Consider the following 49,675-nt stretch of genomic DNA (forward strand, 5'->3'; position numbering starts at 1 on the left):
TTTTCGTATAAGTTACCTTTAAGCCTTTTCTGCTTTTCGTCTTACAAATAAGTTGTAGTTCTCATGCTTATCTACATAAATCTCCTCCCCTTCTTCAATAAATCCATCCAAAGCCACAGCATCATACCAGACTCCCTCTATTTCAATCTTACCAGATGGGCGCAATACAGTCTTTGCTACTCCTTCCTTATTCAATAAATTGGACTTTAAAATAGAGGAGGTATATCCTTCTTCCGATTTTTGCTCTTCCTTTAAAACAAGTCGTCTAAAAACTGGAGCCTTTAACAGATTTTTCCCAAAGATGACCATCAATATGATCGACAGTATCATGGCTCCTACAACTAATAAAAATGAATTAAATAACATACCTGGATAAGCGAGTTTAAAATCTAAAAAATCATTGGCAACAAGACTAAAAGTCAGACCGCAAATAACAAAAATTATTCCTAATATACCGGCAATTCCAAAACCGGGAATAACAAAAACTTCTAAAAGAATTAATACAAGTCCTACTATAAAGACAGCTATTTCCCAATTTGCAGCTAAACCTTGAATATAGAGTGGTGCAAAGAACAGTAATGCCGCTACAATCGCAACAGCAATAGCAAATCCTAAACCAGGGGCTTGCATTTCGGCATAAATACCACCTATTATTAACAAAATCAGTATACCACTTACAGCTGGATTTATTAAAAAACTGATAATATGATCAATTGTACCCTTACGATAGACAGTTTCTTGTACATTGACTATATTTAAGTCTTTATAGATCATATTACGATTGCTAACTTCCCCCTTTGCCAGTCCAAACTTAACAGCCTCACTGCTCGTTAGAGTCAACAATTGTCCATCTTGCTTTATCAACGGCAATGATACATTAGGATCAACAAAAGCTTCTGCCAATTTCGGATCACGATGTTTTACCTCTGCCGTTGCGCGCATCAGTCCTCGCATATAAGATTGGTACTTCTCAGGAAGCACTTCTCCATTAGCATTGACAACACTTGCTGCGCCTATACTTCCCCCCGGATGGATATAAATATAGTCACTCGCCAAGGATATCAGCGCTCCTGCAGAAGCTGCATTATTATTAATATAAACAATCGTCTTAATCTTTGAGTCAAGCAATTTTGTCCGGATAGAGTCTGCAAAATTTAGGGCTCCTCCATATGTATTCAATTCCATTAACACATAATCCACCTTTTTACTCTGTGCGCTGTCGTAAACTTGTTTTACTGTACGCCAGGCACTTGGCCCTATATCATCCTTTAATTCAAACACATACACCTTTTGGGCAAAACTTGATGTGAATAATACCAAGCTTAAAAAGACTGTTATTAAAAATGATTTACTAATTTTGCCTTCCATAAATAAGATTATTAAAAAAATAAACAAGCGATTAATACATTTGCTATGTCTAAATATACTATTTCTAACGCATTTTCTCAAACCTTCAGATTTCCGGTCTGGAAAATAGAAATAGATGAAATAAGCAGATTGATTGCTATTGAGTGCCGCGATCCTGAAAATACTGTTCCTTACATCACAGTTCTGGATTTTAAAGGTACAGTGTATTTAGATCATTTTAGACTACCAGAAAAGGAATGGACTTTAGCGGCTATCCAAGATCAAGTTGTCGTGTTAAGGAAAGTTTCTGAAAATAGTCCTGTATCTCCAGGTGTTTGGATGCTATTTCATCAAAAACCAGATACGACTTATTTATACCATCAATACCAATATCTTGGGATACTCAATGGTTATGTACATGTTCGTCCACAACATATCACTGCAGGTTTCGAACAGTATTTCTCATTTCTTTCAAAAGAAATTTTAACGACAATACCTTCAGAAATTAAACCTTTTGAAAATGATATAGTCTTTCCTTTGGAATTTAATGCGCAAAAACCTTCATTTTTGCAGCATATTAAAAATAATGAAGATCTATGGATCAGTAAATGCAATGATCATTTTCTATGGTCTTATCATGAAAAACGGGAAAAAAATATACCATCAGATTGTTGCTTTCTGATAAAAAACAAGTTCTAGATGAAACGTTAATTATTAGCGATCTGGATTTAAAACTGGTGCAAATCTATTTTCAAATTGGGTGTCAGATTTTTCTTTTAACACACAATAAACAAGAATTTGTATCGTATTTAGTATAATTGTAAAACATGATGAACATTCTATCAAAATCTACCACATATAAAACACTAGCATTCTTATCATTAGCAATGTTAGCGATAAATCATAACAATGTGTCAGCGAGCACATTTACGATTGCAGCAGCACCCGACTCCATCGGAGTTGAAAAAATTGATGGACAAGAATATGTTCTTTTCAAAATTGAAAAAGGCGATAACTATTACCAGTTAAGCAAAAAATATAAAACTACCGTAGGTAAAATAACGGAATTAAATGGAAACAAAACTTTAGCTCTTGGCCAGATTGTCAAAATCCCGACCGGTCGCATGTTTTATGTAACTCCAAACAATTCAAAGAATTCTACAGTTAAAGGCTCCCAAAAAGAACTGATCGATTATAAAGTTGGTGACCAAGAGACTCTGTATGCTATTTCACGTAAATTTGACGTAACTGTTGAAGAAATAAAGAGAGCAAATAATCTGCGGTCAAACAGTATCAGCGGAGGCCAAATATTAAAAATCCCTAATAACAGCAACTTAAATATACCTCAAAAACCAGACACGCTATTTATCGGTCCAGATACCACTGCTGTAGAAGAACCCGTTATTGCAGCTAACAAATATGGTATTCGCGAGAAAACGGAACGTGGAATTGGCGTTTGGATAGATGGACTGAATGAAAATGGGACCAGTAATTTAGCATTACATAAAACTGCAGCAGTAGGTACCGTGCTTAAAATTACCAATCCGATGACAAGAAGCGTGACCTACGCCAAAGTGGTTGGTAAATTTAATGAAAATGCAGATACACATAACGCCATTGTTGTTTTATCAAAATCTGCGGCCGCTTACATAGGCGCTTTAGATAAGCGCTTTCAAGTCGAAATTACTTACGGAGTTCCTTTAGAGGATTAGTGCTGATCGATTCTTTTCGAATATTATATATTAAATGAATAAAAAACCATATGTCATTGGAATCGCAGGTAGTAGCGGTTCTGGTAAAACATTTTTTCTAAACTGTTTTTTGAAACACTTTAGTCCCGACGAAGTGACGCTTATTTCACAGGACGACTATTACATACCAGCAAATACAAAGACGCAGGAAGAAAATAAATTGTATAATTTTGATCTTCCAACTTCGATTGACCGAAATGCTTTTTATAAAGATATTAGTGATCTATTTGACGGAAAAACAATTTATAAAGAAGAATATACCTTCAATAACCCTGCTATAAAACCAAAGATGCTGGAAATTAAACCAGCACCTATTTTGATTATTGAAGGACTGTTTATCTATCATTATACAGAAGTAAACAAGTTAATCGATCATCGGATATTTTTAGATGCAAACCAAGATATCGCATTGGAACGCAGATTACGACGAGATTTAATAGAGCGTGGTTATTTTGAAGATGATGTTCGTTATAAATGGGTTAATCATGTTTTACCGTCTTACAATGAATATTTATTGCCCTACAAAAATAGTTGTGATCAGGTTATAATCAATAATACGGACGATCCTGAACCGATCTGGAAGATCACAGATGATATCTGCGCGGATTTAAAAGATAAAATTTATAAATAACAATAAAAAGACTGTGTAGAACAGTCTTTTTTACTTTCAATCGTTCCTAAAGGGTTTGTGCATACTTATTATTTACCTATCTTTGCGCCAGCAAACAAATTATACTAATGAGCCATTCTGTAAAGATTAAAAATGCTTTAGTGTCTGTATATTATAAAGACAACTTAGCACCATTAATTCAATTATTAAACAAATACGGTGTTACCTTCTATTCTACAGGTGGCACAGAAGCTTTCATCAAAGATTTAGGTATTGATGTAGTTCCTGTAGAAGACCTAACGAGCTATCCTTCCATTTTAGGTGGTCGTGTAAAAACATTACACCCAAAAGTATTTGGTGGTATATTAGCGAGAAGACCTTTAGAAAGCGATCAACAGCAACTAGCACAGTACGAAATTCCGGAAATAGATTTAGTCATTGTTGATTTATATCCTTTTGAGGAAACAGTAGCTTCTGGAGCTTCTGAAGAAGACATTATTGAAAAAATTGATATCGGTGGCATTTCATTGATTCGTGCGGCTGCTAAAAACTTCAATGATGTTGTTATCCTATCTTCTAAAAATGATTATACAGCTTTAGAGGAAATGTTAGCAGATCAAGAAGGTACAACTACATTGGAGCAACGTAAAGAATTTGCTAAGCTTGCTTTCAATACTTCTTCACATTACGATACTGCTATTTTCAATTATTTCAATAAAGAAAATACGCTTGATGTATTCAAACAATCGGAACAAAAAGCTCAAGTATTACGTTACGGTGAAAATCCACATCAAAAAGGTGTTTTCTATGGTGATTTAGATGCTATGTTTACAAAACTGAACGGCAAAGAATTATCCTACAACAATTTGGTAGATGTAGATGCTGCAGTTGCGATCATTGATGAATTTACGGAGCCTACATTTGCAATTTTAAAACATACAAATGCATGTGGTGTAGCTTCACGTCCTACAATCAAACAAGCATGGGTGGATGCTTTAGCATGTGACCCTGTTTCTGCGTTCGGTGGTGTTTTAATCACTAATGGTGAAGTAGATGCTGAAACTGCCACTGAAATCAATAATTTATTTTTCGAGGTTCTTATTGCGCCTGCTTACTCAGAAGAAGCAATTGCAATTCTTACAGCAAAGAAAAATCGTATCATTCTAGTTCGTAAGGAGGTTGAATTACCATCACAACAATTCAAAACATTGTTAAATGGTGTTATACAACAAGATAAAGACAATACAGTTGAAGGACCTGAGCAAATGACTGCTGTTACTACAGTTGTCCCAACAGCGGCTCAATTAGAAGATTTATTTTTCGCAAACAAAATTGTTAAACATACCAAATCAAATACAATTGTATTTGCTAAAAATGGCACATTGATCACTTCAGGTGTTGGTCAGACATCACGAGTTGACTCATTAAAACAAGCTATTGAAAAAGCGAATGCTTTCGGATTTGACTTAAAGGATGTTCAATGGCTTCTGATGCTTTCTTTCCTTTCCCTGACTGTGTTGAAATTGCAGCAGAAGCCGGTATTGCAGCAGTTCTTCAACCAGGAGGCTCAATCAAAGATCAATTATCAATCGACATGTGTAATGAAAAAGGATTAGCAATGGTGACGACAGGAGTGCGTCATTTCAAACACTAATCTTCCGATTGAATCATATAAAATAGAAGAGACTGTTACCTAATAAGGAGACAGTCTCTTTTTTGTTTATAAATAAAGTCAATCTGCAGAACGAAACATTTTCGACAATCTTTAAAAGTGTCATAAAATAGCATATAATAAATAAAGGCGACCAATGGTCGCCTTTATTTATTATATGCTATAGTAACAGCTTAAATGCTTGGTACGTTTACCAATTCATTTGTATCTGCATTATAGTCGATACCATCAAAATTAAAACCAAATAGGTTAAAGAATTCGTCACGGTAACCTTGAATGTCAGAAATTTCTGATAGGTTCTCTGTACAGGCTTTTTCCCAAAGTGCCGCTACTTCTGCTTGAACATCAGCTCTCATTTCCAAATCATCTACACGGATACGACCTTTTTCATCCAATTGAACTTTACCGTCAGCTGTGTAAAGACGCTCTGCAAATAAACGTTGCATCTGCTCAATTGTACCTTCGTGAATACCTTTTTCTTTCATCACTTTGTATAGTAAAGAAATATATAAAGGAACAACAGGAATTGCAGAACTTGATTGCGTTACCAAAGCTTTATTAACCGAAACGTACGAAATACCGTTAATATCTTTCAATAAATCATTTAAAGCAGGTACAGTACCTTCTAAATCATCCTTCGCACGGCCAATTGTACCGTTACGGTAAATAGGGAATGTTAACTCAGGACCGATATACGAATAAGCCACTGTTTTAACACCATCTGCTAATACACCAGCTTCTTTTAAATCTTCAATCCAAAATTTCCAATCTTCTCCCCCCATTACTGCTACTGTATTCGCAATATCTTCTTCATTATCAATCGGATTAATCGTGATATCAGAAATCACACCAGTATGAAAATCCACTGTTTTATTTGTAAAAGGAACATCAATCGGTTTCAAAACAGAAGCATATGAAACACCTGTTTTTGGATGTGTCCGTCTCGGAGAAGCTAAACTATAGATTATTAAATCAACTTGACCTAAATCCTGCTTGATTAATGCTATAGTTTGTTTTTTGATTTCATCAGAAAAAGCATCACCATTGATACTTTTTGCATAAAGACCAGCCTCATGTGCTTCTTTTTCAAAAGCAGCAGTATTGTACCAACCAGCTGTACCAGGTTTCCCTTCAGCTGCCGGTTTTTCAAAAAATACGCCAATTGTTGCTGCTCCAGAACCGAATGCTGCTGAAATACGAGATGCAATACCGAATCCTGTTGATGCACCAATGACCAAGACTTTCTTAGGGCCATTAGCAATTTCACCTTTAGATTTTACGTATTCAATCTGGTTTTTAATGTTTTTCGCAGTTCCTTCTGGATGCGAGGTTAAACAAATAAATCCTCTAGTTCTTGGTTGTATAATCATAATGATTAATTTTCTTACTCATGTTTTATTAAGGATGCAAAATAAACAAATTTTAGTAACAATTGATGCATAAATAAAGAATATCTTTTCAAGACATATCATATAATCGGTCTTGACATTGTCCTATTCATTAATTACTTTAGAAGTTACAAATCCTGATTCTTATATAAACATGCTCCTTACCGCTAAATCAAAAGCACTTTCATTTGGTATATTAGCCTCATTATTTTTCGCTAGCACTTTTGTCCTCAACCGCATCATGGCAGTTTCGGGAGGTGGATGGCAGTGGTCTTCAGCCTTACGTTTTGTATGGATGCTACCGATATTGTTACTTATCGTTATTATACGTGGAAATTTAAAACAATTATTGATTGAAATGAAAAGAAATCTAGGGCAATGGTTGCTCTGGAGTACACTTGGATTTGGAATTTTCTATGCTCTGTTGACATTTGGGGCAAGCTATGGTCCTTCCTGGTTAGTTGCAGGAACCTTTGAATTTACCATTATTGCCGGTATGTTTATAGGTCATTTCATGCAACGTAAAGAAAATCGACAGCCATTTTCTAAATCGACCTTATTTTTTTCCTGTATCATCTTTTTGGGTATCCTAGTCATGCAAATTTCTGAGGCTAAATCTACTCCGTTGTCAACAATATTGCTCGGAACTATTCCTGTACTAATAGCCGCAATTGCTTATCCTGTTGGTAACCGTAAAATGATGGCCTTAACAAAAGGCTCTTTGGACACGTACCAGCGTACATTGGGTATGACGCTCGCAAGCATGCCATTCTGGATTATTCTGATGTTCTTTGGCTTTCAGGAGCATGGACTTCCCGATCAAAGTCAATTGTTACAGACCTTATTAATAGCCTTATTTTCTGGTGTTATCGCAACGCTACTTTTTTTAAAGGGACAGAATTAGTGCAACATGACCATAAAGCACTTGCCGCAGTTGAGGCAACACAGGCTATGGAAGTGATTTTCACATTAATAGGGGAAATTATCATATTGCAAACTGCTTTCCCAAACAACTTGGCTACAACCGGTATTTTACTTGTAGTAGTAGGAATGTATCTGCACAGCAAAAACCATTAATGATTTAATGTTTTACTAATTTTATCCAAATTGAGACTATTAGCCATAGCAGAAAAGATCTTATAATAAGTGCCACGATGATCGTATAAATCTTCATGAATGCCCTTCTCGACTACCCTACCTTTTTCCATCACCACTATTTCATTGGAGTCTATAATTTGGGAAATACTATGAGACACAATAATAACCGTACGATCCTTTTTTATAGCATCCAAACTATTTTTTATTTGTTCGGTAGCAATGGCATCCAAATTCGCAGTAGGTTCGTCTAGAAAGATAATCGGAGGATTTTTCAAAAACAAGCGGGCAATTGCTATTCGTTGCTGTTGCCCCCCTGAAAGCAAATGAGCTCCAGAATCGTAACCTTGAGGCAACTCCATAATCTGTTCGTGAATGTAAGCTTCTTTAGCTGCCTTAACAATTTCTTCTTTACTACTCCCTATCTTTCCATATTCAATATTTTCAAAAATAGAACCTTTAAAAATATGGTTGCGCTGAAGAACCATACCGATATTTTTTCTTAAAAATTTAGTATCATAGTTTTTAAGATCAACTCCATCTAATAAAATCCGACCAGCTGTAGGTTCATAAAATTTATCTAAAAGATTTATAACTGTACTTTTCCCTGCGCCGCTTAATCCAACAAGCGCTGTGATCTGATTTGGTTTGATTTGAAAAGAAATATCTCTTAGTGCATGGGTTCCGTTAGGATATTCAAATGATACGTCTTCAATCACAATATGGCCTTTGATCTTATCTGGTATAAAAGTACCGCTTCCCTCAATCAAAACATCAGACTCCAATATTTCGAAAAATGATTCCGAGTAAATTAAAGCATCATTTACCTCATCATAGATACGATGCAGTTGACGAATAGGAGCTGAAACATTTGAAAATAACATAATATGAAACATAATCGCTCCAATTGTAATCTGATTGTCCAGCACCAGAAAAGCAGTTAAAACAATAATTGCAACAACTGCTATCTGCTCAATAAAATTCTTTAGACTATCAAAAATGAAACTCGTTTTTCGTGTTTGCATCTGATTTTCCGTCATTTCAAATTGAATCTTCTCATGACGGTCTGCTTCTTCAGGTTCGCGTACAAAAGATTTTATGACCAATATAGAGTCAATTAAATTAATGATTCTATTATTCTTGGATTCTCTATATTTTCGCATCTGCCGTCTAAATCCACTAAGTTTTCCAGCTTGTGTTTGACTGATGTAGAAATAAATTGGTATAACTGCGAGCCCAACCAATCCGACGTACACATTAGCCATAAACATACATACGAGCGCCACGATGGCATTCGCAAATAAAGGAAGGATATCGATAAAGAAATTCTGAACTAAACGTGTCAGCGAGCTAATTCCCGAATCAATCCGTGTCTGCAATTTTCCGCTTTCATTTTCTTCTGACGTATAAAAAGCCATTTTATACGTCAATATTTTTTCTACAATCTGTTGTGAAAAATCTCTTGCAATAAATATACGTAGTTTTTCACCGTAGAATTTCTGTCCAAACTGAATAAAGGAATAGACAATCTCTTTTACCAAAAGAACTGCAGAGATAATCCCGATCAAATGCATACCTCTAGACAGCGGTTCTTTAGCGACCATCAAGTCACTGATAGTATCTACCGTATATTTCAAGATGAAGGCATTAATCTGCGCGGCAAAAGATCCGACCAAGGTTAAAACTAAGGTATAAAAGATGAGGTTTTTATAGGGCTTGGCAAATGGTGTTATCTTCTTGAACAGTAGTGATATGGTCATATATTAAGGCGTAAAAATAAAAACGACAAGAAAATTCGTTGTATTAATCTGACCACAACAATAATACCGAAAATAAAAAAGGGAAATGAATACATTCATTTCCCTTTTTTATTTTATAAGACTAATGATTAACCAAAAACATCATTCAAGATTTTTGCCAAACGTAAACCACCTCTAAGCATACAATTTTCTGCTTTATAAATATTGTTATAAATGTAGTTATAAGATAAGTTTGCGTTGAGCTCAACATCTGCATAGATTTTATCTGAAAGCTGATTTGACTCATACAACCAGCTCGCTAATGTACCACCTTGCACCTGCTTAACTTCATTTTTACTTAAAATATCCAACACTGTTGCATATTCAGTATAGCTATATTTTTCACCATCGATCAAATCTGAATCCCATACACGGTGTATATTAGATTTTTTTCCGAACCAGCTTACTTCAATTTTATTTCCACCTTGATCTTCGGCTCTACTTACGTGCATCGGCTGATGAGCGTCACCGATTAAATGGATCAGCATGTATAAATTTTGTTTCTTTTTTTCAAGCGTTAAATCTTTTTCTGAAAATGATTTTTCCAATCTCAACACCGTTTTGTATAAATTTTCTTCATTGGAATTTTCCATTGCTAACTGAAAATCAGCCCAAGGTAGATGCGGATTAGTATTTATAAAATGAGAATTCCCCAATTTTTTAAATTCATCATGCGGATCAGATTTAATAAAATCACCCCAATTTGCCCAATAAGCTAGTTTCTGTTTTCCAATTATTTTTTGAATATTCTTTTTTGCTTTTTTTGTCAGATGACGTTCTGCGACCTCAGCAACGACACGATGTCCAGTAGATCCCCATGCGAATACGGAAGAAATCTGCAAAGTCATTGCGAGTACAATTAGACTTTTTAGTATATTTTTCATAAACAATACAATTTTAGCGCAAAGGTAAAAATTACATCCTCAAATAAAACCCTATTGACGTAATAATTTAACTTTTGAAAATTTCAAACCCATATTGAGCATCACACCAAAACTCATCGAGAGCAATTAATCTTGGTTTGAAAAATGATATCAGATCGGGCCAGTCTTCTTGTTTAAAAATACTTTTTCCCTCCATAGTCATATAGATCATACTTACAGATTTCCCTTGTTCATCTTCCATCTCCAGATCCCAGGTCCATTCCTCTCCTAGTATAGCTGTTAGAATGGTTTTGTACTCTTCAAACTGCTCCATCATAAGTTTACGCATTGATAGGTCACGATGACTCCACTCAATTGCTATTAAAGAAAGGCGTTTATCTGCCTCCATCTTAAAGCGTAGATTTTTAATACCGGTTCTATAGTTTACCCAATTAATTTTCTCTCCATCAGCAGAGTTATTTAAAGCCATATACTGTCCAAATCGGGTCCAAAAAGTCTCCTTCAACTGTTTTACTTCTTCTCTTGAATACATGGTACTTAATTTTAAAATGACGAAAATACTACTTTTATTTTCATAAATGACTAAACATTCGTCTCCACTTTGGCGTTTTTATTGCATGTACCCATAGGCACAGCTCACAGATTTATGAACAAATCATCATTATTATGGATAAGAAAAAATCACTTCTCATACTCGCCGCTACCGCTGCCGTCACGTTCGCTTACAATGCGTTAAAACCAGTAAAATCCAAAGTCAAAGTCATCGAACCTTTTGACATAGATCGTTACTTAGGCAAGTGGTATGAAATAGCAAGGCTAGATTTTAAATGGGAAAAAGGTCTGTCACAGGTTACTGCTACTTATAACAAAAATAATGATGGTAGCATTGCGGTAAATAATCAGGGATTTCATGACAAAAAAAATAAATGGAAACAGTCAATCGGTAAAGCAAAGCCTATTGATTCATCAAAAAAGCGGCTTTAAAGGTATCCTTTTTCGGTCCATTTTACAGTGGTTATCATGTAGTGAAAATTGATCAAGATTATCAATATGCACTCATTTTTGGAGATAATTTGGATTATATGTGGATATTATCCAGAGAAAAGACAATACCTGAAGATATTAAATTAGCCTATTTGGAATATGCGCGTAAATCTGGTTATGCCATCGAAAACCTGGTTTGGACCAAACAAGATTAGCCAAAAATAGGCTTTAATACACCATAGTCAAGAGTTGGGTCTTGAGCAAAAACTCGAGCCAGCTCTTCACGATCTTCCTCCGTGATAATCCCACCAAGTCCCTTATTGTATAATTCAAGCAAATACAAGGAAGCCTCAAGCTTGTTTTCATAGGTTAAAATTGCACTTCCCACATAAAAATTTAATACCGATACTGCATATTCACCGAAAATGTCAAATCCAAATCCTGCGCCCGACTGTACTGCAAAACGCATATATTTTTCAAAGTCAGATTTTAAAATTTCCTTTACCTTGTTTTCCATATCCGCAAAAATGCAATATTATAGTGAAATAAAAAAAAGGAGATGAACTTCGTTCACCTCCTTTTTCTGTTCCAATTGGACCTATCGTACGCTTATAGCAACGATACGATCCAATACGCGTTCCGCTTCAGGTGCATCAGCTGCTGCTTTTGCAAACTCAGAACCATAACCTTCAGCGCCAATAACCTGACTACTAGGTCCTTTTCCAATCAAATATACTTTAACTACCTCAGCGCGATCTGTAGATAATTTCTTATTAAAATCCTCATTTCCAGTTTTATCTGTATACCCGCCAATCTTTACAGTTGCTGCAGGGAAAGCTTTTAGAATTGCCGCTATGTTTTCTAATTGAACTTGACTTTCAGGAAGCACTTTAGCCGTACCTGTTTCAAAATTTAAATTATCAAAATTAAACCACTTATCTTTCAGTTCATCCTCGCTTAGCGCTTTGTAGTCTGTTTTTAGAAACTGCACCAACTGATCTTCAATACCACCTTTATAGGCTTTTAACTTTACACTATCCGGCAAAATCACCTCTAAACTTCGCGAACGACCGGAGTAACAGCAACAACAGTCAAACTTGTGTCTACAGCTGTTGTATTCATGCTATCGGTAACAACTACCTGATCTTTATCACCTTTACAGCCTTTCCCGAATAAGAACCAAAGAACAGCAATAATTACGATGGGTATTAAAATTTTCCAAATTCCTCCACCGCCAGAAGACGGGGTTTCTGTATGTAATGGATCAACAATGGGACCGGAAGGCGGAGGTGGAATAATAGGAACATGATCAATAGGAGGCACAACCGGAGGTGCTGCAGTGACTGGATTATCATGATTTACAGGTTTCGGTGGAACAATAGGTAGTGTTACAACAGTCAACTCTTCCTCTTTGGAAACAGATTCATTTGTGACCTCTTCTGGGTGAGTAACTTGAGGTTCCTCTTTAGTAACTGGCACTGATACCAATATTGCTTCTACAGGCTTATCTGTAATACTGCTATCGTGTAATTCACTATCAGTAGAAGAGGATCTAATTTGATCCGCCTGAGCAAAAGAAGTTCCAAATGCCGCTAGTCCTAATCCTGAAGGCAATGCGGCTGTAAAATTATCCTTATTTTCATTTAATAATCGACCGATTGCACTTACATCCCAATTTGTTCCATTTTGTGTTAAACCCGAGAATACAGCAGGTAATGAAACACTTAATAACTTTTCAACAGTGGATTCATTGCCTCCAACAAGGCTGCCTAAGCTTGAAATAATTGAATTAAACTTGTCTCCAAAGATAGATTGTAAAAGATCATTGTGATGAGGTTCAATAGGCTCTGCATCTACCAATCCATTGATACGTCCTGTTTCAGTATTGGTTTTTAAAAAGTCACCAAAATTAAAATCTCCATAATATTGTTTAGCTTTCTCTAAAATTGCAGCTAAGCCACTTCCTGACTCTTTTTGCAACCCTAAGAAAACAGTAGGAACAATTGCTCCAATAGCTGATTTCACTTTTTCTTTATCTTCCCCTACGGAATTACCGAGCTTAGATAAGACTTCATCATTAAAAAATTCTTTAGCAGAATTTAAAAGGTTAATTTCCATAATGTTCAAATTTTAGTTTATCCGTTACTTTAAGTTACACTTCACGATCAAGTGCTATGCTACAATTTCACCTTGTTGTAACAATTACATACCAAGAATTGTTTTAACACAATATATAATGCTGAATTTTAAAACTTAACATTAAACAAATATGGGTTTGCTATATTAGCCCATTAATATGATATTAAGACTATAAATACCAACATCAACTATTATTAAACATGATCAAACGTACACTCGCAACGACATTTTTCTATTTAGCATCACTATCTATTTTATTTGCTCAAAATAAACCTAAATATATATTCTATATGATCGGTGATGGTATGGGACTCAATCAGGTCAATTCTACAGAAGTCTATTTGGCAGACCTTGAAAATAGAATCGGTTTGAAACCTTTAGTATTTTCGCTTTTTCCTGTCGCTACTTTTGCTTCTACATACTCCCTATCCAATGGCATTACCGATTCTGCTGCTGGTGGAACAGCACTTGCTGTAGGATCAAAAACTAAAAATGGTGTTATTGGAATGGACTCAACACAAACAAAACCTTTAAAAAGCATCGCTTATGCGGCTAAAGAAAAGGGGCTAAAAGTCGGCATCACAACTAGTGTCAGCATTGATCATGCTACTCCTGCTTCATTCTATGCACATCAAACAAGCAGAAATAAATATTATGAAATAGCAACAGATATTCCTAAATCAAACTTTGATTTTTTGGAGGATCTGGCTTTTTAAAGCCTAATACGAATGCTGCCAAAGAATCTGTAACGCCAATTTTCACATTATTTGAGAAATCAGGTTATACATTAGCTTTTGGAAAATCGGATTATCATCGATTGAAATCAAAAGCAGATAAGATGATCTTGATTAACAATAAAGATACTGATCCTGAATCCTTAAAATTTGCAATCGATCAAAAAGATGGAGATCTCAATCTTAAAGAAATTACGGAAGTAGCAATTGAGTCACTGACAAAAAATAATGATAAAGGTTTTTTCTTAATGGTCGAGGGAGGAAAGATTGATTGGTCCAGCCACAGCAATGATGCGGCAACTACACTGCATGAAGTAGTCGATTTCAATAACTCCGTACAGGTTGCTTATGATTTTTACTTAAAACATCCGGAAGAAACATTAATCATTATTACTGCCGACCATGAAACAGGCGGTATAACCTTAGGAAATGGAAGTAGCAATTTAAACTTCAAAGCCCTCGTAAACCAAAAAGTTTCTCAGGGAGAACTTTCTAAAATAATTACTAAAATACGTATAGAACAACCTAAGACAACTTGGGAGCAAATCAAAAATATACTAGCAGAAAATCTTGGTTTATGGACAAAAATTAAAGTCAATGAACGTCAAGAAAAAGCTATGTTCCAGGCATATGAGAATAGTTTTATCAAACATGTAAACGCAACAGAAAAAAGCCTGTATGCCAATGATGAAAAACTAGTAGCTGAAGCTGTCAAAACATTAAACGAAGTCGCAAATATATCATGGGCTTCTGGCAATCACTCTGCAGGTTACGTTCCTGTTTATGCAATCGGAGCTGGCTCTGAACTGTTTACTCACAAAATGGAAAACACCGATATTCCTAAAAAAATCGCACAAGCGGCGGCATTAAGCTTATAATAAGCAATAAAAAAAGCGGGGGTTATCAAAATGATAACCCCCGCTTTTTTTATTTTAAATCTTCATCTATTTATCATGCTGTTTATGCATCTGTTTTTTCTCGCTTTTAATATTTAAAAATTCGACTAAAACAGAGAAAGCCATTGCAAAATAAATATATCCTTTTGGAATATGCTGATCAAATGCTTCTGCTGTCAGCGACACCCCGATCAAAAGAAGGAAAGACAAAGCTAGCATTTTCACGGAAGGATAATTATTGACAAACTTACTGATCTGCTCGGAGGATAGTAACATAATAACAACAGCAATAATTACTGCCGCAACCATCACACCTATTTGATCAACCATACCAACCGCAGTGATCACAGAGTCTAATGAAAAAACAATATCTAAGATTAATATCTGAAAAATTGTACTTAAAAAAGTTACACCCTTTTTATTGACTTTATGTTCTTCAATGTGCCCGTCCATTTTATGATGTATCTCGGTCGTACTTTTATAAATTAAAAATAGACCTCCAATAAATAGAATTAGATCCCTACCTGATAATTCTAGATAACGAGACCAATCCGGATTGTCAATACCAAAAGTAGTTGCAAGATTAATAAATGGTTCTGTCAAAGACATGATCCATTTAATTGAAAATAACAGAAGCACACGAGTTACTAATGCCAACATCAAACCTAACTGACGGGCCTTTTTTTGCTGTTCGGCAGGGAGTTTACCGCTAAGAATAGAGATAAAAACAATATTATCTATTCCAAGCACGACTTCCAGTACTGTCAATGTCAGTAGTGAAATCCAAATCTGTGGGTCTGAGATCCATTCCATAAAATATGTTGAGGGTTTTTATAAATTAAATTATTTATAATGTGCTAATGAAAAAACATGGGGACTAAACCGGGTTAATCTTCCCTGGCTATTTAAAAAATCTAGGCTGATGACAAAACAATATCCAGCGATTTCACCACCTAATTTTTCAATCAATTTACTTGCAGCCACTACAGTGCACCTGTAGCCAGCAAGTCATCATGGATGAGAATTCTACTTCCTTTTGGAAAGGCATCTTCATGGATTTCTATAGTCGCCTGTCCATACTCAAGAGCATAAGACTCTGAAATTGTATGAAAGGGTAATTTCCCCTGCTTACGGATGGGAACAAAAGGAATCTTCAAACGATTGGCCAACATCATTCCAAACAGAAAACCTCTGCTCTCAATACCAGCAACAGCATCAAGTTTACAATCCTTTACCTGTTCTACAAAAGCGTCGACCATCTCTTCACACAGCTGTGCATTTTGCAATAGCGGTGTAATATCCTTAAAAACAATTCCAGGTTTAGGGAAATCATATACATCCCGAATGATATGTTTTAATTTTTCTTCAAGCATCTTTAAAAGATTAAATACGGAGCAAGTTTACGCAAAAAATCATCATCTAATAAGATGACCTTTTTTAAATCTTCCAAATTACGAAAATGACCATGTTGATTTCTGTAATTGACGATTGCAGTACTTTGCTTAAAACTAATATAAGGATGTTTAGACAATGACTTACATCAAGCTCGTTAATTGTTAATTTTGAAACTGCATGATGAGGACTAATCTTTAGAAAAGGAAGTATGGCATCAAATGTTTCAACAGGCAGCCCATAAATCTCTTTAATCTGATCAACAGATACAAAGCCACCCAGAGACTCTCTATATTTCACAATCCTTTTGGCAAAAGTTGAACCGATACCTTTTAGCGCTATGAAAGCAGTAGTATCCGCATTGTTTATGTCGATCTCTCGAGTTTTTAATTTATTCTCAGAATCATTTTTAAACTGAGCTAAACTATCTTTTCCTCTATTTTGAACCTGATTTTTAACTGTCGTTGGTGCAATTTCAATATAATTTTCCAATTGCTTAAATGTAGCCGGAGAGATAGAATAGATCTTAGCTAAATCTTCCTTTTTATAAAATCGGCCTCCTTTTTCTCTATAATTGAGTATGACCTGAACCTGTTTCTCTTTCAATCCCAGTTTTATCCAGCCTGCTTTATCCAAACGATTGGGATCAAATCGAAATAAACTACCTTCACCCCCTTTATCATAAGGATCTTTATCTTTATGATCCCCTAAAGACCGATATTCATTCGATTGACCAACATCTGTTGTATCATTTTCAACAGATGTAAAAGCCTGAATATTGTAATTTTCTAAATTTAAGTCGGGTTTACTAAAAAAATTGGCTATAAAAGGAAAACTGAACAGGAATAGCATCAATATACTCAGTACAAAGAATCCATTCTGTCAGTTCTTGAGAACTTGAAGTATTTAAAAAACTGACGTAGCACAATAATTTAGTTTTCATTTAAAATACATAAAATTTAAATAAAACAAAACTAAATAATCTGAAAACCAGATAAATACTACATCAAAATACGTTATAAACTATTTTTATCTACTTTTCTACTTTACTATCGTTCTTTAAAGTTTTAGAAATAGCATCAAATGGCCTTGAGACAACCTCATCACCTTTTTTCAGACCCGATAAAATTATAATATTTTTATCGTCCTGAATGCCTGTTTTCACAACGGTTTGTTTAACCAATCCATTGTTAAAGACAAATACATATTCTTTCAAACTGTCTGTGCTTAAACTATCTGCTCCCGTACCATTTCTGATGGTAACAGATTGTATTGGAATAGCCAACCCCTTCTGATGTTTAGTAAAGATCTGTACTGTTGCAGATAGACCTGGTTTAAAAGGAGAGGCACTATTCTCCTTAATTAAATCCTCATAAGAGCTCAATTGTATACGCACTTTGACATTAAAGTTTGTAACCTGCTCGGTTGATGAACCAGCAGTCACTGTAGCAATATTTTTAGATGAAGAAGCTATCTCAGTAACAATACCTTTAAATTTACGATCTTGATAAGCATCAACTTCAATCTCTGCTTCGTTTCCTACACGGACGCGATTAATATCATTTTCATTCACATCCACATTCACTTCCATAGCGTCCATATTAGCTATACGCATGATTTCTGTACCCGCCATCTGTGCCGTTCCAACCACACGCTCGCCTAACTCAATAGATAATAATGACACGACACCGTCACTTGGCGAATAAATTGTTGTACGATCTAAATTATCTTTTGCTTCTTTGACAGTTGCCTGAGATTGGTCTATACCAAATTTCGTAGATAATACAGTCTGTCTTTGTGCTTCAATAGCTGCTAAAGTTGAGTAATATTCTGCCGAGCTTTTGTCCATTTCAGCTGCTGAGATCACTCTTTTATTAAACAGTTCAAGATTTCTCTTGTAAGTTGCTTCAACATTACTAAAATTAGCTTGTTGCTGTTTTAATTGTTGTTGTGCAGCTGCGAGATTTGCTTTCTGAGAATTCAAAGTCGCAATAGATCTTTCATAACCTGATTGCAAAATATCAGGTTTTATACGACAGAGAACTTGTCCCTTTTTCACTAAATCACCTTCTTTAATATTCAGTTCCACAACTTCGCCAGATACCTCAGAGCTCAACTTAACTTCAAATTCTGGTTGAATTTTACCACTTGCAGAAACCAGCTCATTGATATTCATTTCCTTTACAGGATCTACAGCAACTTTAACGATATCCCCTTTTCCGAACCATCCCAATTTGCTGCCAACTAAAACCAATATTAATAGAACAACTGCACTTATTAATATGATTTTTGGTAATTTATTTTTCTTTTTAGCCATTTCAGATTTTCATTAAGGGGTTATTTAATATCAAATTTAATTGGATTTCCAACATAATAATCAATTATTTTATCTTTAAAGATCATATTATACTTTGCTTGGATTAAATCAAATTCTGCTTTATTTCTATTTGTTTGTGCGGTAAACAGTTCAATACCATTCGCCATACCTATATCATAGCGTTCTTTGATCACTTGAAATGCATCTGTCGCACTACTAAAAGCAGCTAAACTAGATTGATAACGCTGTGCTGCGGCAGAAAGGTCTAAAACAGCCTGATTAACGGTTTTATTTAAATTTGTTTCTAAAAGCTGTTGATTGGTTTCTGCCAATTCTAGATTAATCTTAGCTTTTGATACATTTATTCGGTTTTTATTATTGTCAAAAATTGGTACCGACAAAGTCAGTCCTGCCCCAAATGATTTATTTTGATTAAACTGGTCACCAAAAGGAAGATAATCTCCGGTAATTAAATTTCTTCCTTTGGAAGAATAATTGGTACCATAACTCACTCCTAATGAAAGAGAAGGATAATAGCCTCCTTTCGCAATATCAATTTGTTTTAATGCTACTTCCTTATCTAATTGAGCCTTCTTTACCTCTGGATTGAAACTTTTAGCTTTTTCAAAGACATTAACTGCCGAATATTGACCTAGCACATAGTCCACCGCTTCTACTTCTGGTTTAACCAATTTCAACTCTGCTTGTGGAGACATCTCCATCAATTGTTTCAATGTCAATAAAGAAGATTCATAGGCATTTCTAGCATTTACCAAATTAAGCTCATCCGTGGCAACTTGATTTTTAGATTGAGAAAGATCTGCCAAAGTTTTATTACCTACTTGAAATTGGATGGAATCATTTTTCACCTGCTCTTTGGATAAAAGAATCTGCTGCTGGCTCGCAATCGTCAATTCACTGTTTGTGATTGCTTCCAAATAATTAACCAATACAGATAACATCAAATCATATTTTATCTTTTCAATTTGCGTAGCGGACGACTCTAATAGTAATTTATTAGCTTTGATTTGGTTGATCTTCTGAAAACCTTGAAAAATGGTTACATTAGAACTCACAGAAGCGCTAGATGTCCTCGTCCATTCATTTCCTGTGATCACAGTACCCGATACTTGGTCAAATGCAAATCCATTATTAAATCGCTGATTTACACCTATGCTCAAATCGGGATATAAATTGGATTTTGCCTGATAGACGTCCTGCGCCGCTAAATCTTTATTTAAACTAGCCTGCTTGACCTGCAGATTTCTTTCTAAAGTAATTCGAATAGCTTCCTCTACGGTTATTTGTCCTTGTCCAAACCCCGCATACCCCATCAAGGAAAACATGATGGTCATAAAAGCCATTTTCTTATAATTTTTTCTATCGTCCATAGTAAGAACCTAATAGTTTTAATATTTTTGCTAAAATAAAAATGTATGTATCTCGTTAAAGCACCTTTCTTTCTTAAATTATTATATCCAAAATCAATCTGGAATAAATCAAGGAAAGAAAACAAAATTTACCTCACTTTTGATGATGGTCCTATTCCGGAATTAACTCCATTTGTTTTAGATACTTTAAAACAGTACAACATCAAAGCGACTTTTTTTGCGTAGGTGAAAATATTAAAAAAAATCCACATTTATTCGAAAGAATTTTGTCTGAAGGCCATCAAGTCGGAAATCATACTTACAATCATTTAAAAGGCTGTAAAACTGACGATGCTAAGTATCTCGAAAACATCCGACAGTGTCAAGAGCTTACCAAAAGTAAGCTATTTCGCCCTCCATATGGAAGAGCTAAAAAATCTCAATTAAAAGAACTCTATTCTGCATATGAAATTATTATGTGGGATGTTCTAACCGGTGATTTTGACCTTTCACTTTCCCCTGACCAGTGTTTAAAAAATGCAATCAGAAATACCGAAAATGGATCAATTATCGTTTTTCATGACAATATAAAAGCAATACCTCGTGTAGAATATGCACTTCCTAAAACTATAGCTTATTTATTAGAGAAAAACTACCGATTCGAAGTGTTATGATTTGCTTTTTCAAGTACTTTTAGTTCATAGTATTGCGCACTACTAACACTAAAATATCCAAGTGCACCATTAGATATATTAGATATCGGATTAGAGGGAGCTGCAGAACCTGGATTTAACCCTTTAACATTGGACCAGTATGTGTATACATCCTTGGCGATACATTGTCTCAAAACTTGAATTTCGTCTCCAACTTTTATGTCTTCATCTTCATTACTTATTTCATGCTCAACAAATAATCCATCATTAAATTTATCACTAAATACATCGCTAAATTTAAATTCCTCATCATTCAATTTCAACTTATACTTGTAATAGTTTTCTTGATTAGCTGGATCATTAAAACCAAATGAAGCATATATATATTCATCATTAAATCTTTTTTTACGAACTAAACCGATGGAATCTACTGCTACATATTTAGGCATGATACAGGTTGACTCAAAATGGCTTCCATCAGACATTGTAACTGATAAGGCATATCGATCACCTTCTTTGAAAGTCATTCTATCAATAACATAGCTACCATTATTCCTATCAGCAAATTGATAAGAACGGCCACTACTCATATTTGTCACTTGCACATAAGCGCCTAACACCGGATCGTTGGGTGATGTATTCGAAAAGTCGACAACACGGTTAATGGAGATTGTTTGAGACACATTTGCATTATGCAGATCTCCGACAATAACATATTTACCGACTACAGCATCCAACTCTAAATCTATTTTATCTTCACATGAACTTAAAAATACGGCCGTTACCAACACGATACAATTAAAAACAGTTTTTATATTCATCACAATAATTTATTTATTCATTAATAATCAGTTTTTATAGATCATCACGCTAATGCTTGATTTGATGATTTAACTTCTTGAATACCTATCGGTACCTTACTTTTAAAATCATTAAAATTTAAAATTCCAGGTCACAGAAGGAATTATACCGAATAAAGCGATACGGTAAGCCTCGGTAATATTAGCATTATCCTCATTCTCTCTAAAATCAATTAAGTACGCGTTTTTTCTGTTGTATGCATTATACAGCCCAAAAGACCACGATGAGGAATACCTTTTATTGAGCTTGGCACCTGGATCGTAAGTTGCAGATACATCAAGACGGTGATAATTAGGCATCCGATAACTATTGCGATCTGTATAATAAAACAAGGTTTTACCGTCTACTTGATATTTTCCAGAAGGAAAAGTAACCGCATCACCTGTGTAGTAAACAAATGTAGAGCCCAAAGTCCATTTATCTGTCAGCTTATACATCGCTACTAAAGCGACATTATGAGTTTTATCTTGTCTGGCATTGAACCATGCTCCATTATTAATCTGATCAAATTGACGCTCACTTTTCGATAGCGTATAGCTCAACCATCCTGTTAATTTTCCTTTATTTTTTTTCAAAAACCATTCTACGCCATAAGCTCTTCCTTTACCGAATAATAATTCTCCATCCAACATTTCGTTTGCCTGTAAGTCAGCACCATTCTTAAAATCAATCTGGTTTTGCAGATCTTTGTAATAGGCTTCTACCGAAGCTTCATATTTTGCATTTCAAAATTCTGAAAATAGCCTAGTGATACTTGATTTGCTAACTGTGGTTTGATGTTATTGGAACTTAAAACAAATTGATCTGTTGGAAGGCTTGATGTCGTATTCGTCAGCTGATGCAAGTTTTGAGAATTACGATTTAAGGATGCCTTTATACTTTGATTGTCATTGAACATATAATTTAATGACAATCTTGGTTCTACAGTGAGATAATTTTGAATTATCTGATTTTTCTCATAAATAGTTTTCTCTGTGGCATTTCCATCAGCATCAAAACTATAGATGGTACCTGGCCCTAACATACTATAGTTATTAACGCGTACACCGTACAATGCTTTAAATTTATCTGATATAGACCATTCATCTGACACGTAAACAGCCGTCTCCAACCCTTTTCTTGGTTCGATCTCAATTGTGTTTACTGCGGATCCCTCTCCCCCAAAAAGACTGGCAGGACGAATTGTCTGAACAGATGCTTGAACTCCAAACCGGATCTGATGATCATTATTAGGATAATATTGAAAATCTTGTTTAAAATTCAAATTTTCAATCTTTGAAGTGATTTTGAAGTTTGAATTATCTTCAATATTCACGTTGTAATTAAAATCGCTGTAGATAAATGTTGTGTTACTAAAGAGCTTATTAGTCCAAACGTGATTCCAGCGTATCGTACCAGTCGCATTACCCCAATTAAAATCAAACAAATCACTATAGGCCATGGCATCTTTTCCAAAATAACCAGATAGAAACAAGGAATTCTTATTATCAAAACGATAATTTACTTTAGCATTCAGGTCATAGAAAAACAATTTGCTTTTGTTTACATCTTCATCCTTCGATAATTTAAGAAATAAATCGGCATAAGTTCTACGTCCACTAATCATAAAAGACCCTTTGTCTTTTACTATAGGTCCTTCCACTTTAAGTCTAGATGCGATTAAGCCCACACCTCCTTCTACACCAAACTCCTTGTTATTTCCATCAATCATACTGATGTCCATAACCGAGGAAACCTTACCTCCAAAATGTGCCGGCATACCACCTTTATAAAAATTCACATCTTTAATCGCATCAGAATTAAATGTAGAGAAAAAACCAAATAAATGTGACGCATTATATACCGCTGCTTCATCTAGTAATATTAAATTCTGATCACCCCCACCACCACGCACATAAAAAGAACTACTGCCTTCTCCTCCACTTGTCACACCTGGTAGCAATTGAATTGTTTTTAAAACGTCTTGCTCTCCAAAAACAACGGGAATATTTTTAATATCTTTTATTTCTAATTTAACCAAACCGGTTTGCACACCAGATACATTACCGATCTTCCGTCTTCCTGACACCACAACTTCGTCAAGCTTTCTTCCTCCAGGGGTCATATCAACATTGAGTACACTATCTCGATCAATCACAACATTGAAAACTTGCTCATCAAATCCAACATAAGATACAGCAATAGATTGATTTCCGGCAGGCAACTGAATGGAATAGAATCCATAATTATTTGTTCTTGCAATCTGACTAGAATTCAAATCCCGAATTACTGCTCCAATTAGAGTTTCACCATTAGCTGCGTTTTTAATGTATCCAGAATATTGGAATTTGCCCTGAGCAAATTTGAGAAAAAAAATAAAAAGAACAAGACAAAAAAGATAGGTCTAAGAGATCGTAACATTATTTTGATTTAGTGTTTACCAAAGATAAAAAAAGCCTTGTGGTTAGCAAGGCTTTGTGTCATAAGTTTATAATTAATTAATAAAGATTTTGGAAAACAAAAATAAATCATTTATTCATAATAGCCAATTATTTATTAATTTTTTACAAAAGTATCTTTTTTTATAAAGAACTCATTGAAAAATGCCATCTGATAAATGATTGATTTAGACCAATAATCCAGTTATGGGCACCTGACCGGGTAATAAATGTATGTGGAATATTGTTATAATCTAATTTATCATGAATTGCTACATTTACTTTATAGAAAAAATCTTCCTTCCCACAATCTATGATCAAATCCAATTTGTTGGGTTCAAGCAAATGCACCTGATTGATAACTGATTTATTCTCCCATTCAACAGGATGAGCCGTATAGGTTCCGATTCTACTTTTGATATTCCAATTCATAGGAAAAGGACGAATATCCAATCCACCAGAGGTACTTCCGGCGGCACCGTATATATCCTGATGATTAAGCGCTAATGTCATGGCTCCATGTCCTCCCATGCTCAATCCTGTTATTGCTCGTGCCGATCGATCTTTCTTTGTTGAATAATTAGCATCAATATGTGTTATTAGTTCTTGACTAACAAAAGTATCATACTGATAATTTTGATCACCTTTTACGTCCCAATACCAGCTATCAAATCCTCCATCAGGACAGACAACTATGTATTGATAGTTATCAACAAGCTTTTTTACAGCAGGAACATTATTTACCCAATTATCATAACGTCCACCAAAACCATGAAGTAGATAAAGCACGGGATATTGATTTTTCTTATCGTATTTTTCAGGTAGAATTACAACAGCCTTTATCCCTTTAAGCATACTTTTACTATTGATTGTTAATGTATCTACAGTAGCGGCATGACCTTTAATGAGAAATAAAAAAAATAGTGCCACTAACCAATATTTGAGTTTCATGTTCATTGTATTATAGTTTTTCAAAAAAATAAAGTGATGATTTAAGTCCAAACGGACGTTCACTGATGGTATAAAATCCTTCTCCGTTTAATCCAAAAGTAATAGCTTCCCCCTGTGGTTCAATCTGATAAGGAATTAATGTGGGTTTCCTAGACAGAGCCTGTTCAATCGACTCGTTCCTATTTCTAGTCCAATAAAATATTTGCGTTAAGTTCTTAATTATTATCGCACTACCTGTGGGACTGATATTTGCGGAAGTTGTAAAAGTAAATGGCAATGTTTGAACAGGTGTCAATAGGCTGAAATTCTTTTTCACATTATTAAATATTGTAGCCTTATAAACTGTTGATTGAAAATCTCTTTTCGAAATAACATAAAGCTGACGATCTACGGGATCAACAAATAAAGCTTCTGCATCCCGAGGACCATTCTTATATCGCAACGTAACGGTACGGATTACTTTCTTCGGAATATGAATTAGCGTATCACCATGCTGATATGTTGGCTCAGGAAATATGTGAAGTTTAATATTTTCACGTTTCGAATTATTATCTCCAATATCTGCTAAAATTAAAAATGAATTTCCATTGATGATTACGCGCGCTATATCTTCACAGTCCTTCACAACAATGGATTCTAGTTCATATGTACATAACAAACTACATTTCTTATCGATCAAATAAACCCGAGCCTTATCTCCACTATCATTGTGCACCCAAAAACAGGATGATTGTTTCGCATTGATAATTCCGGACAATTCATTTAATTTCCTATCAGAAATCTCACCTAAGGCCACCTGCGATTTAAAGAGCTGTTGGCTGGTTTGGGTAAATGCGATATGAAATTGTAAAAACAAAAAGGAAAAAACAATAACTTTGTTTAATAGGTTCATGCGTTAAAAATACAATATTTTTTAATCAAACAACGTTTTCTATTTACAAATGAAGCATATGATCAAATTTTCATCTCTAATATTTTTACATCTTACAGCATTTAGTTTAACATCTTTGGCGCAAACAAATGATTTTACAATTAAAATGAAAAGCGGTATCCAGAAAGAGCAGGCATTGCAGGTAAAATATTATAATAGTGCAGATTGGGAACCTTTTTATGCTAAAATAGAATCTTTCACCTACGATCCTAATTATAACTATGAACTGCGAATTAGAAGAACAAAAGTAGCGAATTCACTACCAAATAAATCTAGTTATCGTTATACTCTCCTAAAAACAGTACAAAAATCTGAGGTCAACTCGGAAAAAATGACCTTAGAAATCAATGATAAATGGGTAGATTGTCAGGGCGTAGGGCAAATGAAATGCTTACAGGTAAGATCTACTCCCAAAGATGATTGGGAATATTTTTACAGTCATATAAACGGATTTGATTACGAGGAAGGTTATATTTATAAATTAATAGTGAAGCGTACCAAAATCGAAAATCCTCCGCAAGATGCTTCAGCTTATCAGTATGATCTTGTAAAAATTGTGACAAAAACAGCAAGTAAAAACAAAAGATCTTTACCAACAGCCGCAGTATTCTTATCTAGACATAAGTGGAAATTGATTAGTTTAAATGGAAAAGACGTAGCGAAATATAATGCTTACCTACTTTTTGACGCTGAAAAGGGCCGGATATCAGGAAACTCGAGCTGTAATAATTTCTTTGGACCCTTTATCATTACTAGTAATACGATTGAGTTTCCAAATATAGGAACAACGATGCGGGCATGTATGGGTGATAATATTGAATCTGACTTATATCAAATCCTTGAAAACAGAGAACTTCATTATGATATAGCGGAGCAGACATTTAATCTTTATATTAAAAATAAACACGTTGCAATTTTCGGTCTTACAGAAAAATAAGTCTTCAATAATGCTTTTTACAAAAACAAATATGTAGGATGATGTGTTTTACAATAAAAATATCGTAATTATGTCATATACAAAATTCACAAAACTGCATCAGCAGAGTAGCTTGCTGATTTTAGGAAATGTCTGGGATGCACAAAGTGCTAAAATAGCGGCATCTGCCGGATTTCAGGCTTTAGGGACCTCCAGTCATGCAATTGCTAATTCACTTGGCTATGCCGATGGAGAGCAAATGCCTGTGAATGAGTTATTATTTGTCGTCGAAAGAATAGTGAAATCCGTAAAATACCTGTTTCTGTCGATTTTGAATCTGGTTATTCGGACAACCCATTTGAAGTTGCTAAATATGTAACACAGCTTTCTGAAATGGGCGTTGTAGGAATCAATTTGGAGGACGGAAAGGTGGTTAAGTCTGGACGCAAGCTTGGTAAAACAGGTATTTTAACAGAAAAGATTGAGGCAATTAAATCGACTACTAAGAATATATTTATCAATGCTAGAATTGATACCTTTACCACTAAACATGAAAATGCGCTCGAAGAAACCATTAAAAGAGCGAAAATTTATGAAGAAGCAGGTGCTGATGGTTTATTTGTACCACTAGCAGAAACTAAAACAGATATCGAAAAAATTGTTAATTCAACACGTTTACCGCTTAATTTATTTCTAACAGATAAACTCGCAAAACCCGCTGTATTAGCAGAACTAGGTGTGAAAAGACTGAGCCATGGGGCAAAAATTTACGAATATTTAGTCGCTCAAAACACAAAACTATTTCATGATTTTTTGGCAAATCCAAAACTTCCTAAATAATATTTTATAACAGCCATTTTACTAATTTAAATGGCTGTTATAATTTTATTCCTCACTCAACTGCTGTAGTGCTTCTTTAAATTTAGTTGACTTAAAGTTCATTCCCCCTACATGTTTATTTACCAGTACCCCTTTTCTATCCAGAATAATTGTTGTTGGTATAGATTTCGTTTGCAAATCCACCGGTAGCTCTGTTTTAATACGATACACTGGAATACTATACTTCTTTTTTTCATAAAATGCTCCCCTTTAACTGCATTGCCGTCCATATCTACTGCCATGAAAATGATATTCCTATTTTCTCTCATGTCGAGATAAAGTTGATTCAGTCCCGGCATCTCAGCTAGACAGGGCATACACCATTTTGCCCAATAGTTGATCACAACAACCTTTCCTTTCAGATTGCTTAAATTGATATCCTCACCATTACTATTTTCAAATAAAACATCATAATCTTGTTGCAATCTTGATGAATACTCTTTTATATTTATGGAAACAATAAAGGAGGAACAAATAAATCCAATCATCAAAATTAACCATCCTACATTTTTTTGGTAAACGCGCATAACATTATTTATAGTCTAATGTCAAAAATAGAGTTTTTCATCAACTTTTATAATAGCATTAACTAAACACCAACCTCACAATCAAAAGATTAACGAAATAAAAGATAACCTTTTGCTGTATTCCTTAAAATGGTAATCTTATTTTAATATATAATCGCTATATTCATTTAAACAAACTGATACATGATCAAAAATAATCAGCTTACAACTAACATATCAAAGAAATATGCTTACAATAAACAATTACGAAGATTATAAATCCTATGAAGGAAAGCTTTTGGGATTATCAGAATGGCACAAAATTGATCAGCAACAGATCAATAGTTTTGCAGATGCTACTCTAGACCATCAATGGATTCATGTCGATAAAGAAAAAGCTGAGTCCGAAGGACCTTTCAAATCTACTATTGCACATGGATACTTAACCCTCTCGCTCATCCCCTACCTTTGGAAGCAAATCGCTGAGGTTAGAAATGTGAAAATGGAGATTAATTACGGTATTGAAAATCTAAAATTTGGCCAAGCTGTTTTAGTTAATAGTGAAGTTCAGTTGCAAGCAAAAGTAAAATCTGTAACCAATTTAAGAGGTGTTATAAAAGTTATTATTGAAGCTACATTATTGATTAAGGACAATGCTAAACCTGCATATGTAGGTGATGTTATATTCCTTTATCACTTCATGTAGTAAATATACAAAGCATCCATGTTCATATAATTGGACATGGATGCTTCGTATATTTAACAAAAGCTAAGCGGGAGATACGATATTCCGCTTAAGTTTTTTATACATACTTTTAAGCGATGGTGATAAAAAAATAACAATCAGAATACCAATGCTGATGAGTGACATCAATTCATAATAATCCATTGCAAAACGTACAAAAGCCTGATTTTTGACACGTTCTGTCACCAATTTGATCGCTGTTGCATGTTCATGAAACTGAAGACCATTTTTCAGCAACGTTGCACTTTCTTTTTCAAAATAACGCTGTAAAATGATATTATTCTGCTGCAGATAGTCTTGAAAAACCATCTGATGTTGATTGGCGTCAAATAATTTGAAGAAATTTTGTAAACCGATACTACTGGTATAGCCCAAATACCGTATAGCCAGACAAACCGCCGCCGCAGAAACGGCCAAATGTGACTTCACACTCGCTATTGTAAATAAAATAGTAGGCACCATGATCAATCCAACCCCAAATCCGTGGAGCCATAAAGGAATCCAGAAATAATAATCATTCCCTTCGCTTTCAAAAGAAAAAAACATCACCTGATGGAAACTCAATAAAAAACAATAACCTAATATCCAGATCCACTTGACTGCTTTATGGGCAACAATCCAGTACATGGAAAATAATACCCCCATTATAATTCCTAAAATATTAAACCACTGCACATGGGATAAATGGATCGGATCTAGTTTTAAAACCTGAGAAAAATATTGATTGGACACGGAAAGTGAAAATCGTTCGATATACATCATAAAAAGGATCAATAACCCTAAAAGTAAGCGTCGATTTTTAAAGAGGGAAATATCAACATACACGCGTTTTAAAATCATCTGACGAATAATAAAGCAAATTAACAAAGCAATCCCCAGTAACAATGCAACCTGCATATGCTGATCCGAAAACCAGTACACTTCTTGTCCATACACCATCATATAACCAAAGGCAATGATGACACCACTAAAATAGATACTACTTGGCCAGTCTAGTGAAAACAAAGGATAAGGTCTAATATGACGTATTGATTTCATTGAAATCAATACCAGTAATAAGCCCGGCATAAAAGCTAACGCAGCATAAAGATATAGTACATCGAAATTAAAGGAATCAATAAACTCTGCAGTAACAAAACTATTGAAAGGAGAGCTGCAGAGCAACATTCCGAAAAAGATAGAATAGCTTACCTCCTTGGCTCGCTCACTATTTAATCTTGAAAAATCATCGATATGGATAGTTGACCGCACTTGCAAATAACATTCCCTGCAGAAAGCGCAAAGCATAGACCCAAGTAATATCCGTAATCCAGTACATCAGAAAACAATTCAATATCTGTAATAAATTGAATATAACATAATATTGCTTTACTGGAAAAAAGAGGAAAAAACGTCTTTCTAAAATATAAAAGCCAACAAATCCGGCATAGAACAGAATTATCAAAAACTGAACATCGCTGGGCTGACTGCCATAATAACCTGCAGTAACTTGAATATTGGCTCCGGGCAAAAAGAATAATACCATACTCGGCATTAAGCAGCTGAATAATATTAGCTTAATCAACCATTCCGGAACCCATTCCTTAAATATCTCTTTCACTACTTTTTATTTTTAACAACCGATACATTGACATTCATGCCTGAGCGCAAGATTTGTTCACCCTGCTTTTTATCCAATTCAATTCGCACTGGAACACGTTGTACTATTTTAACAAAATTTCCAGTTGCATTATCAGGAGGTAACAAAGAAAAAGAAGAGCCTGTAGCAGGGGAAATTGAAATAATTTTCCCTTTAAAGACTTGATCGGGATAAGCATCAGCGATCACCTCTACTGAATCTTGAATACGCAGATAGCGCAATTGGGTTTCTTTAAAATTTGCAGTCACCCAAGTCGGTGTCTCAGCATTAACAATAAATCCCAATACTTCACCAGCATTGACCATCTGCCCCTCTTCAATACTCCGTTTGCCAATCATACCGTCATAAGGAGCACGAACCACTGTGTATCCAACATCCAGATGTTTTCTTCCTGCCGCAGCAGCCAGTCTATTCTTTTCTGCACTGACTACTGTTTTTTGCACTTCGACATCTCTGACACGCTCTTGCGAAGCTTCCAATTTATGCTGAAGTGCGGCCAATTCACTTTTATACACATCTAATGTCGCTTTGACATCTTCCATTTGCTGGGCTGTGGCAGATTTTTCTTCATAAAGAAATTTATACCGATCATACTCTAGTTGTTGCTTCGTTACCCTAGCCTCATTTGCATCAATAGATTTCTTTAATGATTCATGCTCCTCCATTAGGATCTGCTTTTGACTGCTCAACACATTCATTTCAGCATGCTCTTTGTATACAGAAGCATTAGCTTGATCGGCCTCGTATCTATATTCACGTTGATCAATAATCAGCAACGTATCACCGCGTTTTACAAATTGGTGATCATGGTAATGCACAGAGACAATGTACCCTCCCACTCTGGAGATAATAGGATTGATATACTGAGTTACCTGGGCATCATTTGTGTAAGCATAGTTTAACCGAATCCATAATGTGCGTCCTCCCCAGAACAATAATGCACATAATACAAGTGCTGCGATCCAGTTTGTTAATTTTGTCAACTTAGCATCGGTCAATGACCAACGAGATTTAGGTTTCATTAAATAGTACCTTTTAAGAATTCAATAAAATAATAGTGTTTCTGTATTGCTATTTTAGCAGTTTCGAGTTCAAATAACGTTTTTAGATGCTCCATGTCTGCGTCTAACAGATCTGTAACAAGAGCTGATGATTTAAAATAACGGTTTTTGATAATACGAGCATTTTCTTTGGCAAGACCAACATTCTTCAAGCACACATCTCGTTGTACACAAGCTAATTTATAATCCAGATGTGCTTGTAAAAGTTGATGTTGCATATGCTCTTCTTCTAGATGGTGCTTTACTTCTTCTCTATCCACTGCAACTTTCGCAATTCTTACGAGATTTTTATTACTATAAACAGCTGAAATTGGGATCTTCAATTTGAGACCGACAATTCCTAAATTATACCAACTATCATTATATGGGTATAGAAATATCTGTGGATTGGCAAAAGTAAAATTACCAGCAAGACCAAGTTCTGGCAGATAATTTGCTTTAGATTGCTTAATTGCCAGCTGTTTTATTTTCACTTCCTGTTCAGATTGCTGCAACACAAAAGCATGGTGTTTAGCAAAAGCCCAGGATTCATCATAACTATCAACCTTTACTATAAAATCATGTGGCACTGGAACGATTGTGGCATCGCCACCAATAATGAAATTTAATCTCTGATTGAATGCTTGAATATCATGGTCAATTTGAACCAGCAACAGTTCGCGTTTAGAAAGTTCCAGTTCCATACGCAACACATCACTATGGAGTAAAGTACCCGAAGTATATAAATTTTTTATTTCTTTTAACTGGGCTTTCTGATCAATAATATCTGATTCAATTAAGGTTTTATCCATATAAGATCTTTCTAGATCTAAAAACAGATTACATACATCCAATTTGATCCCTGCTTTATCATTTGCCCACGCAATAGAAGCAAGCACCTGTTCCAATTTTCGGGATTCAATTTTCATCATATCTTTATGACCATTGTAAAGATTTAGATAAAAATCAACCCCAGTATCATATAAATAATGAATGACATCGTGTTGACTTGGTTTGTTAAATAGTCCATGATCATAGACGGGCATATTGGTTGCATAACTAGCAGAACCACGTAATGAAATTTCCGGGAGCAATTCCATTCGCTGTTGTTGGACTGCAAATTTACTTTCTTCAATCTGCAAATAGGAAGTTTCTATTTGCTTGGAATTCAGCAATGACTTACTGATTATATCTTCCAAAGATGTTCGTAACGTATCAGAAGCCTGGACTTCTGAAATAGCAGATAATAACAACCCAATTGTTAGCATCCGCTTTACCATGCTGGTAATAAATATCACTTTCGTTTCTATAAAAATTTTGCGTTGCAAACATAGAGACTATTTGGATAAATAATTTCTTCACAATTGCCAATATCTTATGCATAAAAGACAAAATCAAATAAATAGAATACAAAACAACTCAATTAAGACATGCTATGAAAACGCAATAACTCATTTAATGAAAATTAAATTCTAAAATAGAAATATATTTACAAACGACATAATGTTATTTTCTAATATAAAACCCATATGACGTAAAAAAGGTCTACTGAATAACGGGAATGTATTCAGCAGACCTTTTCCTTATGGTATCATATATTTTTTAGCTAGACCCAACCGTAAAAACCTAACTTATTCCTTCGCAGGCCGTAATAAAACAGTTATAATTTAATACCAGATTTTAGTCAAAATCAAAGAAATCTGAAAGAAATGATTTCTTCTTTTTAGGATATTGCTGATGTTTATTATGGTCATCACGGTGACCCTCGCGATAATGCTCACGATAATCGGATCTTTCCCTATTGCTATACTCAGGACGGACTGATCGATCTTCATAAGTATTTGAAGATACTTTGTTTTGCTCAGCGGCATAAGACATCAACTTATCAAGTTCTCCTTTATCCAACCAGACACCTCTACAAATAGGGCAATAATCAATTTCAACCTGATGACGCTCTGTCATCAATAAAGTTTCGTTGCAATTTGGACATTTCATATCTTTCTATTTCTAATTTTTCAATCAATTAAATAGCAATTTACTGAAATTAAGACTATCATCACGTTGCTATCTGACACATTTCACATTATTTAACAAGTATTATCATAACAATGTAATGCTGTTGATTTTCTCTTTATATATGCCCCTAAAAAAGAAATTCATCACTTAAGACATCAAAGATTAATCCCATTCTAAAAATTGAGAAAACTTTGACACCAAAAAGTCTAATAGCATATATTTTTATTTTTTAGGATCCAGTGTTATTTCATAGACTTTAGGATCATATTTCATCATCGCCCCAGTAGCAGCATCAACACCCCAACCAATTATTCCAATAAAGTTTAAGATAGAGACCGGATTAAAAGTTGTTTCAGGTTGAAACATCTTAAATTCATAGCCTTCTTTCTTTAAAGTAACTGTTTGACCGCTAAAACCTTTTTTAAGTCTGACTGCTACAGGAGTTATGCCCCTATCAAGACCATCAACCTCAACTTTAGCACCTTCAGGAAAGGTTTTAATAGTCACTGTTTGTTTTGTCCCTGTAAAAATTGTCGCACAAGAAGTTAAAGTAATAGTTACCAACGATAATAGTAAAATTTTTTTCATAATATGTTTATTGAGATAAAGTGCAAAGATATAAAAGGAAGTTATTATCATGAAAACAACTTAAGATTAATTTAAATAAATTTAGATCTATTTTGAATTTACACCAAATTGCCTATCCGGTAATGAAGTAAAATCATATATTAAATTCTTGACGAGAGAAGAATATGCTACATGTAAAAAAAATATCATTATTCTTTTTAGAAAGCCTCTAAAAACTACCTGACCTCAAATCATAATAATCACACGGAAAGCAGAACTTTAACTTTATAATATCTTTAAAAATGGACTTAAAAAAGAGAGAAAAAAAGCGTACCTTTGCGGTATGATTAATGTATCCAATCTTTCTCTTCGCTACGGTAAACGCGTATTGTTCGAAGATGTCAATCTCAAATTCACACCTGGTAACTGTTACGGTATTATTGGTGCCAATGGAGCTGGAAAATCGACTTTCTTGAAAATTGTTTCTGGAGAAATTGATCCTTCTACAGGTTCCGTTGCTTTTACACCAGGCGATAGAATGTCGGTATTAAGCCAAGATCACTATGCTTTTGACGAATTTACAGTTTTGGAAACCGTAATGATGGGTAATCATGAGCTATACAAAATCATGAAAGAGAAAGATGCGATCTATATGAAAGAAGATTTCTCTGATGCTGACGGTGAACGCGCTGGTGAATTAGAAAGCTTATTTGCTGAAATGGACGGCTGGAATGCTGAATCAAATGCCGCAACACTCTTAAGTAGTTAGGTATAAAAGAAGAATTCCATTATAAATTAGTTTCAGAAATTGACGGTAATCAAAAAGTACGTGTCTTATTGGCGCAGGCTTTATTTGGTAAACCAGATATTTTGATTCTCGATGAGCCTACCAACGATCTTGATATTAATACAATTGCATGGTTAGAAGATTTCTTAGCTTCTTATGAAGCTATCGTATTAGTTGTATCCCATGATCGTCACTTCTTAGATGCTGTATGTACGCATACAGTAGATATTGATTTTGGTAAAATGACGATCTATACCGGTAACTACTCTTTCTGGTACGAGTCTTCTCAATTAGCGTTGAAACAACGTACTGATCAGAATAAGAAAACTGAAGATAAGGTTAAAGAATTGCAAGAATTTATTCGTCGCTTCTCGGCCAATGCATCAAAATCAAAACAAGCAACTTCACGTAAGAAAGCTTTAGATAAGATCAACATTGATGAAATTAAGCCTTCTAACCGTAAATATCCTGCGATCATGTTTAATACCATGAACAGAGAACCAGGAGATCAAACTTTACAGGTCGAAGGACTGAGCAAGACAGTTAACGGCGAAGTTTTCTTCAAAGATATTACCTTCATGATTAACAAAGGTGATAAAATTGCAGTATTAGGTGCCAATTCATTGATTACTTCTGCATTCTATGATATCCTTACAGGACGTGACAAAGATTTCAAAGGAGATATTAAATGGGGTATTACGATCACTCCTGCAGATATGCCAATGGATAATTCACCTTTCTTCGAAGGTAGAACAGAAAATCTGGTTGATTGGCTAAGAGATTACACAACAAACCCTGATGCTGATGAGCAATTTATTCGCGGTTTCTTAGGTAAGATGTTGTTCTCTGGAGAAGAAGTCTTGAAAAAATGTTCAGTACTTTCCGGAGGTGAGAAGATGCGCTGTATGTTCTCCAGAATGATGCTTCAAGGTGCAAACTTCTTAATCTTTGATGAGCCAACGAATCATTTGGACTTAGAATCCATTACTGCTTTGAACAACGGTATGGTAGATTTTAAAGGTTCCATGTTATTCACTTCTCGTGACCACGAATTAACTGAAACGGTAGCAAACCGCATTATTGAATTAACGCCAAAAGGTATCATCGACAAGTTGATGACTTACGATGAGTATATTAATAGTGAAATTGTACAGGCACAGCGTGCTGAAATGTATAAATAAGAATTATTATCTATAAAAAAGAGAGGCCTTGATTGTTATAATCAAGGCCTCTCTTTTTTCATAATCTATATTAATTTGAATAAACTCCAAAATCAGCTAAATGTGAATAGAAGAAATTACCCCACGAACTTGTCGACTCTATTTTTAGATACTGTGTATTTAGTACCGATGTAAAATCTACATTGATCCAACTTCCTGACACTTGTATCAATTGAGCTGTCTTTACCAACGACCAGCTAGTACCATTTGTACTTGAGTAAATATTAATATCCTTCATCGCCCCGTTTAGGTTATCCCGATTTCTAAAAGCGACTCCTTTTACAGATCTCAAAGCCCCCATATTCACAGAAAAATAATGCGGCTGTGGCGTTTGAGCTGACGACCAAGGCGTATGCCATATTGTACTTCTATTTTTATCTAAAACGTTGCTTGCAGGCGCACCATTTTCTTGACTATCAGCTGCTATGATTGACCAGCCTGTTATCGGTAACAAGTTGTGAACAACAACTTTAGACAAATCAGGAAGATTATTGACAAAACTATATAAGTAACTATAAGTCGACCGGCTACCGTTCTCATGCATAAAACCAATACGAAGCTGGTAGTCTCCAGTTAAATCGTAAAAATCTGCCAATGGGCACTCAAATCTAAAGCTGTCAACGCCAATTACTTTAGTCGACCATTGCACAGCATCATAATCCTGATTACCACCATATGGACTTCTATCATGCCAAATCACGCCATCTTTCACCGGCTTAGTCGCTGTAAACTTACCTGAAACAATAATTTTATTGCTAGCTACAGAAGCTGATAATGATGTAATATCTACAGAGGCTGCTTGGTACCAATCTGTACGTGTTACTGTACTGAATACTTGACTATTATTAAATGTTGCTGTAGTAGCTTGTGTCAGCGAAGTTGTAGAGATGCCATAAGTCGAATTACCACTTCCCATCAATGCCGTACCTAAAGTAGGAGCCAATGTTTTATTCATGCGGTTATGGCTAGCGTTAAGACCATGACCTAGCTCATGAATCATTCCTCCAATCCATACTGTTGCTTTCCAGCCGATATCGCCACCTATTCCTAAATTTTTAGCGTCTAAATTCACATAGTCCAGCGCATAACATGTGGTACCCGTTCCATAAAATGGCGGACCTCCTGGATTCGCCGGATCACTATTGTAAGTAGGAATGACAATCAGATTATGCTCACTTTTCTTTGCAGAAGGATTTAAAGCATAGTAAGCATCCACTTCCGATTTCACTGCGCCACTCCCCCCCTCATAAGGATAAGTTGCTTTTCCAAAATTACCTGGAATGTAGATAATATTAATTAGAGAGTCGTTGATCAGATCCAAACCAAAAGATTTACGACCAAAACCTTCGCGGTCCATGTTCGAAGCAAACATTTCCTGCGCATCGAGTAATATCTTACTCAGGCGCTTTCTGAAATTTGGTATAGAATCCAAATCATTCGGCACAAAGTAAACAACATTTAATTTGTAGGGATTGTTGCGCCATTCATTAGTCAAATTAAGCGCTTGCTTTTTTCCTAGACCGGATTCATCCTTGTCATAATTACTCAAATCCTGTGTAATGTCTTTACAAGAGAATACAGTAAGTAGCACTATACTACAGAGTACGTAAAAAGATTTATTCTTCATATTTTATGTTATAATGGTGTTAACCGAATTTATAAAAGACAAATCATTTTAAAAAAAATTATTTAAAAAATATAATATTTTACTTAACGCAAACGATTGTTTTTCGCAATCAACTATACTATTTGTAACAAAAGCATAGTAAAAACTATTTCACAACCAAAATATTAATTACGATTAAAGAAAAATTACAAGCACATTGATCAACGATGAGGTCATAAAAATGATTTTTCTTATAGTGAATGTGGCTTATAATTCATTTAGGCAAGTAAACATAGAATAGATTTAAATTTCTAGTAGAGGTGTTCAAAACCTGAATCATTAATAGCTAGATTTTTTTTATTCCAGCCTCCTACTTACATCCAAAAAAATTATTATGATTCTTTTTATCTTTCTTATACAGCGGAAAGATGTTAATGATATAATAAAACGAAAATAATTACTGCAGGTAGCTTTTACACGAAAAAAATCATAAATTTTTAACAGATAAAAGATTGACTATTTTATATTGATTTTTTTAAAAAAACCTTTCTAAACGTAACTTAAAACAATATTCATATTAAATTATAAGCGCTCAATTACAGATAGTTAAAAACTAATAATTACTATTATTTAAAAATAAATGCTGTAATATGAAAACTAAAAAATATATTTGTCTACCAAATCGATAGATTTAATATTAAATATGAAAAGAACATTACTAAATTTTATTATCATCGCGATTATTGGGGTGGCCAAAACTACTCCCTCTTTTGCTCAAGGGTCCAATATTATTGAACTCACCGGTCATATTATTGACCAGAACACAAAAGAACCTTTGCCCGGAATTACCATTACAATTCAAGGAACTGTAAACGGAACATCAACGAATAACAAAGGTGATTTTAAACTCAACACAAAAGCAAAATATCCTTTTACATTAAAAGTATCTGGAGTTGGTTTTGAAACAAAAACTTACGAAGTAACAGGTCCAGAATCCAACTTAAATTTAGCATTATTGACGCAAACAATTCTCGGAAAAGAAGTGGTAGTCACGGCATCACGTACACAGGAAAGTATCTTAAAATCTCCTGTTTCAATTGAAAAATTAGATATCAGAGCTATTAGAGAATCTCCTGCCCCTAGTTTTTATGATGCACTTGAAAATGTTAAGGGTGTTCAAATGACCACTTCAAGCATTACTTTCAAAATTCCAAATACTCGAGGTTTCAATATTCCTAACAACTTTAGATTTGTTCAGTTGGCTGATGGTGTAGATATGCAAGCGGCGACATTAGGCGTTCCATTAGGTAATGCCATAGGTCCTACAGAATTGGATATTGCAAGTATAGAAATAACTCCTGGCGCTTCTTCCGCTCTTTATGGTATGAATGCCATTAATGGGATGGCTAATCTATTGACAAAAAATCCGTTTTTATACGAAGGATTAAGCGTTTACTCCAAAAATGGGCTAAATCATACCGGCGGTACTGGTCGAGAATTGAGTAATTTGACAGAGAATGCCGTCCGTTTTGCCAAATCTTTCAATAATAAATTTGCATTCAAAGTCAATCTGAGCTATTTAAGAGGAACTGACTGGTTGTCTAATTCTTATCAGGATCAAAATCCAAACACATTAAACACAGCAAACCCTGGCTTCCCAGAACTTTCGGAAAGTAACAACCCCGCCTACGATGGCTGGAATATTTATGGTGACGAAAATAATAATGCTGTGACCCTTTCGGGTTTGAACATTAATGGTAAAGCAAACCAATCTCTAATTGTGAGACGTACAGGTTACAAAGAGGAAGATCTTTCAAAGCCTACAGTTGAAAATTTAAAATTTGATGCCGCATTACATTATCGCCTTACTGAAAATGCGGAATTATCTTATAGCTACCGATTTGGTCAAATGGATGGCGTCTTTCAAAGAGGAAATAAAATCCAATTGGATAATGTAAAGGTTCAAAATCATAAATTAGAATTAAAAGGAAATGACTATTCTATAAAAACCTACCTTTCTACTGAAAACACGGGTGACTCCTATAATATTAAACCTTTGGCAGACAATTTAGACCTGACTCATTTATCTAATAATGCATGGCGAGATCTTTATAAAAACTCATTGCAAACACAGTTAAATGAAGGAATATCTTTAACAGATGCTTTAAGAAATGCCAGAATAGTAGCTGACAAAGGTCGTGTAGAACCTGGTACAAAAGATTTTGATGAACTAAAAAATACCATTACTAAAATCAATAATTGGGATCATTTGAATGCAGGCGTTAAAACCGGTACCGCAACAGGTGGTGCTCAATTGAAACAAATGAGCAGAACTTACCACGTTAATGCACAATGGGATTTAAGCCGACACATCAATATTTTCAACTTATTAATAGGGGGTGATGCGACCATTTATGAAGTAGTTCCTGACGGAAACAACTTTGTGGATTTTAAAAGACCTATAGCAGACAGGAGTCAGCCTTTGTCAAATGGTTCTTTTGGTGAAAATGTCTATTACAAAAAAGTTGGGGGTTTTGGACAGATTACAAAATCTCTTCTGGATGAGAAATTAAAACTTTTTGGATCATTACGGGTTGATTATAATCCTGAATTCTCAGCTAAAATTAATCCTAGGATTGCAGCAGTATATACCCTAAAAGAAAAACATAACCTTAGAGCATCTTTTCAAAATGGATATCGCTTTCCTGCTCTATTTGAAGCACTATCATTTGTCAATAACGGAAATGTACGTCGCGTAGGAGGCTTGTCCTATATCAATGAAGGACTTGGATACTTAGATAATTCATATACCCTTCAATCCGTAAATAGTTTTAATGCAGCGGTAAACAAGGATGTCGCAACTGGATTGACAGCTAATGATGCGGCACTTAAAAACCGGGGACTTTTAGCTGTTACAAATTTAAAGGCAACAGAGCCAGAAAGTATCAAGTCTTTCGAAATTGGCTATAAAGCGGTATTGTTTCAAAACAAATTAGCTATTGACTGGGATCTTTACAGCAATGTCTATAATGGATTTTTAGGTCAGGTAGAAGTCGCCGTCCCATCTACAGATAAGATCACAACAGATGCATCTGTTATTGATATGTTAGCTAGTAATAGATCCAAACAAACCCGTTACCGTGTTTATACGAATGCCAAAAACAGTTATAACAATTATGGAAGTTCTCTTGGCATTACTTATAACTTCAGTGGTAACTATACAGTATCCGGCAATATTAACTACAGTGATATTACTAAAAATAAAGAATCTGATTTATTTGTTACCGGATTCAATACTCCTAAGTGGCATCTAATCTATCTTTCGGAAATAGACAGATTCTGCCAAATGTAGGTTTTAATCTTGTTTGGAAATGGCAGGATGCATTTGACTGGGAAAGCCCGCTTGTGAATGCCCGTGTCTCCGCTTATAATAATATTGATGCACAGGTTAGTTACAAGATGCCTAAAACAACTATTAAACTTGGTGGAAGTAATATATTAAACAATCATTATATACAATATGCAGGTGGACCTACACTTGGCGCTTTATACTATATGGCTATCACTTTTGATAACATCTTAACGAAATAATATTCCCTCCCCCCTTCTATTATAATTGGTTTAATCCTCCTCATCTCTCGATGACGGAGGATTTTTTAAACTTTATTTTAAATAAAGCCCAAAATACCATACCCATGCTATTAAAATAAGCTGCATCGGAAGTCTTTGTGCATATAAATAATTCATCCCCGGCCCCGTATAATCGGCTTTAAAAATATTGATCATCTTTCTCGAAGAATTAACATTTGCAATGAAAACGACAACAAAAAATATAATGAGCAATATTGCAGTGGTTGCTCTTAATGAGGGTATCATCAATCCGATTCCAGCTGCAATTTCGAGTACTCCCGTTAAGTATACTAAAAACAATTTTGCAGGAATAAAATCTGGCATCATCATCACCATACCTTTTTGAAATCTAAAATGTGACAAACCAGTGAAAATGATAAAAACAGTCATACCAAGATTACCTGCAAATAAAAAATCCCAAAAACCGTAGACTAATTTTGTGCCTATCAGGGCAAGAAAAAAAGCTGTAAAAAGAATAAGTAATAATTTCATAAGTCGATCATTAGTTTGTCCTAATCTAAATCTTGTTTTAAGTTTACAAGTGCATCACTTGAGAAACAAATAAATTAACGATTTGTTACAATCAAAATGATCTGTTAGATTCAGTTCTTTTCATTAGCACTATTTTTCAGATAAACTTTTATCTGCTTTTTACATTAATCCGAAATTATTTACAAAAAAACAGCCGTATATATATTTACGGCTGTTTCTATTCTTTTAAATTTTTATCTTATTTAGTGTAAGCTTGATGTATCCACTTTGTTCTTACCTTGTTTGATCATCAGCACGAATGGTACACAGGCTATGAATAATATCCCGATGTATAAAAACACATCCATATAAGATAAAACAGTAGCCTGCTTCATGACTGAACCTTCTAATAATTGATAAGCTTTTCCTAAGGCTTCATTCGGGGTAAATCCTTTAGCTATAAAACTAGCCTGCATCTGATTGATACGTTGCTGTACCTCAAAATCAGTTGGATCTAAATTAGCTAATAAATTAACCCGATGGCTTTGACTAAAGCGAGAAATAAATGTCGTAATCAAAGCAATACCAAATGAACCACCCAATTGACGCATCATTCCCGTAAACGCCGCTCCTTCACCAATACTTTTACCCGATAAGGTCGACAATGATAAAGTCATTACTGGCACAAACAATAGACCTAAACCCACACCTCTAAATATTAAAGGCCAAAACATGTGTTCCGCTCCCGTATCATTCGTCAGACGGCTGTACATCACAAATGAAAAACCAAAGAATACACATAAACCTATCGCGACCATATATTTCTGAGGAACCCCATTCTGAATCATCTTACCGATAAAAGGCATCATGAAACCAGTCATCAGAGAACTCGGAATAAGCAGTAAACCTGCATCTGTTGCTGTCCATCCCAAAATAGACTGGGTGTAAATCGGAATAACAAATGTCGAACCGAACAAGCCGAAACCGAGTATAAAGCTCATCACGACACCAACTTGTAGATTTTTATCCTTTAAAACCCGCAAATTAACAATCGGCCGGTCATAGGTCAGCTCTCTCCAGACGAAAAACAGTAATCCTAAAACTGATGTAACCGAAAGAATAACAATTGTACTATTGGAGAACCAATCATCCTGCTGTCCATGCTCCAATACAAACTGTAAAGAACCAATAAACATAATCAAGAAAACCACACCCCACCAATCCACATCTTTAGCAGCCTGTTTTTCACCATATTTAGGACTCTTAACAAATGTAAGTGTCAAAAGAACAGCAATAATACCCAAAGGAACATTGATATAAAAAATATAAGGCCAAGAGAAATGATCTACGATATAACCACCTAGAGGAGGACCTAGCGTTGGCCCAACAATAACCCCCATTCCGTATATGGCCTGCGCCATACTTCTCTTTGCCGGGGGATAACTTTCGGTAATAATAGTTTGAGCAGTAACTAATAATGCTCCTCCACCCATTCCCTGTATAAATCTAAAAAATACCAGTTCCCAAATATTGGTTGAATTGCCACATAAAAACGAAGCAACCGTAAAAATAATAATAGAGGCTGCAAAATAATTTCTGCGCCCAAACTGTTGTGATAGCCAACTTGTCATGGGGATCACGATCACATTCGCGATTGCATATGCTGTAATGACCCAAGCGATATCCGTTAACGTCGCACCCAATGTTCCTTTCATATCATTGAGAGCGACATTGACGATGGTGGTATCCACAATCTCCAATAAAGCACAAAGAACTGCTATAATAGTGATGATGACACGCCGATACCCATATTCAATGAGACTATCCTGATCAAGTGTAGCTGTCATAATCTTATTTTAAGTGAACGTCAACGTCAGCGTTCATTCCTGGACGCAATAAAGCAATATGATCAGCTGTGTTAGCTTTCGTTAATAATATCTTCACAGGAAGACGCTGTACTGTTTTCACAAAGTTACCAGTAGCATTATCCGGAGGAAGTAAAGAAAATTTAGAACCTGTTGCCGGTGAAAATGAATTCACTTCACCTTCAAATTCGATATTTGGATACGCATCAACAGTAACTGCTACCTTTTGTCCAATTCGAATATCATTCATCTGTGTTTCTTTGAAATTAGCAACAACCCAGGTCTCATGATTATCAACAATGTAAAATAATGCTGCTCCAGGATTAACCATCTGTCCAGGTCTTATTTTTACATTAGAAATCTGACCGTCTGCAGAAGCAGTAACTACTGTATACGAAAGATTCAATTTAGCGGCGTCAACAGCTGCTTTAGCGCGTTCAATATTAGCCTGTGCTACTGCTGTTTGTTTACTTGCAACATTTGTTTTACTCAGCACAGCCTGACGTTGTGAATTTGACGCATTTCGCTGTTGTTTTAAAATCTCAACTTGCTTCTCCGCCTCTAGCTTAGTTGTTAAAGCCTGTTCATATTGCTGTTTCGTAATTGAATGGTTATTATAAAGATTCGAATACCGGTTGAAATCATTTTGAGCTTGTTCTGCACGAATTTGCGCAACATCAATACTTCCAATATTAGAACGAACCGTCGCATCAGAAATCGCTACATTAGCAGAAGTGGCATTTACATCAGCTTTCGATACTTCAAAAGATCCCTCTGCGCCCAACAAAGCAGCTTCAGCTTCTTTCACCTTTATCAGATAATCCTGTGTATCAATCGTAAATAATGTATCTCCCTTTTTTACAATATCATTATCCTTTACATACACTTGTGCAATATAACCACCTACTTTAGGAATGATTGGGTTCATATTTTTATCAACCTGTGCATCATCTGTTGTTTCATGCGACTGGCTGTGGATGTATTTATAACCACCATACCCTCCTCCAACTAAGATAAGAGCAATAAGAATGAAGACAAATTTCTTATTTGATGGTTTCTTTTCTTCTTGATTTTCCATTGATATTTATAATTATTTTGTTGTTAATTGACCATTTACTAAAAGTAAATCATAATATTTCTCTACAGTATTAGCTTTAGAAATCGCTAAGTTAATTTTTGATTGCAGCTGTTGTACATCGGCTTCTAATAAATCATCTGTATCCGCCACACCATTATCATATTTATCCTTTACGATACGATAATTTTCATTCGCCTGATTTACTGCCTCTGTATACAATTGATTTTGAGAAATCGTCAAGTGATAATTTTCATTCGCCTGTTGTACCTGAACTTTAATTTTGTCGTTCATAATAACTACATTTTCATCCACTTGGCTTACTTGATTACGGGCGATATTGACATTCTTCTTATTTTTATAAAGTGATCCAATATCATAAGAAACTCCTACACCAACATTCACGGCATTTTTCACTGTTACCAAATTATGTACGTCCAGTGCAGCATAACCACCCGTTAATGCTATTTTTGGCAATGCATTAGATTTCTCAATATTGACCTTATTCAAAGCAATATCATGTTGTGCCTGTAAGGCCTTCAATTCATTTCTATTGGCCAACGCGGTTTGAACATCAGAGAAATCTCCTGCTATAGGTGCATCATCCAGATTGATCGCAGAAACTTGAGTAGCCTCATCTAGTTTTAAAAAATTAACCAACTGGTAATTTAAAACATTCGCATTTTTTTTTGCTTCCTGAAGAGAAACCTTATAATTAGACAATTGCAATTCAGCTTTTAAAAGATCATTTCGTGGAATGATCCCATTCGCCTCCATCGCTTTAAAATCTGTCACACGTTGCTCAGATCTTTTAATATTTTCTTCCATTAAAAGTGCAGTCTGTTGCGCTTTATACAAATTGATATACAAGCTAATACCTTGTTCAGCCAATTGATCTTTTAACGCTAAAGCTGAGAACTCCTCCATCTTCACAGCATTGCCAGCTGCTGCGATACTGTTTTTAATTTTTCCACCTGTGTAGATGGGCATACTTACAGAAGCCTGTCCCAGCATTAACTGATTAGCTTTAATATCCATCGGATCTGAAGATGATGATACAGGTATCCGAAGTTTAACATCCGGAGAAGTCATTGCTAAATATTGTCCGCTCAACTTAGCGTCAGGAAGTAAACTATTCTTTGAAGCATCCAACTCCAATTTTCTTCCTTTAATTTTTGTTTCTGAAGCTTTTGCTTCCAAACTTTGTGTCTGAGCAAGACGGATTACCTCTTGCAAAGTGAGGGGATCACCCTGTTGCGCAAATGCAACCCCCTGTAGACAGAAAAGTAAGAGTGCCAACTTCCCTATTTTAATATTCATATGTTAATAAAGCTTTAATCGTTCTTTGTAAGTGGGTTACTAAAGTTGACTCCATATATTGACTATACTCCTCATCAGTAGTAAGATTTAATTCTGATTTTAGAAAAGATCTGTTCATCTGAAAATTCATGAACGTCCCCATCATTGTGGCATGTATCAAGATTGGATCATTACCTGATCGAAACTCGCCTGCATATACTCCTTTTTGAAGAATACTTGAAATGACATTTAAATTGTGCTTTTTTAAATTTTTATAGGAATCGGAAAGCATCAACCTTTTTTTCACTCCGGCTTCTATTGCCAAAATATGATAGATCGCCAAACTAGAATTCATATATTTAATATAAGATTTCACCATTTCGTCAAGGATATCCATCACAGGAATAGTTAATTGTAAAATACTCTCATCCATCTTGAATTTTTCAACCCTGTAGGTAAAAAGATCATCTAACAATTTATCTTTAGAACCAAAATAATAATTGATCATGGCGACATTGACCTGGGCTTCTTGTGCTATATCACGTACAGATGTACCATCAAATCCACTTGTAGCAAAAAGCTTTTCTGCGACATGCAATATTTCTAATTGTTTTTCACTGAATTCCATTATTGGGATTTTAAAAACCGTGTGCAAATTTAAACAAGCGTTTAATTTAAACTTTACAAAAAGATAACATTAATTCGATATCACTGTAAATAAGGTAAATAACATCGATCTACATTAGGTTTTCCATAAAAAAAACCTCACTCAAACAAATGAGAAAGGTTTTTTTATAAAAATATTGAGAAGATTTTAATCGTTATTTCTTATAAAATTGCTAATTAAGTATTGTAAAAATCAATTCTGTCAGGATATCTTTAGTACTCGTATTACCTCCTACATTCATTCCTTTTGATTTTAAATCTGCATCTTTTAATGCTTCGATGATCGTAAATGTTTTTCTTCTATTGTAGTTACGTGCTGCAAGTTCATATTCTTTCATAAAAAAAGGATGAACACCCAACTCTTTAGCGGCTGTGCTTTTATCAATTATATAATGATATTTTAAGACCTTCGTAAAATATCCAGCTATAGTACCTAGAACTAACACTAAAGGATTACTTTTTGGATTTGCGGCAAAATAATCTATAATCTGATATGCTTTAAATGCGTTGCGTTTCGCTAAAGCAGTATTCAGTTCAAAAACATTAAAATCTTTTGAGATACCAATATTTTGTTCAATATCTGACACAACAATTTCTCTTTCCTTTGGTACATTGAGCATCAGTTTATTCAGCTCATTGACAATTTTAGAAAGTTCAGTACCTAAATATTCTGACAGTAGAGCAGCTGCTTGAGGGTGTATATTCCATCCCTGTTCTTTGATATAAGAAATAACCCATGCGGCTATTTTATCATCATAAAGTTTGTTTGATTCTACGACAAGGCCTTTTTTTTCAATGGCTTTGTATAATTTCTTACGTTTGTCAAACTTGCCATATTTATAATCAAATACCAAAACCGTACTCAATGTACATTGCTCTACATATTTGAGAAGCAATTCGTCATCCTTCCATTTCAGATCCTGAGCCTCTTTAATAATAATCAGCTGGTGATCACTCATCATTGGATAACGCTTGGCAGCATTCACAATTGTCGAGAAATCAGTATCCTTTCCGTAAAGTACAGTTTGATCAAAACCTTTCTGAGCATCATTAAGAACCGTATGCTCTAATGCATCACTTATGACATCTATAAAATAGCTTTCCTCACCGTGCAATAAATAGACCGGCTGAAATTTACGTTTTTTAATGTCTGTTAAAATAGGACTGATATTCATGATGCCACTAAATTACAACTAAAATGACGAACCGTAAAATTTGAATAACGGAATCCTACATCTCTTCTATTTTGAATAATTCAAAAATTAGTATCTTTGTCCTATGTTTAACCCAATTCCGTTAAATTTACCGCCATATCCAGCGAAATTGACAAAAGAGAATGAAACCATTTTCATTTTTGACGATTTACGAAAGAAGAAACTTGTTTTAACTCCGGAAGAATGGGTTCGCCAACATTGGGTACACTTTCTCCATATCAACAAAAAGTATCCTAAATCCTTAATGAAGATAGAAGGTGGCTTACGACTGAATGACCTTCAAAAACGAAGTGATTTACTCATCTATAATAATCAAGGAGAAAAAATAGTACTAGCTGAATTTAAGGCGCCACATATAAAAATTACACAGGCGACCTTCGAACAGATCGGTAATTACAATTCTATCCATAAAATTCCGTTACTCTTAGTAAGCAATGGATTGCAGCATTACTATTGTAAAATTGATTTTGAAAACAAATCATTTGCCTTTATAAAAGAGCTGCCGAGTTATGATCAACTTTAAGAGAATTGTAACTCATGTGTAAAACAAATGGCATATAGTATTTATTATTTAAAATATAGTTTTATATTAGTCTTATAAATTTGAATCACAAAGAATATGAATATAGATAAAAACGAATTCAGAAAATATGCAATCAAGCATCACAGAATTGGAAGTCAACATGTTGATGGATTTATTGCACGAGCGCAAGTAAACACACCTACAAACTTGACTCCATACATCGTAGAAGAACGTCAATTAAACGTTGCTCAAATGGATGTATTTTCACGTTTAATGATGGATCGTATCATTTTCTTAGGTGATGGTATCAACGATCAGGTAGCAAATATCATTCAGGCACAATTGTTGTTTTTACAATCAACAGATTCCCAAAGAGATATTCAAATCTACATCAATTCACCAGGTGGTAGTGTTTATGCAGGTTTAGGTATTTATGACACGATGCAATATATCGCACCAGATGTTGCTACAATCTGTACAGGTATCGCAGCTTCTATGGGTGCTGTATTATTGGTTGCTGGAGCAAAAGGTAAACGTGCTGCATTGAGACATTCACGTGTCATGATCCACCAACCTTCCGGCGGTGCTCAAGGTGTTGCTTCAGATATGGAAATCAATCTTCGTGAGATGATGAAATTAAAAGAAGAAACTTTACACTATTATTTGCTGACCACTCAGGACAAACTTACGAATGGGTAGAAAAATCTTCTGACCGTGATTACTGGATGAAGGCTTCCGAAGCAAAAGACTTTGGAATGATTGACGAGATTTTACTTCCTAAAAAGGAGATTATTAAACTAATAATGGCGAAAATATAAAT

Annotated in this window: 43 protein-coding genes and 7 pseudogenes; 17 read left to right on the forward strand and 33 right to left on the reverse strand. The window is 34.8% G+C overall.

From position 1 onward, the window contains the following. Positions 1–18: 18 nt before the first annotated feature. Complete coding sequence (locus L950_RS07550) at positions 19–1,368, reverse strand: NfeD family protein (protein WP_021188438.1); 1,350 nt, start codon at positions 1,366–1,368, stop codon at positions 19–21. Positions 1,369–1,413: 45 nt separating this feature from the next. On the opposite strand from L950_RS07550, the gene L950_RS07555 reads away from it, so the two are divergent. The 4 genes and pseudogenes from L950_RS07555 (at position 1,414) to purH (ending at position 5,362) form a co-directional block, all read left to right on the forward strand. Beyond that, the gene (locus L950_RS07555; protein WP_021188439.1) at positions 1,414–2,046 is read left to right on the forward strand and encodes a hypothetical protein; all 633 of its coding nucleotides are present in this window, start codon (positions 1,414–1,416) and stop codon (positions 2,044–2,046) included. 128 nt (positions 2,047–2,174) lie between these two features. Continuing rightward, the gene (locus L950_RS07560; RefSeq protein ID WP_021188440.1) at positions 2,175–3,059 is read left to right on the forward strand and encodes a LysM peptidoglycan-binding domain-containing protein; all 885 of its coding nucleotides are present in this window, start codon (positions 2,175–2,177) and stop codon (positions 3,057–3,059) included. 34 nt (positions 3,060–3,093) lie between these two features. Then, a complete protein-coding gene (locus tag L950_RS07565) occupies positions 3,094–3,729 on the forward strand; it encodes a uridine kinase (protein WP_021188441.1) in 636 nt (211 codons plus the stop codon). A 107-nt stretch (positions 3,730–3,836) separates the two neighbouring features. Further along, positions 3,837–5,362, forward strand: a pseudogene (gene purH, locus L950_RS07570) (bifunctional phosphoribosylaminoimidazolecarboxamide formyltransferase/IMP cyclohydrolase). Between the two features lie 191 nt (positions 5,363–5,553). Here the strand turns inward: purH and fabV are convergent. Next, complete coding sequence (fabV, locus tag L950_RS07575; protein ID WP_021188442.1) at positions 5,554–6,750, reverse strand: enoyl-ACP reductase FabV; 1,197 nt, start codon at positions 6,748–6,750, stop codon at positions 5,554–5,556. Between the two features lie 313 nt (positions 6,751–7,063). Here fabV and L950_RS07580 point away from each other — a divergent pair. Then, positions 7,064–7,845, forward strand: a pseudogene (locus L950_RS07580) (multidrug resistance efflux transporter family protein). Here the strand turns inward: L950_RS07580 and L950_RS07585 are convergent. The 3 genes from L950_RS07585 to L950_RS07595 form a co-directional block, all read right to left on the reverse strand. Next, positions 7,842–9,623, reverse strand: a complete 1,782-nt coding sequence (locus L950_RS07585) for an ABC transporter ATP-binding protein (RefSeq protein WP_021188443.1) — start codon at positions 9,621–9,623, stop codon at positions 7,842–7,844. The pseudogene L950_RS07580 and the gene L950_RS07585 overlap by 4 nt on opposite strands. Before the next feature lie 128 nt (positions 9,624–9,751). Further along, positions 9,752–10,546, reverse strand: a complete 795-nt coding sequence (locus L950_RS07590; protein ID WP_021188444.1) for a S1/P1 nuclease — start codon at positions 10,544–10,546, stop codon at positions 9,752–9,754. Between the two features lie 67 nt (positions 10,547–10,613). After that, entirely contained in the window at positions 10,614–11,078 is a 465-nt protein-coding gene (locus L950_RS07595) for a DUF4268 domain-containing protein (RefSeq protein WP_021188445.1), read from the reverse strand. A gap of 134 nt (positions 11,079–11,212) precedes the next feature. On the opposite strand from L950_RS07595, the pseudogene L950_RS07600 reads away from it, so the two are divergent. Then, positions 11,213–11,745, forward strand: a pseudogene (locus tag L950_RS07600) (lipocalin family protein). Here L950_RS07600 and L950_RS07605 read toward each other — a convergent pair. From L950_RS07605 to L950_RS07615, 3 genes are all read right to left on the reverse strand, one after another. After that, positions 11,742–12,047 (reverse strand): hypothetical protein, encoded by a 306-nt coding sequence (locus tag L950_RS07605; protein WP_021188446.1) that lies wholly within the window; start codon positions 12,045–12,047, stop codon positions 11,742–11,744. The pseudogene L950_RS07600 and the gene L950_RS07605 overlap by 4 nt on opposite strands. Before the next feature lie 81 nt (positions 12,048–12,128). Beyond that, the gene (locus tag L950_RS07610; RefSeq protein ID WP_231576967.1) at positions 12,129–12,575 is read right to left on the reverse strand and encodes an OmpA family protein; all 447 of its coding nucleotides are present in this window, start codon (positions 12,573–12,575) and stop codon (positions 12,129–12,131) included. A gap of 8 nt (positions 12,576–12,583) precedes the next feature. After that, on the reverse strand, positions 12,584–13,648 hold the full coding sequence (locus L950_RS07615; protein WP_021188448.1) for a DUF937 domain-containing protein: 1,065 nt from the start codon (positions 13,646–13,648) through the stop codon (positions 12,584–12,586). Between the two features lie 221 nt (positions 13,649–13,869). Here L950_RS07615 and L950_RS32400 point away from each other — a divergent pair, with 221 nt between their 5' ends. Both L950_RS32400 and L950_RS32405 read left to right on the forward strand, forming a co-directional pair. After that, on the forward strand, positions 13,870–14,385 hold the full coding sequence (locus tag L950_RS32400; protein ID WP_231576968.1) for an alkaline phosphatase: 516 nt from the start codon (positions 13,870–13,872) through the stop codon (positions 14,383–14,385). A 101-nt stretch (positions 14,386–14,486) separates the two neighbouring features. Next, positions 14,487–15,281 carry an alkaline phosphatase gene (locus tag L950_RS32405; protein ID WP_231576969.1) on the forward strand — a complete coding sequence of 265 codons (795 nt, stop codon included), beginning with the start codon at positions 14,487–14,489 and terminating at the stop codon, positions 15,279–15,281. A 66-nt stretch (positions 15,282–15,347) separates the two neighbouring features. On the opposite strand, the gene L950_RS07625 is transcribed toward L950_RS32405, so the two are convergent. The 6 genes from L950_RS07625 to L950_RS07645 all read right to left on the reverse strand — a co-directional run bounded on the left by L950_RS07625 (position 15,348) and on the right by L950_RS07645 (position 20,399). Then, positions 15,348–16,112, reverse strand: a complete 765-nt coding sequence (locus tag L950_RS07625) for a TerC family protein (RefSeq protein WP_021188449.1) — start codon at positions 16,110–16,112, stop codon at positions 15,348–15,350. Between the two features lie 170 nt (positions 16,113–16,282). Then, complete coding sequence (locus L950_RS07630) at positions 16,283–16,672, reverse strand: adenine phosphoribosyltransferase (protein ID WP_316930569.1); 390 nt, start codon at positions 16,670–16,672, stop codon at positions 16,283–16,285. 2 nt (positions 16,673–16,674) lie between these two features. Continuing rightward, positions 16,675–16,788 carry a helix-hairpin-helix domain-containing protein gene (locus L950_RS37170; RefSeq protein ID WP_410528107.1) on the reverse strand — a complete coding sequence of 38 codons (114 nt, stop codon included), beginning with the start codon at positions 16,786–16,788 and terminating at the stop codon, positions 16,675–16,677. Next, on the reverse strand, positions 16,737–17,543 hold the full coding sequence (locus L950_RS07635) for a ComEA family DNA-binding protein (protein WP_052764353.1): 807 nt from the start codon (positions 17,541–17,543) through the stop codon (positions 16,737–16,739). The genes L950_RS37170 and L950_RS07635 overlap by 52 nt, the downstream gene beginning before the upstream one ends. A 181-nt stretch (positions 17,544–17,724) precedes the next feature. Then, positions 17,725–19,008: an efflux RND transporter periplasmic adaptor subunit gene (locus L950_RS07640; RefSeq protein ID WP_021188450.1), complete on the reverse strand. Its 1,284-nt coding sequence runs from the start codon at positions 19,006–19,008 to the stop codon at positions 17,725–17,727. A 20-nt stretch (positions 19,009–19,028) separates the two neighbouring features. Beyond that, entirely contained in the window at positions 19,029–20,399 is a 1,371-nt protein-coding gene (locus L950_RS07645) for a TolC family protein (protein WP_021188451.1), read from the reverse strand. A 45-nt stretch (positions 20,400–20,444) separates the two neighbouring features. On the opposite strand from L950_RS07645, the pseudogene L950_RS07650 reads away from it, so the two are divergent. Beyond that, positions 20,445–21,052, forward strand: a pseudogene (locus L950_RS07650) (polysaccharide deacetylase family protein). Here the strand turns inward: L950_RS07650 and L950_RS07655 are convergent. From L950_RS07655 to L950_RS07670, 5 genes are all read right to left on the reverse strand, one after another. Further along, positions 21,031–21,852 (reverse strand): DUF4249 domain-containing protein, encoded by an 822-nt coding sequence (locus L950_RS07655; RefSeq protein ID WP_021188452.1) that lies wholly within the window; start codon positions 21,850–21,852, stop codon positions 21,031–21,033. The pseudogene L950_RS07650 and the gene L950_RS07655 overlap by 22 nt on opposite strands. 111 nt (positions 21,853–21,963) lie before the next feature. Continuing rightward, entirely contained in the window at positions 21,964–22,524 is a 561-nt protein-coding gene (locus L950_RS36340; RefSeq protein WP_316930570.1) for a hypothetical protein, read from the reverse strand. Between the two features lie 68 nt (positions 22,525–22,592). Then, entirely contained in the window at positions 22,593–24,149 is a 1,557-nt protein-coding gene (locus L950_RS07660; protein ID WP_316930571.1) for a TonB-dependent receptor domain-containing protein, read from the reverse strand. A 304-nt stretch (positions 24,150–24,453) separates the two neighbouring features. Beyond that, the gene (locus L950_RS07665; RefSeq protein WP_231576970.1) at positions 24,454–25,260 is read right to left on the reverse strand and encodes an alpha/beta hydrolase; all 807 of its coding nucleotides are present in this window, start codon (positions 25,258–25,260) and stop codon (positions 24,454–24,456) included. 10 nt (positions 25,261–25,270) lie between these two features. Continuing rightward, on the reverse strand, positions 25,271–26,152 hold the full coding sequence (locus L950_RS07670; protein ID WP_021188453.1) for a hypothetical protein: 882 nt from the start codon (positions 26,150–26,152) through the stop codon (positions 25,271–25,273). A 58-nt stretch (positions 26,153–26,210) separates the two neighbouring features. Here L950_RS07670 and L950_RS07675 point away from each other — a divergent pair, with 58 nt between their 5' ends. Then, positions 26,211–27,128, forward strand: a complete 918-nt coding sequence (locus L950_RS07675) for a DUF4377 domain-containing protein (RefSeq protein WP_031287311.1) — start codon at positions 26,211–26,213, stop codon at positions 27,126–27,128. 70 nt (positions 27,129–27,198) lie between these two features. Beyond that, positions 27,199–27,947 (forward strand): annotated as a pseudogene (locus L950_RS07680) (isocitrate lyase/phosphoenolpyruvate mutase family protein). 119 nt (positions 27,948–28,066) lie between these two features. On the opposite strand, the gene L950_RS07685 reads toward L950_RS07680, so the two are convergent. After that, positions 28,067–28,513, reverse strand: a complete 447-nt coding sequence (locus L950_RS07685) for a TlpA family protein disulfide reductase (RefSeq protein WP_052764354.1) — start codon at positions 28,511–28,513, stop codon at positions 28,067–28,069. Between the two features lie 226 nt (positions 28,514–28,739). On the opposite strand from L950_RS07685, the gene L950_RS07690 reads away from it, so the two are divergent. Beyond that, positions 28,740–29,198, forward strand: a complete 459-nt coding sequence (locus tag L950_RS07690; protein ID WP_021188455.1) for a MaoC family dehydratase — start codon at positions 28,740–28,742, stop codon at positions 29,196–29,198. A gap of 63 nt (positions 29,199–29,261) precedes the next feature. Here the strand turns inward: L950_RS07690 and L950_RS07695 are convergent, their stop codons facing one another. The 6 genes from L950_RS07695 to L950_RS07715 form a co-directional block, all read right to left on the reverse strand. Next, complete coding sequence (locus L950_RS07695; protein WP_156169594.1) at positions 29,262–30,488, reverse strand: beta-carotene 15,15'-monooxygenase; 1,227 nt, start codon at positions 30,486–30,488, stop codon at positions 29,262–29,264. Next, positions 30,463–30,837: a hypothetical protein gene (locus tag L950_RS26140; RefSeq protein WP_052764356.1), complete on the reverse strand. Its 375-nt coding sequence runs from the start codon at positions 30,835–30,837 to the stop codon at positions 30,463–30,465. Before L950_RS26140 ends, L950_RS07695 begins: the two co-directional genes overlap by 26 nt. Next, positions 30,837–31,898 (reverse strand): HlyD family secretion protein, encoded by a 1,062-nt coding sequence (locus L950_RS07700; RefSeq protein WP_021188456.1) that lies wholly within the window; start codon positions 31,896–31,898, stop codon positions 30,837–30,839. The genes L950_RS26140 and L950_RS07700 overlap by 1 nt, the downstream gene beginning before the upstream one ends. Further along, a complete protein-coding gene (locus L950_RS07705) occupies positions 31,898–33,184 on the reverse strand; it encodes a TolC family protein (RefSeq protein ID WP_197086305.1) in 1,287 nt (428 codons plus the stop codon). Before L950_RS07705 ends, L950_RS07700 begins: the two co-directional genes overlap by 1 nt. 412 nt (positions 33,185–33,596) lie before the next feature. Beyond that, a complete protein-coding gene (locus L950_RS07710) occupies positions 33,597–33,911 on the reverse strand; it encodes a zf-TFIIB domain-containing protein (RefSeq protein WP_031287313.1) in 315 nt (104 codons plus the stop codon). Positions 33,912–34,154: 243 nt separating this feature from the next. After that, positions 34,155–34,520: a PEGA domain-containing protein gene (locus tag L950_RS07715; protein WP_021188459.1), complete on the reverse strand. Its 366-nt coding sequence runs from the start codon at positions 34,518–34,520 to the stop codon at positions 34,155–34,157. Positions 34,521–34,842: 322 nt separating this feature from the next. On the opposite strand from L950_RS07715, the pseudogene L950_RS07720 reads away from it, so the two are divergent. After that, positions 34,843–36,467, forward strand: a pseudogene (locus L950_RS07720) (ABC-F family ATP-binding cassette domain-containing protein). Positions 36,468–36,537: 70 nt separating this feature from the next. On the opposite strand, the gene L950_RS07725 reads toward L950_RS07720, so the two are convergent. Beyond that, positions 36,538–38,133 carry a discoidin domain-containing protein gene (locus tag L950_RS07725; RefSeq protein ID WP_021188460.1) on the reverse strand — a complete coding sequence of 532 codons (1,596 nt, stop codon included), beginning with the start codon at positions 38,131–38,133 and terminating at the stop codon, positions 36,538–36,540. Positions 38,134–38,815: 682 nt separating this feature from the next. Here L950_RS07725 and L950_RS07730 point away from each other — a divergent pair. Continuing rightward, on the forward strand, positions 38,816–41,464 hold the full coding sequence (locus tag L950_RS07730; protein WP_231576971.1) for a TonB-dependent receptor: 2,649 nt from the start codon (positions 38,816–38,818) through the stop codon (positions 41,462–41,464). After that, a complete protein-coding gene (locus L950_RS32410; RefSeq protein ID WP_231576972.1) occupies positions 41,416–41,703 on the forward strand; it encodes a TonB-dependent receptor in 288 nt (95 codons plus the stop codon). Before L950_RS07730 ends, L950_RS32410 begins: the two co-directional genes overlap by 49 nt. 72 nt (positions 41,704–41,775) lie before the next feature. Here L950_RS32410 and L950_RS07735 read toward each other — a convergent pair whose 3' ends face one another. From L950_RS07735 to holA, 6 genes are all read right to left on the reverse strand, one after another. Next, a complete protein-coding gene (locus tag L950_RS07735; RefSeq protein WP_021188461.1) occupies positions 41,776–42,234 on the reverse strand; it encodes a membrane protein in 459 nt (152 codons plus the stop codon). Between the two features lie 242 nt (positions 42,235–42,476). After that, positions 42,477–44,060, reverse strand: a complete 1,584-nt coding sequence (locus tag L950_RS07740) for an MDR family MFS transporter (RefSeq protein ID WP_021188462.1) — start codon at positions 44,058–44,060, stop codon at positions 42,477–42,479. Positions 44,061–44,064: 4 nt separating this feature from the next. Next, the gene (locus L950_RS07745) at positions 44,065–45,156 is read right to left on the reverse strand and encodes an HlyD family secretion protein (RefSeq protein ID WP_021188463.1); all 1,092 of its coding nucleotides are present in this window, start codon (positions 45,154–45,156) and stop codon (positions 44,065–44,067) included. Positions 45,157–45,168: 12 nt separating this feature from the next. Then, positions 45,169–46,473, reverse strand: coding sequence for a TolC family protein (locus L950_RS07750; RefSeq protein WP_021188464.1), 1,305 nt, complete (start codon positions 46,471–46,473; stop codon positions 45,169–45,171). Beyond that, the gene (locus tag L950_RS07755) at positions 46,463–47,080 is read right to left on the reverse strand and encodes a TetR family transcriptional regulator (RefSeq protein ID WP_021188465.1); all 618 of its coding nucleotides are present in this window, start codon (positions 47,078–47,080) and stop codon (positions 46,463–46,465) included. Before L950_RS07755 ends, L950_RS07750 begins: the two co-directional genes overlap by 11 nt. Before the next feature lie 211 nt (positions 47,081–47,291). Next, positions 47,292–48,293: a DNA polymerase III subunit delta gene (gene holA, locus L950_RS07760; RefSeq protein ID WP_021188466.1), complete on the reverse strand. Its 1,002-nt coding sequence runs from the start codon at positions 48,291–48,293 to the stop codon at positions 47,292–47,294. Between the two features lie 103 nt (positions 48,294–48,396). Here holA and L950_RS07765 point away from each other — a divergent pair, with 103 nt between their 5' ends. Both L950_RS07765 and L950_RS07770 read left to right on the forward strand, forming a co-directional pair. Further along, positions 48,397–48,855: a type I restriction enzyme HsdR N-terminal domain-containing protein gene (locus L950_RS07765; protein ID WP_021188467.1), complete on the forward strand. Its 459-nt coding sequence runs from the start codon at positions 48,397–48,399 to the stop codon at positions 48,853–48,855. 96 nt (positions 48,856–48,951) lie between these two features. Next, a pseudogene (locus L950_RS07770) lies at positions 48,952–49,673 on the forward strand (ATP-dependent Clp protease proteolytic subunit). Positions 49,674–49,675 lie beyond the last annotated feature (2 nt).

The organism is Sphingobacterium sp. IITKGP-BTPF85, from assembly GCF_001006065.1.
In the GTDB taxonomy this organism is placed as follows: domain Bacteria; phylum Bacteroidota; class Bacteroidia; order Sphingobacteriales; family Sphingobacteriaceae; genus Sphingobacterium; species Sphingobacterium anhuiense.

Coding starts and splice junctions, on each gene's coding strand:
- L950_RS07740 (WP_021188462.1), bottom strand. CDS start 44,060: ATGACAGCTACACTTGATCAGGATAGTCTCATTGAATATGGGTATCGG.
- L950_RS07640 (WP_021188450.1), bottom strand. CDS start 19,008: ATGGCTAAAAAGAAAAATAAATTACCAAAAATCATATTAATAAGTGCA.
- L950_RS07705 (WP_197086305.1), bottom strand. CDS start 33,184: ATGCTAACAATTGGGTTGTTATTATCTGCTATTTCAGAAGTCCAGGCT.
- L950_RS07585 (WP_021188443.1), bottom strand. CDS start 9,623: ATGACCATATCACTACTGTTCAAGAAGATAACACCATTTGCCAAGCCC.
- L950_RS07605 (WP_021188446.1), bottom strand. CDS start 12,047: ATGGAAAACAAGGTAAAGGAAATTTTAAAATCTGACTTTGAAAAATAT.
- L950_RS07655 (WP_021188452.1), bottom strand. CDS start 21,852: ATGAATATAAAAACTGTTTTTAATTGTATCGTGTTGGTAACGGCCGTA.
- L950_RS07700 (WP_021188456.1), bottom strand. CDS start 31,898: ATGAAACCTAAATCTCGTTGGTCATTGACCGATGCTAAGTTGACAAAA.
- L950_RS07560 (WP_021188440.1), top strand. CDS start 2,175: ATGATGAACATTCTATCAAAATCTACCACATATAAAACACTAGCATTC.
- L950_RS07675 (WP_031287311.1), top strand. CDS start 26,211: ATGATCAAATTTTCATCTCTAATATTTTTACATCTTACAGCATTTAGT.
- L950_RS07635 (WP_052764353.1), bottom strand. CDS start 17,543: ATGCTATTCCTGTTCAGTTTTCCTTTTATAGCCAATTTTTTTAGTAAA.
- L950_RS07750 (WP_021188464.1), bottom strand. CDS start 46,473: ATGAATATTAAAATAGGGAAGTTGGCACTCTTACTTTTCTGTCTACAG.
- L950_RS07615 (WP_021188448.1), bottom strand. CDS start 13,648: ATGGAAATTAACCTTTTAAATTCTGCTAAAGAATTTTTTAATGATGAA.
- L950_RS32400 (WP_231576968.1), top strand. CDS start 13,870: ATGATCAAACGTACACTCGCAACGACATTTTTCTATTTAGCATCACTA.
- L950_RS07550 (WP_021188438.1), bottom strand. CDS start 1,368: ATGGAAGGCAAAATTAGTAAATCATTTTTAATAACAGTCTTTTTAAGC.
- L950_RS07595 (WP_021188445.1), bottom strand. CDS start 11,078: ATGTATTCAAGAGAAGAAGTAAAACAGTTGAAGGAGACTTTTTGGACC.
- L950_RS07670 (WP_021188453.1), bottom strand. CDS start 26,152: ATGAACCTATTAAACAAAGTTATTGTTTTTTCCTTTTTGTTTTTACAA.
- fabV (WP_021188442.1), bottom strand. CDS start 6,750: ATGATTATACAACCAAGAACTAGAGGATTTATTTGTTTAACCTCGCAT.
- L950_RS07755 (WP_021188465.1), bottom strand. CDS start 47,080: ATGGAATTCAGTGAAAAACAATTAGAAATATTGCATGTCGCAGAAAAG.
- L950_RS07555 (WP_021188439.1), top strand. CDS start 1,414: ATGTCTAAATATACTATTTCTAACGCATTTTCTCAAACCTTCAGATTT.
- holA (WP_021188466.1), bottom strand. CDS start 48,293: ATGAATATCAGTCCTATTTTAACAGACATTAAAAAACGTAAATTTCAG.
- L950_RS07725 (WP_021188460.1), bottom strand. CDS start 38,133: ATGAAGAATAAATCTTTTTACGTACTCTGTAGTATAGTGCTACTTACT.
- L950_RS07590 (WP_021188444.1), bottom strand. CDS start 10,546: ATGAAAAATATACTAAAAAGTCTAATTGTACTCGCAATGACTTTGCAG.
- L950_RS07685 (WP_052764354.1), bottom strand. CDS start 28,513: ATGCGCGTTTACCAAAAAAATGTAGGATGGTTAATTTTGATGATTGGA.
- L950_RS07630 (WP_316930569.1), bottom strand. CDS start 16,672: ATGCTTGAAGAAAAATTAAAACATATCATTCGGGATGTATATGATTTC.
- L950_RS07665 (WP_231576970.1), bottom strand. CDS start 25,260: ATGAAACTCAAATATTGGTTAGTGGCACTATTTTTTTTATTTCTCATT.
- L950_RS07690 (WP_021188455.1), top strand. CDS start 28,740: ATGCTTACAATAAACAATTACGAAGATTATAAATCCTATGAAGGAAAG.
- L950_RS07715 (WP_021188459.1), bottom strand. CDS start 34,520: ATGAAAAAAATTTTACTATTATCGTTGGTAACTATTACTTTAACTTCT.
- L950_RS07735 (WP_021188461.1), bottom strand. CDS start 42,234: ATGAAATTATTACTTATTCTTTTTACAGCTTTTTTTCTTGCCCTGATA.
- L950_RS07730 (WP_231576971.1), top strand. CDS start 38,816: ATGAAAAGAACATTACTAAATTTTATTATCATCGCGATTATTGGGGTG.
- L950_RS07765 (WP_021188467.1), top strand. CDS start 48,397: ATGTTTAACCCAATTCCGTTAAATTTACCGCCATATCCAGCGAAATTG.
- L950_RS07645 (WP_021188451.1), bottom strand. CDS start 20,399: ATGGACGATAGAAAAAATTATAAGAAAATGGCTTTTATGACCATCATG.
- L950_RS07565 (WP_021188441.1), top strand. CDS start 3,094: ATGAATAAAAAACCATATGTCATTGGAATCGCAGGTAGTAGCGGTTCT.
- L950_RS07745 (WP_021188463.1), bottom strand. CDS start 45,156: ATGGAAAATCAAGAAGAAAAGAAACCATCAAATAAGAAATTTGTCTTC.
- L950_RS07710 (WP_031287313.1), bottom strand. CDS start 33,911: ATGAAATGTCCAAATTGCAACGAAACTTTATTGATGACAGAGCGTCAT.
- L950_RS36340 (WP_316930570.1), bottom strand. CDS start 22,524: ATGTTGGATGGAGAATTATTATTCGGTAAAGGAAGAGCTTATGGCGTA.
- L950_RS07625 (WP_021188449.1), bottom strand. CDS start 16,112: ATGGAATGGATCTCAGACCCACAGATTTGGATTTCACTACTGACATTG.